Genomic DNA, 56,970 nt, shown 5'->3' with positions numbered 1-56,970 from the left:
CTCGGTCCGCCGGCGCGCCGCGGCCGGCGGCGGGCGAGGCCGCTGACGCGGCCCGTTGAACGCGGGGCCTGTCCGGCGGCTCAGGCCGGGCAGGCCCCGAGCCACGTCAACTGAAGACCGACGCGCAGGTGGTGGCGGTGGCGTGCGCCGGGTCGAGCGCGTTGGCCACCTCGTGGAAGGCGATGCGGTCGATCGTGCCGATCGTCACGTGCTCGGACAGGTCGACCGCGCACAGGTCCTGCAACAGGACGTTACGCACGTCGGGGCCGGTCAGGTACTGGCTGCGCCACGGCGTGACCACCTCGTCGTACTTGGTGGCGATGACCGTGTAGCGCACGCCGGGAACGGTGTCGCCGCCCTCGTTGAGCTTGGCGAGGAAGGCGGACCCGGCGATCTGGTCGGCGAGACCGGGGGTGGCGGTCTTGAGCAGGTCGCCCGCGCCCGGGAAGTAGGGCAGGAGGTTGGTGAGGCCGCTGAGGGTGGTGCCGTGGTTGTCGGGTGCAATACCGACGAGGGCGTTCACCTTGGCGGCTCCGCCGAGGAACTTCAGGTAGTAGCGGGGCATCATCCCGCCCTGTGAGTGACCGACAAGGTCGGCCTTGGCGGCGCCGGTCGCGGCGAGCACCTTGTCGACGAAGGCGGACAACTGCTCGGCCGACTTGTCGATGGAGCCGAGGCCGTAGAAGAGCGGGACGCCCGGCAACTGGCCGTAGTCGAGGGAGAAGACGCAGTACCCGCGGTCCTTCAGGTACGGCGCGAGGGACAGCCAGTTGTCGATGGAGTTGCCGAAGGTGCCGTGGACGAGGACGACGGGGAGGGGGTGGGCGGCGGAGGGCTTGCAGCCGTAGTCGTTCCACCCCCTGCTGGGAGCACTGGCCGCATGAGCGGTGGCGGCGGGGGCGGTGGCGAGGGCGGCGGCCAGCAGCAGGGCGGCGAGTGGTCTGAGGGCGCGCTTGAAGGGCAGCATCGGGTGATCTCCTTGCGGCTCAAGGGAGGTGCGACGGCACTACGCCCTGTGATCCGGATCACGGGATGCTGTTCACTCGTCAAGTTACGGACGAGTAGTACAACTGTGAAGTTACGCGTCAGTAAAAACTTCGGGCGATGTCCGGCTACGACCGAGGGCCGTGATGTAATGCCCCTGACGAACTGTCACCAAGTGGGCCGGATCGGACCGTGCGGCGCGAGGCGCGCCAACTGCCCCCACAGCGCGCGCACTTCACCCTCGCCGATCACCTCGCCCCACGCCCGCACGGCGTCGGCGGCCGACTCCTCCGCCGCGCGGGTACAGGCCCGGCCGCGCTCGGTCAGCACGATCAGACGGGCCCGCGCGTCCTCAGGATGCGGCAGGCGCTCCGCGTATCCCTTGCGCACGATCTCGTCGACGAGCTGACTGGCGGCCTGCTTGGTGACCCCCAGATGGGCGGCCAGCTCGGTGACCGTCGCCCCGTCCGCGGCCAGCCGCGCGAATGCGAAGCCGTGCGCCGGCCGGAGCCCCTCGAAGCCGCGGGCGACGACGCCGTCATGGATGCGCTGGGTCAGCTCGCCGGCGACGGCCAGCAGGGCGGCGGACAGGGCCATGGCTTCGGAGTTCTGCACGGAGGCATTGAAACACCCTTGACGAAATGGTCAAGCAGATTGACTATATAGTTCCCGCTTGGTCAAGCAGCTTGACCATTGGTTTCGAGGAGGCACCCATGCCCGTCGTCCGCCCGTCCGACGCCGTGACCCACGAGATCCACGGCGCCCGCTTCGTCTCGTACGCCACCCCGCAGACCGGGTCCAGGCAACTGTGCGCCTGGCGCGGCGAGATCCCCGCCGGCACCAGGGCCCCGGCCCACACCGTCACCCACGAGGAGATCCTCCACCTGCTCGACGGCGAACTCCTGATCACGCTCGACGACCGCACCGAGCGCGTCGTCGCGGGCGACACGGTGATCATCAACGCCGGTGCGACGCTCACCGTGGAGAACCCCGCGGACCGCACCGCGGTCTCCTGGGTCACCACGTCCATCGGCCTTCAGGCCCGCCTTGCGGACGGCACGGTGCTCACTCCGCCGTGGGCCAACTGACCGCGTGCCGAAGGGAGTCACGCGGCCAGCGTGCCCGGCATCACCGCCCGCGGGCCGAACCGGGCTCGCGCGCGGTCCGCGACCTCCTCGATACGGCGGACCTTCTCGTCGACGGGGTCGAAGGTGAGCTGGTGGGAGGCGTGTTCGGCGGACCCGAGGCCCTCGGCGCGCAGGGCGAGCGCGCGGACCCGGGCGCGCTGGAGCCCCAGGGCCTCGTACAGGGCGTACGCGACTCCGGTCAACGCGGCCGAGTGCGCGGTCGGTTCGGCCAGCGTGCGGCTGCGGGTGGTGCCGGAGCAATCGGCGTAGCGCACGGTGAGGGTCAGGGTGCGGCAGACCTTGCCCAGGGCGCGCAGCCGGGAGCCCAGTTCCCCGGCGGCCGACAGCAGCGCCCTGCGGTGCCGGTCGGGGTCCAGTTCGTCCCGGTCGAAGGGGCATTCCGCCGCGAGCGACCTGGAGATGGCGTTCGGTACGACCCGGCTCCGGTCGACGCCGTTCGCCTTCTCATGGAGTTCACGGCCGGACTTGGCGCCGACCAGGCGCTGGAGGGTCGGCAGGGGCGCGGCGGCGACCCGGCCCAGGGTGTCGAGGCCGTACTCGTCCAGGGTGCGGGCCGTCGCCGCGCCGACGCCGGGCAGCGCGGTGACGGGCCGCTCGGCCAGGAACCCCGCCACGGCGTCCGGTTCGCCGGGCACCGCGCACGTGAGTCCGGGCCGGGCGTCGCGCAGGGCCATGCGGGCCAGCATCGGGCCCGGCCCGGCGCCGATCACGCAGTCCACACCGTGCAGCGCGAGGGCGCGGACCCGGATCACCGACGCCAGCTCGACCGCGTCGCGCCCGAAGTACCGTTCGGCGCCCCGCAGATCGGCCAGCGCCCCGTCCGGCGGCAGCGCCTCGACGACCGGGGTGAACTCCTCGAGGAGCCCGAGCAGCCCCGGCAGGGCGGCCTCGTACATCGGCGGCAGCTGGAAACGTACGCAGAGAACCGTCATCCCGCACTCCCTGGACTCTGATGCCACAACTTCCTTCCACCCGGCGGGCCTTCGCCCGCGGGACGCAGATCGGCCCAGGGGTGCATCTCGTACCCCGTGGACATGCGGATCGTCCGGCCGTGCGCGGGGGCGCCGTCGGCGGGCTCCTCCGGTGCCGGTTCGGCCAGGCGCGCCGCCACTTCGCCGAGTCCGCCCTCGGCGCGCAGTTCGGCGAGTTCGGCCAGGTTCCAGGCGGCGGCGCCCACCACGCTGAGGCTGCGCGGACCGCGCCGCTGCACCACACCGCGCACCAGCAGCAGCCAGGAGTGGAAGACGGTGTGCGCGCAGGCGTCGTGGGAGTCGTCGAAGAAGGCGAGGTCGACCAGGCCGGTGCCGTCGTCCAGCGTGGTGAAGATGACCCGTTTGCCGGACCGGACCGGCGGGGTCTGGGTGGCCGCCTTGGCGCCCGCGACCAGTACCGTCTCGCCGTGCCGGGCCTCGCGCAGCCGGCGCGCCGGGACCACGCCCAGTTCGTCGAGGAACTCCCGGTGGTCGTCCATCAGGTTCCGCGAGACGTCCATGGACAGCACGCCCAGCTCGGCGCTGAGCCGTTCGGCGTCGGACAGGCCGGGGAGCCCGGCCGCGGCCGTCTCCCTCCCGCCGGCCAGCGGCAGTTGGCCGCCGCCCGCGCCGCGGGCGCCGCGATGCAGCTCGGTCAGGTGCAGTTGCAGATCGCGGCGGTTGGCGCCGAACGCGTCCAGCGCGCCCACCTGGGCGAGCCGGGCGGCGACCGGACGGCTGGGCCGGGCCCGTTCCCAGAAGTCGAGCAGCGAGGCGTAGGGCTGTCCGTCCGCGATCCGAGCCGCCTCGGCCTCGCTGATGCCGTACACGTCGGAGAGAGCCAGCCGAAGTCCCCACATACCGGAAGAACCAGGCTTCGGCTCAGACACCAGTTCGATACGATGGGCGACTCCCGACCTGTTCACGTCCAACGGCAGGATCGGCACCCCGCGCCGTCGCGCGTCCGCCAGCAGCAGCCGCTTCGGGTACATCCCGGGGTCGTGCGTGAGCAGCCCGGCGTAGAAGGCAGCCGGGTGATGGGCCTTCAGCCACGCCGACTGGTACGTCGGCACGGCGAAGGCGACCGCGTGCGCCTTGCAGAAGCCGTAGGAGCCGAACGCCTCGACGACCTCCCAGGTACGGTGAATCGTTTCCGCGTCGTACCCCTTCGCCGCCGCGTGCTGCGCGAACCACACCTTGATCCGCCCCTGCGACTCCGGGTCGGACAGCCCGCGCCGCACCCGGTCCGCCTCGTCGCGTCCGCAGCCGGTCATGAGGTGCAGGATGTGGATGATCTGCTCGTGGAAGACGACGACCCCGTACGTCTCCTCCAGCGGTTCCCGGAGGTCGGGGTGCGGATAGCGCACCGGCGCCCGCCCGTGCCGGGCCTCGATGAACGGACGCACCATGTCGGCGGCGACCGGACCGGGCCGGAACAGGGAGATGTCGACGACCAGGTCGTGGAACGTGGCCGGCTGGAGGCGCCCGACCAGGTCGCGCTGGCCCGGGGACTCGATCTGGAAGCAGCCGAGGGTCTCGGCGGAGCGGATGAGCCGGTACGTCGCCGGGTCGCCGTCCGGCAGGGAGTCCAGGTCGATCCGCTCCCCCGTGGTCCGCTCCACCTCCGCGACCGCGTGCGCCATCGCCGACTGCATCCGCACGCCCAGCACGTCCAGCTTGAGCAGCCCGAGGTCCTCCACGTCGTCCTTGTCGAACTGGGACATGGGGAAGCCCTCGCCGCTGGTGGGCACGATCGGTGTGCGGGACGGCAGGGAGGCGTCGGAGAGCAGGACCCCGCAGGGGTGCATGGCGACCCCGCGCGGAAGGGCGTCCAGGGCCTCGACCAGCTCCCACAGCCTGCCGTACCTGTCCCGCTCCCCCGCCAGCGCCCTGAGTTCGGGCAGTTCGTCGAGTGCCGCGCGGGCGTCGCGGGCGCGGATGTGGGGGAAGGACTTGGCGATGCGGTCGATGTCGGCGGGGTCCATGGACAGGGCCGCCCCGACATCGCGGATGGCGTGCCGTACGCGGTACGTCTCCGGCATGGCCACGGTCGCGACCCGCTCGGTGCCGAACCGGCCGATGATCTCGCGGTAGACCTCCAGCCGGCGTGCGGACTCCACGTCGATGTCGATGTCGGGCAGGGCCGTGCGCCGCTTGGACAGGAAGCGCTCCATCAGCAGCCCGTGCTCGACCGGGTCGGCGTGGGCGATGCCGAGGAGGTGGTTGACGAGGGAGCCGGCGCCGGAGCCGCGGGCGGCGACCCGGATGCCCATCTTCCGTACGTCGTCGACGACTTGGGCGACAGTGAGGAAGTAGGTGGCGAAGCCGTGGTGGGCAATGATGTCCAGCTCCCGGTGCATCCGCTCCCAGTAGTCCCGGCGGCCGGCGTAGCCGTGCAGCACCATGCCCGCCGCCGCCCGGGAGGCGAGTACGCGCTGGGCGGTGCGGCGGCCGGCGCCGACGAGGTGCGGCTCGGGGAAGTGGACGGTGCCCAGGCCGAGGTCGTCCTCGGGGTCGACCAGGCACTCGGCGGCCGTCGTCCGGGTCTGCTCCAGCAGGCGGTGGGCGGCCTCGGTGCGGAAGCCGGCGGCCTCCACGATCCGCTCGGCCGCGCGCAGCATGGCGTCCGGCTCCTTCAGCCAGGCCTCGCCGGAGTCCAGCTCCTTGGCCGGGTCGATGGGGACGAGCCGGCGGGCGGCGTCCAGCACGTCGGCGACCGGGCCCTGACCCGGGTCGGCGTACCGGACGGCGTTGCTGAGCACGGGCCGGATCCGCTGCTCGGCGGCGAAGCCGACGGTGCGTGCGGCCAGGCGCAGCGAGCCGGGTCCGGTGCCCGTGCGGCCGTGCCAGACCGCCTCCAGGCGCAGGGCGTCGCCGTAGGTCTCACGCCAGGGCACGAGGAGTCTGGCGGCCTGGTCGGGGCGGCCGGCGGCGAGGGCGCGGCCGACGTCGGAGTCGGGCCCGAGCAGAACGGTCAGGCCGTCGGCATGGTTGCCGGGCCAGGGCAGCAGCGGGGTGCCCGGAGACGGGGGTCCCCCCTGTTCGCGCGCGGCCGTGAGCCCGGAGTGGGCGGCGGTGACCAGGCGGCACAGATCGGCCCAGCCGCGGGCGCCGGCGCGGGCGAGGAAGGTGGCGCGGGGAGCCGACTCGTCGACGAAGGCGCCTCCGCGCACCGGGGTGCGGCGCCGGTCCCGCCGTACGGGCTCCGCGGTCTCCACCGCCAGCTCCACACCGAACAGCGGGCGGACGCCCGCCGCGGCGCAGGCCTTGGCGAAGCGGACCGAGCCGGCCAGGGTGTCGCGGTCGGTGAGCGCGAGCGCGTCCATGCCCCGTTCCGCGGCGCGTTCGGCCAGCCGCTCCGGGTGCGAGGCGCCGTAGCGCAGGGAGAACCCGGAGGCGGTGTGCAGATGCGTGAAGTCCGGCATCCGCACCTCCCGCACTCGTGAGCCGTGACCGCCCTCGAACATCAGTTCCTATCTCTCTCACCCCCACCATAAACCAATTTCCGAACGTCTGTGCGACATCCGTTCGAGCGTGTCCCACCTGCGCAAACGCCCGGCGCCCGGAGCGCGAGGGGCGTGGCGGCCATGCGAAAGCCCCGCCCTCGTGAGGGCGGGGCTTTCGCCGGCTGCGTGGAGGCCGGGGCCGGGATCAGCCGATCTGGGCGCCGGTCGCCGAGAGGGCCTCGGTGACCGGTTGGAAGAAGGTCACACCGCCCGAGGTGCAGTCGCCGCTGCCACCGGAGGTGAGGCCGATCGCGGTGTCGCCGTCGAACAGGGAGCCGCCGCTGTCACCGGGCTCGGCGCACACATCGGTCTGGATCAGGCCGCTGACCGTGCCCTCGGAGTAGTTCACGGTGGCGTTCAGACCGGTGACCGTGCCGCTGTGCACCTGGGTCGTCGAGCCGCTGCGGGTCACCTTCTCGCCGACGGTCGCCTCGCCCGCCCTGGTGATCGCCTGCGTCGAGCCGTTGTAGAGGTTGACCACGCTCGGGTGGTCCACGCTCGCGGTGTACCGGACCAGACCGAAGTCGTCGCCCGGGAAGCTGGACCGCTCGTTCTGGCCGATCACCGTGCCACCGGCCGACCAGGTGGAGATCGCCTCCGTGCAGTGGCCCGCGGTGAGGAAGTACGGCTGGCCGTCCTTGACCACGTTGAAGCCGAGCGAGCAGCGGCCGCCGGAGCCGGTGATCGCGTCACCGCCCGCGACGAAGGGCTTGAACTTCCCCTTCGACCGCCTGAGTTCGGCCTTGGTACCGAGCCCGTCGACGACCTCGCTCAGCGTGGTCCACTCGGCCCGGGAGACCGTGCTGTCGGCGGTGACGACGACCTTGTTGGTCACGGGGTCCGTCGCCCACGAGGTGCCGGGGATGGCCGCGTCCTTCTCCAGCGTGGTGCGGACGCCGGTCAGTTCGGCGAGGGAGTTCCGTACGACTCTGGCCTTGGCGCCCGCCTGCTCGACGGTCTCGGCGGTGCTCGCGTCGAGCACGTTCACCACGAGGCTCTTCGTCGTGGCGTCGTAGTACGTGCCCGCGGCGTCGGCGCCGAGGTCCCGCACGAGCGTCGAGGCGAGCTTTCCGGCCGCCGCGGACGAAAGGGTCCGGAGATCGGGGGCCTTCGCGGGTTCACTGGCGTTCGCACTCTGGAAGGTGACTCCCGCGACGAGCAGGGCGGCGATGCCCGCACCCGCCACGGCCGCACGGCGTCCGGGTATGCGTCGGTGCTTCAACTGACGTCCTCCTGTGGGGGGATCGGCCCGTCAGGTAGTGGGGACCCGACGAGCCGGAAGGCGGTTGAACGGCGCCCACTATTCCGACGCCCCCAGGGAGCACACAAGGTCGAGTTCTGGACGCGTGTACGTCAACCGGCGTAAGCCCCCTGCGTATCGGCCTGCCTCCCGAGGCCACCGCAGGGGTGTTCACGCAAGATTCACAGCGCAAACACCGCGTGCGGACGACCGGCCCACATTCCGCGAGGTCTAGTGCTGGCTCGAATTCGGCTCCTCGGGGGCGGGATCCACCCGGGGCGCGGGCGCCGGGGCCGCGGCGGGCAGTTGATGCTGGGCCTTCTCCAGGAACCGCAGCAGCTCGACCGGGAAGGGCAGGACCAGGGTGGAGTTCTTCTCGGCGGCGACCGCCGTCACGGTCTGGAGGAGCCGCAGTTGCAGCGCGGCGGGCGTGTCCGCCATCTGCTGGGCGGCCTCCGCCAGCTTCTTCGACGCCTGGAGCTCCGCGTCCGCGTTGATGATCCGGGCCCGCCGCTCACGGTCGGCCTCCGCCTGCCGGGCCATGGACCGCTTCATCGTCTCGGGCAGCGACACGTCCTTGATCTCCACCCGGTCGATCGTGACGCCCCATTCCACGGCCGGGCTGTCGATCATCAGCTCAAGACCCTGGTTGAGCTTCTCCCGGTCGGACAGCAGATCGTCCAGTTCGCTCTTGCCGATGATGGACCTCAGCGAGGTCTGCGCCATCTGCGAGACCGCGAAGCGGTAGTCCTCCACCTGGACCAGCGCCTCGGCCGGCGAGGTCACCTTGAAGTAGACGACGGCGTCCACACGCACCGTCACATTGTCCCGGGTGATGCCCTCCTGTGCCGGCACGGGCATGGTCACGATCTGCAGGCTGACCCTGTGGATCCGGTCCACGATCGGGACGATCAGCGTGAGCCCGGGTCCGCGCACCTGCGGACGCAGCCTGCCGAGGCGGAACACCACGCCCCGCTCGTACTGCTTGACGACCCGCGCCGCCGCCACCAGACCCACCGCTCCGGCGGACGCGAGCGCCGCCCCCGCCGCCACCAGTTCCTCAACCATCACGGCCCCCCAATCCGGCATGGGCGCGCCGGCTCACGATCCTTCGACCGTAACCCGCGCTGCGCCCAAGGGCGAGCCCCCGCACGCCGGTTGCGTACGGGGGCTCTTCGCTGTCGAGCGCGGGGCGGGCCGGGCCGCGCACTCCGCGGCCCGGCACAGAGGGAGGTCAGCCGATGTGGACCCCGTAGGCGCTCAGCGCGGCGGTGACCGGCTGGAAGAAGGTCGTACCGCCGGAGGTGCAGTTGCCACTGCCGCCGGAGGTCAGACCGTAGGCGATGCCGCTGTTGGAGTACAGCGAGCCGCCGGAGTCACCGGGCTCGGCGCAGACCGTGGTCTGGATGAGGCCGTTGACGATCTCGCCGTTGCCATAGTTGACCGTCGCGTTGAGCGCCGTGACCCTGCCGCTGTGGATGCCGGTCGTCGAGCCGCGCCGGTAGACGGTGGTGCCGACGGACGGCGTGGCCGCGCTGGTGATGGTCACGCTGCCCACGGCGCTCGGCTTGGCCACCGAGGTGTTGGTGTAGCGCACGATGCCGTAGTCGTGGCCGGGGAAGGAGGAGCCGGCGGTGGTGCCGAGCGTGGTGGTGTGCGTGGAGTTCGACCACCAGGTGCCCGCGCCGGAGGTGCAGTGACCGGCGGTCAGGAAGTAGGAGTTGCCGCTGTTGTCCTTGACGTTGAAGCCCAGCGAGCAGCGCCAGCTACTCGCATAGATGGCGTCGCCGCCGGAGATCAGCTTGTTGAACTTGCCCGCGGTGTGCTTGATGGTCAGGGCGCCGGAGTTGCTCCCCGCCTGCTGCTTGATCCTGGCGATGTCGGCCTGCGAGACCGTGCTGTCGACGGTGACGAGGACTCGGTTGGTCTTGCTGTCGACCACCCAGGCCGTGCCCGGGATGTCGGCCTTGAGCACGGAGTCGCTCGCGGTGGTGAGCTGGGACGCGCTGAAGGTGGTGGGAGTGTCGGACGCGTTCGCGTGGGGGACCGCGAACGCGGCTGCGGCCACGAAGCCGGAGGCGATGGCGATCAGCCGGGTCCGTCTCGTCACGCCGTGGGGAGTGGTGCGCTTGATCCTCACTTTTCGTTCCTCCACAAAGGAAGTCGGGGGCCCGCGTGGGGTCGGGGCCCGTGAGGCGCAGTCAGCGGACGGCTGTTCGAATTCCGAACATGCCGTGCCCCTGACAAGCGCTGTGGGGGAGTATTCGGCCGAACGACCGGTCGGCGCAAGGGCGCCTTTCGGCCGTGCGGCCATGTGTGATTCGAGTGAACTATGCGCGATCAGGTCGAATTGACATGTGGTCAGCAGCAGGTGGACAGCTCCGATCCGGGCCGTGTCCCCCCACCGCTGTCACGACGTCGCGGCCCCCGCACCCCATATGCCCTCGCGGCGCCGTCCGGCCGGGCGCTCGCCCAGGTCGACCCGTGGGGCCCGCTTCGGTCCGGCGACGGCGGCGAGCCGCACCCGGCGACCGAAGGGCCGCGCGTGGAAGGCCGGTTCGTCCGCCTCGTCAGCGGTGACCGCGACCGCTTCGCCCTCGGCCGTCCAGGCTCGGGGGATGTCCGGAACTCGATGCTCCGGATAGTTCCTGAAGCCGTCGACGCCGGTCCGGGCGAGCGGGGCGCGGGGCGCGGGCACCGTCTCGGTACGGTGCCCGCGCCCCTGCTTCCACTGGTCGGATAGGTCCATCATGGGATGAGCCCTTCCATACGCGGCCCGGCGGCCAAACCCCGCCGCCGCCCACCGTCCGGACCCGGAGCCCGTGGACGGGGTGGACGGGGTGGACGGCCGGCCGCGGCGACGGTCAGCAGTCGCAGCAGTCACAACCGTCACAGCAGTTACAACCGCCGTCACAGCAGTCGCAGCCGTCACAGCAGCAGTCGCAACCTTCGCAGCACGAGCAGTCGCAGCTGCAGCAGCCCGAGCGCTTCTTGCCCGACCACGGACCCTCGAACTCGTCGGCGCAGCACACCTTGCAGGTGCAGCACAGCCCGACGGCCACCGCGCACCCGGCCCAGAACCCGCGCCCGCCGGGCCGCGGCGGCTCACCGCCCCCGGAGTACGGGTGGTTCGGATGGTTCGGGTCGTACGGAGCCTGCGGGGCGTACGGCCCCTGCGGCGGGCCGAAGGCCCCCTCGGGCGCGTGCCCGCAGGACTCGGTACCGAAGGCGCGGTCCACGGAGCGCCGGAGTTCGTGCACGAGCAATCGATGGGCGAGCCGTCCGTCGCCGAACTCCACCTCGCTCAGGGCGAGCCGGATGCCGTGCACCGCGTCGTCGGCGAGCCGGCGCGCCTCGCCGAGCGGCGTTCCGGTGGCGGTGAGCGGATTCCAGGCGCCTGTGGCAGCGTCGGATTCGCGGTCCTCCACGGCGTCCAAGAGGTGCGCCAGCCGTCCGAACAGGCGCCCGGCCTCGGCGAGCGGGGCGGCGTTGCCCGGCCGCCCGGCGAGGACCGCGGTGTGCGCGAAGGCCGCGGCGGTCGCGGTCTCGGTCGGCTCGGTGACGGCCAGGAGCGGCGTCCCGGGACCGGCGAGCGCCTCGACGCCCGTCTGCCGGTCCACCGCGTCCAGGAGCACCGCGGTGTCGAATCCGACACCGGCCCCCGTACGGGCGCCCGCCCGGCTCCAGTTGTCGGCGACCCGGCGCGCGGCGAGCGCCACCGACCGGCGCGCCAGCAGTCCGTCGCCGTCGGCGACGTGGTCGCGCACCTTGGCCGAGGCCAGCACCAGGGAGACGGCCGCCGCCAGTCGGGGCCCCTCGCCGAGGGCGACGGACGCGGTGCGCATCCCGCGCAGCGGGCACGGCCCGGCGGTTCGCCGCAGGCCGCCGGCCCGGCCGGCCTTCTCCGCCTGAGCCTCTGTCAGGACCGAGACGAGCAGCCCGTCGTAGTTCGTCACGATCCGCGCGAACTGCCCGTGGTCACCGCGCAGGGCCAGGCACAGCCCGCACAAGTGGGCCATCCACTCGGCGCCGAGCCTTTCCCCGAGCCGGTGACGGCAGGGCCTGACGATTCCGAACACGACCATCCCCCTTGGTGTGCAGGACGTGGAGTCGCGGCATCGTATCGACCCCTTCGTTCACCCGTACGCCCCGACCGTCACCCATATGCTGAGAACAATCATATTTCACTCTCAGTCAGCAGTCGTGTAGGGCAGAACCCTTGGGGCATACGGGCTCTCGACGTATTCGTCGTGCACCAGTACCGTCACAAACCCCCCGTGCGCCGCCTGTTCACTTGGCGCGTTGTCAGCATCATGGATGACCATAGGGACGCGGAATGCAGGAAAGACCGCTGTGAGAGGAGGCGTCCATGGGATCGGTACGCAAGGCGAGTGCGTGGCTCGGCCTCGTCGACGACAACGATGACGAGCGCTACTACGACGACGACTACACGGAGGGGACCGAATCCGGGGACGCCTGGGTCACCGATCCCCGAGTGAAGGTGGCGACGGACACGGCAGAGGACAAGGGCCGCCGGATCGGCACGGTGACACCGGACAGCTTCCGGGACGCCCGCGCCATCGGCGAACTGTTCCGGGAGGGCGTGCCCGTCATCATGAACCTGACGGCCATGGAAGCCTCCGACGCCAAGCGTGTGGTCGACTTCGCGGCCGGGCTCGTCTTCGGGCTGCGCGGCTCCATCGACCGCGTGTCCACCCGGGTGTTCCTGCTGTCCCCCGCCGACACCGAGATCGTCAACGGGGACCCGGCGGTGCACCGCGCGGACGGGTTCTTCAACCAGAGCTGAGGCAGGGCCGTACACCGGCCCTGCCCCGTTCGGGGCTCACCGGAAGGCGTCGAACCCGGTGAGCGCCTTGCCCAGCACGAGCTGGTGCATCTCGACGGTGCCCTCGTAGGTGAGCACCGACTCGAGGTTGGTCGCGTGCCGCATCACGGGGTACTCCAGGGAGATCCCGTTCGCCCCGAGAATCGTCCGCGCCGTACGGCAGATCTCGATCGCCTCTCGTACGTTGTTGAGCTTGCCGAAGCTGACCTGCTCGGGACGCAGGCGGCCGGCGTCCATGCGCCGCCCCAGATGGTGGGCCAGCAGAATCCCCTTGTGCAGTTCGACCGCCATGTCGGCGAGCTTGGCCTGGGTGAGCTGGAAGCCGCCGATGGGCCTGCCGAACTGCTCGCGCGACTTGGCGTAGTCGAGGGCGGCCTCGAAGCTGGCGCGAGCCGCGCCCATGGCGCCCCAGACGATGCCGTAGCGGGCGTGCGAGAGACAGCCGAGCGGTCCGCGCAGCCCGGTGGCCTCCGGCAGGACTGCGTCGGCGGGCAGCCGTACGTCGTCCAGGACCAGCTCGCTGGTGACGCTCGCCCGCAGGGACCACTTGTGCTTGATCTCCGGGGCGGAGAACCCGGGGGTGCCGGCCGGCACGAGGAAGCCGCGGATGCCGTCCTCGGTCTGCGCCCAGACGACGGCGACGCCGGCCACGGAGCCGTTGGTGATCCACATCTTGCGGCCGTTGAGGATCCAGTCGGTGCCGTCGCGCTTGGCGTGGGTGCGCATGGAGCCGGGGTCGGAGCCGTGGTCGGGCTCGGTGAGCCCGAAGCAGCCGATCACCTCGCCGGCGGCCATGGGGGGCAGCCACCTCTGCTTCTGGTCCTCGCTTCCGAACCGGTGGATGGCGTACATCGCGAGTGAGCCCTGCACCGAGACCAGGGACCGGATGCCGGAGTCGGCGGCCTCGAGCTCGAGGCAGGCGAGCCCGTACTGGACGGCGGTGGCGCCGGCGCAGCCGTATCCGGTCAGGGACATGCCGAGGACGCCGATGCTGCCGAGCTCGCGGGACAGTTCCCGGATGACGGGCAGCTCGCCCTTCTCGTACCACTCGGCGACGTGGGGCAGGACGCGGTCGGCTGCCCACTGCCGCATGGTGTCGCGGACGGCCAGGTCCTCCGGGTCCAGCAGGTCGTCGATCCCGAGCGGGTCGGCGGGGTCGAACGAGGGCGATGGGGACGACGGGGTCGACGGGGACGACTGCGAGGACATGAGGACACCCTCCGGCAACGGCAACTGAAACTAGCACCGCTAGTTGTGCGACTCCGGCCCGACGTTACGGCGCGGAGCCGCCCACGTCCAGCGTGCTCCTCCCCCGCCGCGGGAGAGGGAGAGCGCTCACGCCGAGACGCGGGGTCTCTCGGCCTTCCGCTGCGCGGGCAGTTCGACCGCCGGCTCCTCACACTGCATCACCCGCGGCAGCCGCAGCGCCATCACCGCCCCCAGCAGCAACAGCCCCGCGCTCACCAGCAGCGTCACATGCAGTCCGTGCACGAAGGCGTCCCGGGCCGCCCGCCGCAGGGCGGCCCCGACCGGCCCGCCGAGCTGTTCGGCGACCTCGTACGCCTCCCCCAGCGAGTGCGCCGCCGCTCCGGACTCCTTCGCCGGCACCCCCGGCACATCGGCGAGCCCCGGCGCGTACGCCGCGTTCATCACCGTGCCCAGCAGGGCGATGCCCATCCCCGCGCCCAACTGGTACGACGTCTCCCCTATCGCCGCCGCTCCGCCCGCCTGCGCCGGCGGCGCCTCGCTCAGCATCGACTCGTACGCCCCGAACAGCGTCGTCTCCAGGCCGAAGCCGAGCAGCGCGAAGCCGGCCAGGAGCAGCCCCGGATTGTCCCGGCCGCCCATCGCCGTGAGCAGCACCACCGCGGCGGCGGTCACACAGAATCCGAAGCACACCATCCGCCGCGGCCCGAACCGCCGCAGCATCCGCGCCCCGGCCAGCCCGGCCGCCATCGCGGCGAACGTCAGCGGCAGCAGCCGCAGCCCCGTGGCGAGCGGCGACAGCCCGAGCACCAGTTGCAGGTACTGCGCCGCGATCAGTTCGAGCCCGACCAGCGCCAGCATGGCCAGCACGATGCAGCCCACCGACGTGCTGAACGCCGGGCGCGCGAACATCCTGAGGTCCACCAGCGGTTGCGTCCGCCGCCGCTGCCGCCGTACGAACGTCACCAGCAGCGCCGCGCCGACCACCAGCGGCCCCACGGTGAGCGCGCTCAGCGCCGTCTCCCCGCCGCCGAGCCGCTTCACGCCCAGCACCACACCGAACAGTCCGGCCGCCGCCAGCAACGCGCCGACCACGTCCCAGGGCCCGCTGCGGCCGCCGGTCGACTCGGGCAGCAGCAGCCGGCCCACCGGCAGGCTGACCAGCATCAGCGGGATGTTGACGAGGAAGACCGACCCCCACCAGAAGTGCTCGAGCAGGAAGCCGCCGAGCAGCGGCCCGACCGCCGCGCCCACCGCGGCGACCGCGCTCCAGATCCCGATCGCCAGCGCCCGCTCGCGCCGGTCCGGGAAGACCTGCCGCAGAAGTGACAGCGTGGCCGGCATGATCATGGCGCCGCCGACGCCGAGCAGCGCCCGCGCGAAGATCAGCATCTGGGGGTTGGGGGCGAAGGCCGCCACGCCGGAGGCGATGCCGAAGAGGGCGTAGCCCAGCAGCAGGATCCGTCTGCGGCCCACCCGGTCGCCCAGCGTGCCGAACAGGATCAGCAGCGAGGCGCAGACGAGGGGATAGGTGTCGACGATCCAGAGCAGTTCGATGGCGCCAGGTTTGAGATCCTCGGTGACCGCGGGCACCGCCACATGCAGCACGGTCGCGTCCACCGCCACCAGCAGCAGGCTGACGCAGAGCACGACCAGGACGACCCAGCGGTTGGCACCGGCACCCGCCGCCCGACGGCGCAGCCGGTCGGCGGCCGCGGTCGTCCCGGACATGTACGTACCTCCCAGATGAGCCCTCGCGTTCGGCGGCCCGCGGGGTGGGGACTCCCCGGGCTCGGCCGGAGCGGAGCGGGCCCCCGACCTGCGCGACGACGTGCGAGTGACACGTCAGAGTACGCTCATTCGCCCGGATGGCGCGTGGCTCACCTCTCAGAGCAGGTGCTCAACCCGTGTGGCATACGCCACTCCGCTTCCCCGTGAGTCCCCGGGAAGTCCCCGGTGAGCGCCCCATGAACGTGCCCCGGTGGCCGCTCCGGTTCCCGGCAGCGCCGATAATCGAGTCCGTGAGCGATCTTGCGACGCGCGTGGCAGTGGCCCGTGCCGGGGCCCTGCGCAGGGCCGCCCCGGCACTCCTCGGGTATGCCGCCGTGCGCGCTCTGGGCCTGATCGTCCTGGCGCTGTGGAGTGCCGAGCGCGGCAAGAGCGCGTACACGCTGCTGACCGCCCGTTGGGACTCGCTCTGGTACGCCGGGGTGGCCGGGCTCGGCTACGGCTACGAGGTGCGCCTGCCGAACGGGGACGTGCACTCGAACCTGGCCTTCTTCCCGCTGCTGCCCTGGCTGGAGCGGCTGCTCGCCGCGGTGAGCCCGCTGTCGTACGCCGACGCGGGCTTCACGGTCAGCCTGTTGGCCTCCCTCGCCGCGGCCTGGGGGATCTTCGCGGTGGCCGATCACGTGTACGGCCGCCAGGCCGGTATCGCGGCCGTGCTGCTGTGGGCGGTGCTGCCGGTCGGGATCGTGCAGTCCATGGCCTACAGCGAGTCGCTGTTCACGGCGCTCGCCGCCTGGGCGCTGTACGCCGTGCTCACCGGCCGCTGGGTGACGGCGGGCACCCTGGCCCTGCTGGCGGGTCTGACCCGGCCGGTGGGTCTCGCGGTCGTCGCGGCGGTGTGGGCGACGGCCCTTGCCTCGTTCGTGGGAGACCGGAGCACGACGGCGGCGGACGGCGCACGGGACGCGCATCGCGCCCCGGCCGTCACGGGGCACGCCACCGCCCGCCGCCTGCTCGGCATGGCACTCGCCCCGCTCGGCGCCGCCGGTTACGTCCTGTGGGTCGGCCACCGCACCGGCAAGGGCCCTTTCGGCTACCTCCAGGTCCAGGCCGGCTGGCGCAACGGCTTCGACGGCGGGTACGCCTTCGCCCGCTTCGTCGCCGACAAGTTCACGTCCTTCCCTTCGGCCCTCGCCGGGGCCGGGCTGATCCTCGGGGTCGCCGGGGTCGTCTGGCTGTACGTCACCGGCGTACGGCAGCGGCAGCCGCTCGCGCTGCTGGTGTACTCGGGTGTCGTGACCGCACTCGCCCTGTGCGCGTCGAGCTACTTCGGATCCAAGCCGCGTCTGCTGCTGCCCGCCTTCCCGCTGCTGCTGCCGCTCGCAATCGCCCTCGCCCGGCCGCGCGTGGCCCGGTCGGCGCTGGTGGTGGGCGCCGTCGCGGTGGCCTCGGCGGCGGTCTACGGGGCGTTCTGGCTGAACGGCTCCGGTCCCCCGTGACCGGCCGGCTCCGACCGGCCGAAGGCGCACGGAATTTCATCCGAGCGTTCGGTTAACGCATTCATAAGCGCCGCATAAGCGTCCACCAGAATGATCAAAGGAAATGCGGGACGGATCCGGCCGTGATTGCGGATTCCGTGGTTATAAAGCCCCGTTGAGAGCAATCCCACATCACGTCGTCATCACAAATCACGTGCTTCGTCCGGGAACACAGCTCACTCGCTGTAACGTCGATTGGGTGCGTACCGAACGAACCCTCACCCGCCTGGACCGGGTGTTCGCCAGGCTGGACCGTGAGCCGCAACGGCCGGCGCACATCGACATGCCGCGCATGAGCCGCCACCGGTTCGTGCTCTTCTCGGCGACCCTGGCCTTCTACCTGTCGATCGTCTGGGCCGTGGTCACGACCTCGTGGCTGGTCCGGCTCGACTGGCAGGTCATGTTCTTCCGGCCGTACCAGCAGTGGCCGCAGATCCACGCGTTCCTCGACTACTACGTGGTGCTCGGCCAGCGCGGCCCCACCGCCGTGATGGTCTCCGCGTGGCTGGGCTGGCGCTCGTGGCGGCAGCACACGCTGCGCCCGCTGCTGACCCTCGCCGCCTCGCTGCTGCTGCTCAACGTCACGGTCGGCGCCGCGAAGATCGGCATGGGGCGTCTGGGACCGCACTACGCGACCGTCATCGGCTCGAACGAGATGGGCCTGGGCGGCGATATATTCCCCAGCGGCCACACCGCCAACGCCGTGGTGACCTGGGGCATCCTGGCCTATCTGGCGTCCACCCCGAGAGCGCGCCGCTGGCTGTCGGCGCTGTCCGCGTTGACGGCGCTCGGCGTCGGCCTGACCACGGTCTACCTGGGGACGCACTGGTTGAGCGACGTGCTCCTCGGCTGGGCCGCGGGGCTGCTGATCCTGCTGGCGCTGCCGTGGTTCGAGCCGCTGATCGCCAGGACCGAGGTCGCCCTGTTCGACCTGCGCGACCGCTGGCGCGCCCGTCGCGGCCGCCCGGCACCCGTGCCCGCGCCCGCCGCACCCGTCGGCGCACCCGTCGGCGCGCCCGTCGTGTTCACCCCACGCGCCTCCGCCTCGGACGAGACCCCGGCGGCCCACGAGACGGTCGGCGCCGGACGCACGTCCCGGGCACCGGCCCACCTCGCCCCGGGCCGGCACACGAGCCGCGCGGAACGCACGCCGGTCACCCCGGCCGGCAACCGCAGGCCGCCGCACCCCGACCGCGTCCCGCGCGGCACGGCCTCGGCGGCCCGCCCACTGACGGGCAGTTGACGACGGACCGCCGCGGGAGCCGGGAGCGCCGGCGGCGGTTCAGCCCTTCCAGGCCCGCGCCACGCGGCCGTCCCGGACCTCGAAGTTCAGCCGTCCGAACCGGTACTCCATGGTGATGATCGCGCCCGGCGGCAGTGACCGCACCGTGCTCCAGCCCCGTTCACGCGCGAGCCGTTCGGCCTGTCCGGCCTCGAGGCCGACGTATGCGTCGGGGGTGTCCTGGGGTTCCGCCGGCGGAGTGGGAATGGGTGCCATACCGCCACGCTAGGCGCCGGCCCACGGCGGGGAAAGCCCACCCCGGTACGCGGGCCACTCCATCCCCTCCTGTCACACTTGTGTCACAGGCCCAAGCCTCCGGAACGCTCTCACTCCGTCACACGTACGGGCGGTTCCGTCCCTCTTCCGTAGTCGTGCGAACACAATTCCCACCGGCCCGGACAGCGCCCGGAAAAGCCCGGCCGAATGCGCCGCGAGAAGCGTTCCCGAACCGCACCGGCACGTCCTCCCATTCCGAATCCGCGGCCGTTCCCAGAAGCTGACACGGCATGGGAATTCCGCCGTTCCGCCGCCGGATCGAGCGCCCCGCCGGACGGCGGAAGGCCCCGCCCGGTCAGTGGACCGGACGGGGCCTGGCGCCCGTGGGTGGGAGCCGGAGCGGCTCAGAGTTCGAGGCGCTGACCGGGCACGATCAGATCGGGATCGTCCCCGATGACGGACCTGTTGACGGAGTGGAGCCACTGCCAGGTGGTGCCGTGCCGGGCGGCGATGCCGCTCAGCGTGTCGCCCGCGCGCACGGTGTACGCGCCGTGGGAGGCACCGCGGTTCGTGTGGCCCGCCTCGCGCGCCGGCGCCGTCGACGGCCGCCGCGGCGGGACCGCGTCCCGTGTCTTCTGCCGGCCGCCCTCCTGGACCGGCTTGTTCGCCGACTTGTGTGTGCTGTGCGCCGATTCGGTCGTCGTCCCCGTCCCCGCCCCCGATCCGGCCGCGGGTGCGCTGCCGTACGCCCCGGCCCGGGCCGAGCAGACCGGCCACGCGCCCCAGCCCTGGGCCTGCTGGACCCTGGTGGCGACGGCGATCTGCTGGGACCTGGAGGCCCGGTCGGCAGTGGGCGCGTAGGCCGTGCCGCCGTAGGCGCGCCAGGTGCCGGCGGCGAACTGGAGCCCGCCGTAGTAGCCGTTGCCGGTGTTGATGTGCCAGTTGCCGCCGCTCTCGCACCGGGCGATGCGGTCCCACACGCCGCCGTCCGCCGCGTGGGCGTTGCCGGTGGCGGCCAGCAGCCCGAGCGGGGCGAGCAGGGCCGCCCCGGCGAGAGCCGCCGTCGTCCGTGCCCTGCGGGCGTTGTCGCGCGTGGTGTCGTGGCTCTTATCGGCACATTCGGACATGTGGATCCCTCTCGAAACACCCGGGGTCCCCCAAGGCGGGCGCGACCGCCGCGCATGGACGCGGTCGGCGCGCTCGCCCCGTCCGCCGCACGAGGTCGTGCCGAGCCGTGCTCGGCCCGGTGCGGTCGGCGGACGTACCCGAGTGGTGCTCGTTGCACACGGCTGAGGAATGTAAGGAGCTGGCGGGGCCCGGATCAACCAACTGCCTGTTCGAGCAGGCCAGTTCACCGTTACCGGCGGTATCGACTTTTTTCGGCCACCCACTTCATTCGCTGATTTCCTGATTTTTCGACCACCGGCACCGCCGATCTGTGACTCACTTCACCGGCCCAAGCCCCTTGCATTTGCCGGGAGTTGACCGTGAGTGTCGGATCCCGCACCTACCGTCACCCTCCGCACGGGATGGTTCGATTCCGTTCGCCGGAGGGCGTGACTCCCGCCACAGATCACCCGTTGTCTTCTTCATGAGCCGGGTCCCTCCCGGTTCATGGGCCGGGAGCCACCCGGCTCCGCCACGCACCACATCCCGAGGGAGCCACCCGTGCCGCGCATGCTCGACGTCAGCGACGCCGTACGCGCCGAGATCGGCGACGAAGAAGCCGACCGGCTGCTCGCCGGACAGAACGCCCCGGGCAGTTACGACTGCACGTCCTGCCGCACCCCCGGCGACTCCGAACAGGAGCACACCAGCACCGTCCTGTTCATCGGGGACGAGACCGCCGTCCTCGCCTTCGCCCACGCCACCTGCCTGCCCTCGCAGGTCGTCCAGGTCACCGAGGAACAGCTGCGGGGCGCGGTCCGCTCCATCAACGGGGACACGAGCCCCTCCGGCAGGGTGCCGGAGCAGACCCCGCCCCAGTGGAACGCCGCCGAGCAGACCCCGCCCCAGTGGGGCGCGACCGAGCAGACCCCGCCCCAGTGGGGCGCGACCGAGCAGACCCCGCCCCAGTGGGGCGCGACCGAGCAGGCCGCGCCGCAGAGGGCGGTGCCGGAGCAGGCCGTGCTCGGGATCACCAGCGGACTCGTGCTGATCGCCGGAGAGTTGCACCCCGCCCTGGTCGTCGAGCCGACCGCGCCCATCGTGCGTCCGGGCTCGCTGGGCGGCGGCGACGAGTTCCTGCCGCTGCTCATCGAGCAGGGCTACGTCCCGGTGACCGAACTCGCCGCCGTGCCGCCGGTGCTGCACGGCTGGTCGGTGCTGCTCGCCGTGGGCCAGCTGCACGCCGTCCTCCAGCCACAGGCCAACGGCGGCCAGCCGGTGGCCTGGTGGCAGGCGCACCAGCCGCTCCAGGTCACCGACGGCTGGCGGGCGGCCGCCAACAAGCACCAGCAGGTGATCATGTTCGCCGCGCCGGTCGGGTCCATCGGCCGGCAGCCGAGGGAGGACCTGCTGCGGGACGCGCTGGACAAGTCCGCGGCGGGCGGAAGGCTGGTCGCGGCGACGCTGCCGCTCGCCGGGACCTGAGCCCGCATCCCTTCCGGTTCGGGGTCGTTTGGAGATACGTGCACGCATATGACGTCCCCCGCCGCCAGTCCTACCCACCGATCCCCTCCGCACGGACGCCCCAGGATCCTCACGGCGGCCCATCGGCCACGCCGATCTACGACGCGCTCTACGCCGAGTACGTCAAGTCCTACCGGACCCTGCCGGGCGACCGCAGCGGCGAGGAGGACCTGGGCTTCGTAGCCTTCGGGAACCTGCCGCACGATACGGGCTCCACCGTGTACGACGCCTACAGCCTGGGGGCCTACAACACCCGCCATGGCACGGGCCGGCAGCAGACGCAGTGGCAGCGGGTCGGGACGATCAGACGGCAGGAGACCGCGATGCGCCACGTTCCCGCGGCCCTGCCACCGGCTCCGCGGCGCGGAATCTGATCCGCCGACGGCGAAGGGGCGGCCCCCGTTCGGGACCGCCCCTTCGCCGTCTCCGCTACTTCTTCTTCGCGCCGCGCTTCTCGCGCACCCGCACCGAGATGTGGATCGGCGTGCCGTCGAAGCCGAACTCCTCACGCAGCCGTCGCTCGATGAACCGTCGGTAGCCGGCCTCGATGAACCCGGAGGCGAACAGCACGAACCGCGGCGGCTTGGTGCCGGCCTGGGTGCCGAACAGGATGCGCGGCTGCTTGCCGCCCCGGATCGGGTGCGGGTGGGCGGCGACCAGCTCGCCGAGGAAGGCGTTCAGGCGGCCGGTCGGCACCCGGGTCTCCCAGCCCGCCAGCGCCGTCTCGATCGCCGGGACCAGCTTCTCCACGTGCCGTCCGGTGTACGCCGAGACGTTGACGCGCGGGGCCCACGCGATCTGCGCGAGCTCGGTCTCGATCTCCCGCTCCAGGTAGTAGCGGCGCTCCTCGTCGAGGGTGTCCCACTTGTTGTAGGCGATGACGAGCGCGCGGCCCGCCTCCACGGCCATGGTGATGATCCGCTGGTCCTGCACCGAGACGGACTCGGAGGCGTCGATCAGGATGACGGCGACCTCCGCCTTCTCGACGGCGGCCGCGGTGCGCAGCGAGGCGTAGTAGTCGGCGCCCTGCTGGAGGTGGACGCGCTTGCGGATACCGGCGGTGTCGACGAACTTCCAGGTCTTGCCGCCCAGTTCGATCAGCTCGTCGACCGGGTCGCGGGTGGTGCCGGCCAGTTCGTTGACGACGACGCGCTCCTCGCCGGCCACCTTGTTCAGCAGCGAGGACTTGCCGACGTTAGGGCGGCCGATCAGGGCCACGCGGCGCGGGCCGCCGATGCCGCCCCCGCCGAACGTCTCGCGCGGCGCCTCGGGGAGCGCCTCCAGGACGCGGTCCAGCATGTCGCCGGTGCCGCGGCCGTGCAGGGCCGAGACCGGGTGCGGCTCGCCGAGACCGAGCGACCACAGGTACGTGGCGTCCGCCTCGCCGCTCGGGCCGTCGACCTTGTTGGCGCACAGCACCACTGGCTTGCCCGCCTTGCGCAGGAGCCGTACGACGGCCTCGTCAGTGTCGGTGGCGCCGACCTTGGCGTCGACGACGAACACCACCGCGTCGGCGGCCTCGATGGCGTACTCGGCCTGCGCGGCCACGGAGGCGTCGATGCCGAGGACGTCCTGCTCCCAGCCGCCGGTGTCGACGACCTTGAAGCGGCGGCCCGCCCACTCTGCCTCGTAGGTGACACGGTCGCGGGTGACGCCCGGCTTGTCCTCGACGACCGCCTCGCGGCGACCGATGATGCGGTTCACCAGAGTCGACTTGCCGACATTGGGGCGGCCGACGACGGCGAGGACGGGCAGCGGGCCGTGTCCGGCGGCCTCGATGGCGCCCTCGACGTCCTCGACGTCGAAGCCCTCTTCCGCGGCGAGCTCCATGAACTCCGCGTACTCGACGTCGCCGAGCGCCCCGTGCTCGTACTCGTGCTCGGCCGAGCCGTCGGGCTGGATGTCGTCGTTCATGAAGTCCGTACCTCGTCGTTCATCGTGGTGATCGGTGGAACACCACCGGTTCGCGGTGATCCACTACTCAAGTGTGGCGCCCGGTCAGTCGCCGGGCGTTTTCCAGGTGGTCGGTGAGCTGCTTCTGGATGCGCTCGGTCGCCTCGTCCAGGGCCCGGCGTGTGCGCCGCCCGCCGTCGTCGCCCGCTTCGAACGGGTCGCCGAAGACGACGTCGACCCGGTGGCGCAGCGGAGGCAGCCCCTTTATCAACCGTCCGCGTCTCTCGGAACTTCCCAGCACGGCGACCGGAACGATCGGGGCGCCGCTGCGGACCGCGAAGTAGGCGAGCCCGGCCCGCAGGGAGGCGAAGTCGCCCTCGCCGCGGGTGCCCTCGGGGAAGATCCCGAGGACGCCGCCCTGCTTCAGGACGCCGAGCGCCCGTGTGATCGCCGAGCGGTCCGCGGAGTGCCGGTCCACCTGGAGCTGGCCGATGCCGGTCAGGAAGGGGCCGAGCGGGCCGACGAACGCCTCCTTCTTGATCAGGAAGTGCACCGGCCGGGGTGCCACGCCCATGACCATCGGGCCGTCGACGTTGTGCGCGTGGTTGACCGCGAGGATCACCGGGCCGGTGGCGGGTACCTTCCAGGCGCCCAGCACGCGCGGGCGCCACAGCCCGTACATCAGCCCGACGCCGATCCGCCGGCCGACGTCGGCACCGCGCTCCGACGGCGGGCCCGCCGCACGCTCCGGCGGACGGCTCACTTCGCGGCCCGCTTCTCCTCGACGAGGGTGACCACGCACTCGATGACCTGTGCCAGCGTCAGCTCGGTGGTGTCCACCTCGACGGCGTCGCCGGCCTTGGCCAGCGGGGAGGTCTTGCGGCTGGAGTCGGCCGCGTCGCGCTTGATCAGGGCCTCACGGGTGGCATGGACGTCGACGCCCTTGAGCTCGCCGCTGCGCCGGGCGGCGCGGGCCTCCGGGGAGGCGGTGAGGAAGATCTTCAGGTCGGCGTCGGGCAGCACGGTGGTGCCGATGTCGCGGCCCTCGACGACGATCCCGGCCTCGGCGGACACGGCCAGCGAGCGCTGGAGCTCGGTGATCCGGGTCCGCACCTCCGGTACGGCGCTGACCGCGCTGACCTGGGCGGTGACCTCCTGGGTGCGGATCGGACCGGCCACGTCCACGCCGTCGACGGTGATCGTCGGGTGGGCGGGGTCGGTACCGGAGACGATCTCGGGCTTGCCGGCCACCGCGGCGATCGCGGTGGGGTCGTCCATGTCGATCCCGTTGGTCACCATCCACCACGTGATCGCCCGGTACTGGGCGCCGGTGTCCAGGTAGCTCAGGCCGAGCTGCGCGGCCACGGCCTTCGATGTGCTCGACTTGCCCGTGCCGGAAGGGCCGTCGATGGCGACGATCACGGGCTGGGCGGTCCGGGCGGCGCCGTTTTCCACAGCGGGGCACCTTCCTGGTGAAGGGTGGCGGGTGGTGTGCGGGACGCGAGAGCGCCCCGCACAAGGTTACTGGCTTCCCGGACACCCTCTTACTGGCGGATGGACCAGCCCCGGTCCCGCAGGGCGGAGGTGAGGACCGGGGCCGCCTTCGGCTCGACCATGAGCTGCACCAGACCGGCCTGCTGCCCGGTGGCGTGCTCGATGCGCACGTCCTCGATGTTGACCCCGGCCAGCCCCGCGTCCGCGAAGATGCGGGCCAGTTGGCCCGGCTGGTCGTCGATGAGGACCGCGACGACCTCGTACACCCGCGGCGCGGACCCGTGCTTGCCGGGGACCCGGACCTGGCCGGCGTTGCCCCGCCGCAGCACGTCCTCGATGCCGGCGGCGCCCTCGCGGCGCTTGGCCTCGTCGGAGGACTGGAGGGCGCGCAGGGCCTGCACGGCCTCCTCCAGGTCGGTGGAGATGTCGGAGAGCAGGTCGGCGACCGGTCCCGGGTTGGCGGACAGGATGTCGATCCACATCCGCGGGTCGGAGGCCGCGATCCGGGTCACGTCCCTGATGCCCTGCCCGCACAGCCGTACGGCCGCGTCCTCGGCGTTCTTCAGGCGTGCGGCGACCAGGCTGGAGACCATGTGGGGCATGTGGGAGACGAGGGCCACGGCACGGTCGTGGGCGTCCGCGTCCATGACCACCGGGACTGCCCGGCAGTGCGAGACGAGCTCCAGGGCGAGGTTGAGGACCTCGGTGTCGGTGTCCCGGGTGGGGGTGAGCACCCAGGGGCGGCCTTCGAAGAGGTCACCGGTCGCCGCCAGCGGACCCGACTTCTCGCGACCCGACATGGGGTGCGTGCCGATGTAGCCGGTCAGGTCCAGGCCCATCGACTCCAGCTCACGGCGCGGGCCGCCCTTGACACTGGCCACGTCCAGGTAGCCGCGGGCCACGCCCCGGCGCATGGCGTCGGCGAGCACTCCCGCCACGTGCGCCGGCGGCGCGGCGACGATGGCGAGGTCGACCGGGCCGTCCGGGGCCTCGTCCGTGCCGGCGCCGAGCGCCGCGGCCGTACGGGCCTGCTCCGGGTCGTGGTCGGCGAGGTGCACGACCACCCCGCGCTGGGCGAGGGCCAGGGCGGCGGAGGTGCCGATCAGCCCGGTGCCGATCACGAGTGCGTTTCTCACTGGGCGATGTCCTTGCGCAGGGCGGCCGCCGCGCCGAGGTAGACGTGGGCGATCTCGGCGCGCGGCCGGTCGGACTCGATGTGCGCGAGGACGCGGACGACGCGGGGCATGGCGCCCTCGATGTCCAGTTCCTGGGCACAGATCAGCGGTACGTCGACGATGCCCAGCTTGCGGGCCGCGGCGGCCGGGAAGTCGCTGTGCAGGTCGGGAGTGGCCGTGAACCAGACGCTGATCAGGTCGTCCGCGGTCAGGCCGTTCCGCTCCAGGACGGCGGTGAGCAGCGCCCCGACCTGCTCGTCCATGTGCCCGGCCTCGTCCCGCTCGAGTTGGACGGCCCCCCGGACCGCTCGTACCGCCACGGTGCTGCTCCTTGCTGAGGTGAATCGGGTCTCGCGTCCAGCCTAGTCAGACCGCGTGGGACGGGTGGCCGGCGCCCGCCCGCTGAGACGACTGGGGAAACGGGTGGTTTATTACGTGCTGTCACGATGTGCTTCGACTTGACCGAATTCGATGCGAAGATGCTGATGCTCCGCTCGGAGCTCATCCCTTACCTCCCCCGGAACCCCGGAGTGACGACATGACGCAGGGCTCGACGCGGCGCACGGTTCTCGCCACGAGTGCGGTGGCGCTCGTGGCGGCGGGCTGCGGCACCAAAGCCGGCAGCAACTCCGAGGCGTCGCCTTCCGCAGAGGCGAACTCCCCCTCGGACGGGACGACGTCCCACCCTTCGGCGGCCTCCGGCGCCACGGAGGGGACCGCCGCCGGGCCGGAGCTGGCGAGCACGGCCGACATCCCGGAAGGCGGCGGCAAGGTCTTCGCCGAGCAGAAGGTCGTGGTCACCCAGCCGAAGAAGGGCGAGTTCAAGGCCTTCTCGGCGATCTGCTCGCACCAGGGCTGCACGGTGGGCAAGATCGCCAACGGCATGATCGACTGCCCCTGCCACGGCAGCAGGTTCCGCATCGCCGACGGCTCGGTCGCCAATGGGCCGGCGGTCAGCCCGCTGGACGCCAAGCAGATCAAGGTGGAGGGAAATTCCATCCACCTGCTGTGAGGATCCGCGTACGCTCCCGGGCATGCAGCCCGAGGACCTGGTGCGTGACCACACCATCTACGCCTGTGTCATGGGGTCGCGGGCCTTCGGGCTGGCGACGGACGACAGCGACACGGACCGCAGAGGCGTGTTCGTCGCGCCCACTCCCCTGTTCTGGCGCTTCGAGAAGCCGCCGACGCATGTGGAGGGGCCCCTCGATGAGCAGTTCAGCTGGGAGCTGGAGCGCTTCTGCGTGCTGGCGCTGCGCGCGAACCCCAACATCCTGGAGTGCCTGCACTCGCCCCTGGCGGAGTACGTGGACGACACCGGCCGCGAACTGCTGTCCCTGCGTGGCGCGTTCCTCTCCCGGCAGGTGTACGGGACGTTCACCCGCTATGCGCTGAGCCAGCGCGGGAAGCTCGAAGCCGATGTCCGCACGCACGGCGCCCCGCGCTGGAAGCACGCGATGCACCTGCTGCGCCTGCTGGCCAGCGCCCGCGACCTGCTGCGCACCGGCACGCTGACGGTCGACGTCGGCGACCGGCGCGAACCGCTCCTGAAGGTGCGGCGGGGTGAGGTCCCGTGGCCCGAGGTCGAGTCCTGGATGGCCCGCCTGGCCGCCGAGACCGAACGGGCCGCCGACCGCACCCCGCTCCCCGCGGAGCCCGATCACCGACGCGTGGCGGACTTCCTGCGCCGTGTCCGCCACGCGTCGGCCTGCCAGGCAGGCGTCTGAGCCGGCCGGGCCCTGAGGCCGGGTCGGCCAGGCCCAGAGGCCGGAGGCCGGGTCGGCCAGGCCCGGAGCCCGGGTCGCCCACTGCCTAGAGGTCGACCTCGTTCATCAGCATGCCGACCTCGGTGTTCGACAGGCGGCGGAGCCAGCCGGACTTCTGGTCGCCCAGGGTGATCGGGCCGAAGGCGGTGCGGACGAGCTTGTCGACCGGGAAGCCCGCGGCGGCGAGCATGCGGCGGACGATGTGCTTGCGACCCTCGTGGAGGGTGACCTCCACGAGGTAGTTCTTGCCGGTCTGCTCGACGACCCGGAAGTGGTCCGCGCGCGCGTAGCCGTCCTCCAGCTGGATGCCGTCCTTGAGCTGCTTGCCCAGGTCCCGCGGGATGGGCCCGACGATGTGCGCGAGGTAGGTCTTGCGCACGCCGTACTTCGGGTGGGTCAGCCGGTGCGCCAGCTCGCCGTGGTTGGTGAGCAGGATCACGCCCTCGGTCTCGGTGTCGAGCCGGCCGACGTGGAAGAGGCGCGTCTCGCGGTTGGTGACGTAGTCACCGAGGCACTGGCGGCCCTCCGGGTCCTCCATGGTGGAGACGACACCGGCGGGCTTGTTCAGCGAGAAGAACTGGTACGACTGCGTGGCCACGGTCAGGCCGTCGACCTTGACCTCGTCCTTCTCCGGGTCGACCCGGCGGCCCTGCTCCAGGACGATCTCGCCGTTGACCTCGACCCGGGCCTGCTCGATCAGCTCCTCGCAGGCGCGCCGCGAACCGTATCCCGCGCGGGCGAGCACCTTCTGCAGACGCTCGCCCTCCTGCTCGGCGCCCGGGAAGGTCTTGGGCAGCTTGACGTCCTTCTTGCCGGCGTACCGATCGCGGTTGCGCTCCTCCATCCGCGTCTCGTACTCGCGGGAGCGGGCCGGAGCCGTACGGCCGCCCTGCTGGGGCTGCTTGGGGCCGCCCTTGGCGCCACCGCGCGCGGTTCCGCCGCGTCCGGACTTGGGGCCGTCCTTGGTCGCGCCGGGGCCGACGTCGTAGCGGCGCTCCTCGGGTCGGGGGTTGCGGGGGCGGCCCTGCCCCTGCCGCTCGTCCCTGTTGTTGCCGGCACCGCGGTAGTTGCCGCGCCCGCCGTTCCTGCCGCTGCCGCTGCTTCGCATCAAAATTCCGTCGTCGTGTTCGTCGTGTGGTCGCCGTCTGCGCCCGGCGCGTCATCGGGAGCGTCCGGGTCGAACGACGGTACGCCCTCCTGGGTCTCGGCCTCGATCGCCTCCGCCTCGGGGAGGAAGGGCGCGAGTTCCGGGAGCTCGTCCAGACCGCGCAGGCCCATCCGCTCCAGGAAGTAGTTCGTCGTCCTGTACAGGATCGCACCTGTTTCGGGTTCCGCGCCCGCCTCCTCGACCAGACCGCGTTGGAGCAGCGTACGCATGACTCCGTCGCAGTTGACCCCGCGGACGGCGGAGACGCGGCTGCGGCTGACCGGCTGGCGGTAGGCGACCACGGCGAGGGTCTCCAGGGCGGCCTGGGTGAGCCGGGCCTGCTGGCCGTCCAGGACGAAGCCCTCGACGGCGGCGGCGTACTCGGGGCGGGTGTAGAAACGCCAGCCGCCGGCGATCAGCCGCAGCTCGAAGCCGCGGCCCTGCACGGTGTACTCGTCCGCCAGTTCGCGCAACGCGTCCGCGATCTGCCGGCGGGGCCGTTGCAGGATCCTCGCCAGGTGCTCCTCGGTCGCGGGCTCGTCCACGACCATGAGGACGGCCTCCAGGGCGGGCCTGAGGTCGAGGTCGGCGACGGTGCTCGGGCCCTCGGACGGGTCGGTGGTCTCCTCGCTCACGCCTTCTTCTCCTCCTTGGGCTCCTCGGGCTCCTTGGGCACCTCGGGCGGACGGTCGAACTCGTCCGTCACCGTGGGCGTCTCGTCCCCGTCACCGCCGGTCCAGCGCACGATCAGCTCGCCGAGGGCGGTCTCCTGGTCCAGGGCCACGGCCTTCTCGCGGTACAGCTCGAGCAGGGCGAGAAAGCGGGCCACGACGGTGAGCGTGTCGTCGGTGTCCGCCACCAGTTCCCGGAAGCCGGCCTCACCGAGTTCCCGCAGCCGCGCGATCACGATCCCCGCCTGCTCCCGCACGCTGACCAGCGGCGCGTGGATGTGGTCGACGTACACCTGCGGCTTGGGCTTGGGCTGCATCGCCTTGACCGCGAGTTCGGCGAAGCGCGCCGCGCCGATGCTGATGACGACCTCGGGCAGCAGTTCGGCGTGGTGGGGTTCCAGCCCGACGGTACGGGGGTGGCGCCGGCCCTCCTCGTCCAGCCGGCGGCTGAAGATGTCGGCGATCTGCTTGTACGCGCGGTACTGGAGCAGCCGTGCGAACAGCAGGTCGCGTGCTTCGAGCAGCGCCAGGTCGGCCTCGTCCTCCACCTCGGCCGCGGGCAGCAGCCGTGCCGCCTTCAGGTCGAGCAGGGTGGCGGCCACGACCAGGAACTCGGTCGTCTGGTCCAGGTCCCAGTCGGGCCCCATGGCCCGGATGTGCGCCATGAACTCGTCGGTGACCTTGGACAGGGCCACCTCGGTGACGTCGAGCTTGTGCTTCGAGATCAGCTGGAGCAGCAGGTCGAACGGCCCCTCGAAGTTGGCCAGCCGAACCTTGAACACCCCGTCGCCGGCCCCCTCCGACGGCGGCCCGGCCTCGTCCCCCACACCGGAAGCGGCCTCGACCACCGCCTCGGGCACCGGCGCGGCCTCCGCCCGGCTCCCGCCATCGACCGCTGGTCCGAGGGCAACACCGGACTCCGCCCGCGAATCGGGTGCGACCGCCGACCGCGCAGAAGCCCCGGAGCCCGGCGCGGCTTCCGCCCGGCGCCCCGCGTCGGCTTCCGCTTCGGAAGCAGCACGAGTCTCCGCCCGGGAAACGACTGTGACCGCCGACTCCGAAACGTCTCCGGACTCCAGCGCATCCTCCGCCCGGCGCCCCGCGTCAGCCGTTGGTCGGAGGGCGCCACGAGCCTCCGCCCGGGAACCGTTCGCGACCGCCGGCTGCGAGGCATCCCCGGCCCCCGGCGTGGCCGTCGTGTCGGAAGCGGCGCGGGGCGAGCCGCTCGGCTCGGCCGGCGCAGTCTCGGCGACGCCGATCGCCTGCTGGGCCGGCGGCTCGGCGGCCGGGCTCACCGGACCGTCCCCGGGGAGGTCCGCCGGAGGCTCAGGAGCCGGTACCGACGGCTTGGAAGGCTGCTCGGCGGCCCCGGGTGCGGGCATGGGCTCCGGGGGCGCGGCCGGCGGTTCGGGGCGCTCGTCCTGGGGCGCGGGTGGCTCGGGTGGGTGAGCCGATGGTGGGGATGCCGTTCCCGGGCCGCGGCCGAGGGCGCGTCTGCGGCCGGTGGGGGTGGGAGCGTCGTTCGAGGTCATTGCCGTCGCAGGCTACCGCTTACCGCCCACGCGGACGGCTAACGGCCGCGCAGCCGCCGAACCAGGATGCTCGCCTCGCCCCGGGACTCCAGGTCGGCCAGCACCACGGCGATCGCCTCGCGGACGATGCGCCCGCGGTCCACGGCGAGCCCGTGCTCGCCGCGGAGCACCAACCGGGCGTGCTCGAGGTCCATGAGCTCCTCGGCGGACACGTACACGGTGATCTTCTCGTCGTGCCGTTCCCGTCCGCTGGGCCGGCGCGCCGCGCCGCGGCCCCGCTTGCGCGGCTGCGCGGCGGCAGAACCTTCCTGCGCCGCCGCCGAACGCCGCGCGGAGCGCTCCGCGGTCGCGGACCGGCTGCGGGACTCGCCCGCGTCGTTCGGCCCCGCATCCACCGCCACGTGCTCCGCGCCCTCGCCGTCGCCGCCCTGCGCGGGCACCGAATGCGGCGCGTCCTCCGCGGCGGCGGCCGCGTCGCCCTCCGCCGCGGGGGCGGGCACCCGGGCCTCGCCGCCTGCCTGGCGTCGGGGAGTGGACGGCTGGAGCGCCATTCCCCCTGTCGTACGGAACAGTTCGTCGGCCCCCGGCAGACTCACTCGGCGTGACACCGGGCGAGCACCTCCCTGGCGAGCTGGCGGTAGGCGGCGGCACCGACGGAGTTGGAGGCGTACGTGGTGATCGGCTCACCGGCGACCGTGGTCTCCGGGAAGCGGACCGTGCGCCCGATGACCGTGTGGTACACGTGGTCGTCGAACGCCTCGACGACACGCGCGAGCACCTCACGGCTGTGCACGGTGCGCGAGTCGTACATCGTGGCCAGGATCCCGTCGAGCTCCAGCTCCGGGTTGAGGCGCTCCTGGACCTTCTCGATGGTCTCGGTCAGCAGTGCCACACCGCGCAGCGCGAAGAACTCGCACTCCAGCGGCACGATCACCTTGTGCGCGGCCGTGAGGGCGTTGACGGTGAGCAGGCCGAGCGAGGGCTGGCAGTCGATGACGATGTAGTCGTAGTCGTCCATCAGCGGCTTCAGGGCGCGCTGGAGCGTCGACTCGCGCGCGACCTCGCTCACCAGCTGGACCTCGGCGGCCGACAGGTCGATGTTGCTGGGCAGCAGGTCCATGTTGGGGACCGCCGTCTTCAGCAGGACCTCGTCCGCGGACATGCCCCGCTCCATGAGCAGGTTGTAGACGGTGAGGTCGAGCTCCATGGGGTTGACGCCGAGACCCACCGACAGCGCGCCCTGCGGGTCGAAGTCCACGAGCAGCACCCGGCGGCCGTACTCCGCGAGCGCGGCACCCAGGTTGATGGTCGACGTGGTCTTGCCGACGCCGCCCTTCTGGTTGCACATCGCGATGATCTTCGCGGGGCCGTGGTCGGTCAGCGGACCCGGGATCGGGAAGTACGGCAGCGGGCGTCCGGTCGGGCCGATGCGCTCACGGCGCTGGCGGGCCGCGTCGGGCGCGAGCGTGGCCGCGTACTCGGGGTCGGGCTCGTACTCGGCGTCGGGGTCGTAGAAGTGCCCCTCGGGCAGTTCGTCGTAGTCGGCGAAGTGGTTGTGGGGCGCGCCACTTCCGTCGCCGGCCATGGCGTTCACGTGATGGCCATCCATGCTTGGGTGTGCTGGCTGAGTCACCCCTGGTGTCCGGTGACTCTGGTGGGCTGCGAAGGTGCGCACAGCAACGGAGCCGACAGCCTCGAGCCGCGTGGGGCCCTGGCCCGTCGCAGGCATTCCTGGTTGACCACCCCCGGGAGAAAATGTCGACTCATTCACAAGTCGTCTTACCTCCTTGGTGACCAGGGAACTTCTAGACAGGTCAGCGTGGCACCATGCCGACGATTGGCGACTCTATGGCGTGTCGGCGGTCCGCAGCAACACAATCCGCCGGACCCGGCCCGATGTGTCGGTAATGGAACACACCTCTGTCAAGGGCGTACGACCGTCGCACGACAGGTTTCACCGGTGCGTGAATCGGTCGAATGGTTGCGTTCGAGGCGAGTTGACCGAGTGCGGCGAAGTGACCATACACACATCCGGCCGGACCTTGTGGGACAAGGTCCGGCCGGTCGTGCGAGGTTGACGACGCGTGTTGACGTATCGCCTTTCACACCTTGGCGACTTGGCGACCCGCTCAGCCGAGCAGGGACTCCAGCGCGACGTGCTCCAGGCCGTGGGCCTCGGCGACCTCGCGGTAAACGACCTTGCCCTCGTGGGTGTTGAGGCCCTTGGCCAGCGCCGCGTCACGGCGCAGCGCCTCCACCCAGCCGCGGTTGGCGAGTTCGACGATGTACGGCAGCGTGGCGTTGGTCAGCGCGTAGGTCGAGGTGTTGGGCACCGCGCCCGGCATGTTGGCGACGCAGTAGAACACCGACTCGTGGACCTTGAAGGTCGGCTCGGCGTGCGTGGTCGCGTGGGAGTCCTCGAAGCATCCGCCCTGGTCGATCGCGATGTCGACAAGGACACTTCCGGCCTTCATCCGGGACACCAGCTCGTTGCTGACCAGCTTCGGGGCCTTGGCGCCCGGGACGAGCACGGCGCCGACCACGAGGTCGGCCTCGACGCAGGCCTTCTCCAGCTCGAAGGCGTTGGAGACGACGGTCTTGATCTTCGTGCCGAAGATCTTGTCCGCCTCCTTGAGCTTGTTGATGTCCTTGTCCAGGAGGGTCACGTGGAAGCCCAGACCGATGGCGATCTGCGCGGCGTTCCAGCCGGAGACGCCACCGCCGATGATGACGGCCTCGCCGGCCGGCACGCCCGGGACGCCGCCCGGCAGCACACCGCGGCCGCCCGCGGCGCGCATCAGGTGGTAGGCGCCGACCTGCGGCGCGAGGCGGCCCGCGACCTCGGACATTGGGGCGAGCAGCGGCAGCGCGCGGTTCGGGAGCTCGACGGTCTCGTAGGCGATCGCCGTGGTGCCGGACTCCAGCAGGGCGTCCGTGCACTCCTTCGAGGCGGCCAGGTGCAGGTAGGTGAAGAGGATCTGGTCCTTGCGGAGGCGGTGGTACTCCTCGGCGATGGGCTCCTTGACCTTCAGCACCATGTCGGCGGCGGCCCAGACCTCGTCCGCGGTCTCGAGGATCCGGGCGCCGGCGGCCACGTACTCCTCGTCCGGGATCGAGGAGCCGACGCCCGCGTTCCGCTCGACGACGACCTGGTGGCCGTTACGCACGAGCTCGTGCACGCCGGCGGGGGTGATGGCCACCCGGAACTCGTTGTTCTTGACTTCGCGGGGGATGCCGACCTTCACGTCGATCACGGTCCTTGGCTCAGAGAATGTGGGGCAATATCAGACGTACCCCGGCATGCGAGGGCATACCAGGCAACACCGCAGGAGAACGAGCGGCAGAACCAGTCTAATGAAGGCTTTCTCTCTGTCTAGCCTTCCATTGCATCAATCTTCAGTGGATGCACTGCGGATTTCGCAGGCATTGGCGTCATCTTCCGTCAAGGGGCCCTCCGGGCCGCCGTCCTCGGCCGCAGAGACCTCGTCGCCGAGCATGCGCCGGGCCGTCCCGCGGTGCAGGGCCGCCGTGGCCGAGTCGCCCAGCCGCTCCAGGGTGTCGGCGAGCCGCAACTGGAGCGCCGCCTGGAGCCGTACGTCCTCGGCACGGCGGGCCCATTCCACCGCCTCCCGGCAGGTGCGCAGGCAGTCCTCGGGCCGCCCGGCGTACTCCTGGACGCGCGCCAGCTCGCTCAACGCCCTCGCGTGGGCGGCGACATCGCCCGCCTTGCGGTGCATGGCGGCGGCCGCCCGCCAGTCGCGCAGGGCCTCGCCGTAGCGGCCCGCGTAGGTATGCGCGGTGGCGATGCGGCCGTAGAGGCGGGCGGCGTCCTCGCGCTCCTCGCGCGCGAGCCGCTGCGCCAGGGCCCGGCCGAACCAGTCGGCGGCCCGGTCGTAGTCCCCCAGCTCCTGATGGGCGCTGCCTACGGATTCCATGGCGCGGCTGATCGCGTACGGGTCGTCGGCCTCCCGTCCGGCGTCCAGCGCGGCCCGGTAGCGGGCCAGTGCCCCGGCCGTACGCCCGGTGCGGGCGTCCAGGTCGGCGAGGTTCAGCAGGGCGGCGGCCCTCTCCCGGGGCAGCCCCCGCCGCTCGGCCACGTCCAGGACGAGCCGGTGGATGCCGTAGAGGTCACCGGCGGCGGCCTGGGTGCCGATGTGCGCCACCATGGCCCGCACCAGCTGGGACATCAAGCGGCGGGCCAGGGTGTCCAGTTCGCCGTCGGCGACGGCGAGCCGGGCCGCGGCGAGCAGGGCGGGCCTGCGGGCCCGCAGCCACTTCTCGGCGGCCCGCGGAGTGGCGAAGCGCAGCCCGGGAGGCAGACTCTTCAGCTTCTCCCTGGTCTCGGGGCTGTCGGTCTCGGTGATCGCCCGGCAGGACTGGAGCAGCCGCACGGTCCGCTCCAGCATCCGGGCGCGGGCGAGCCGCAGCTCGGCGGGGCGGTCCCGGCGTCCGGCGAGGTCCGCCAGCAGCGGGTGCAGGCAGCCGGGAACCTCGTAGCACGGCAGTGATGAGGGGACGGCGCGCAGCACGCCGAGTTCGGCGAAGTCGTCGAGGAAGCCGCGGGCGGCCTCGACCGAGCAGCCGGCGAGCGCGGAGGCGGTCTGCGGGTCGACGTCTCCGGCCGGGGCGAGGGAGAGCAGGCGCAGCAGCCGGGCGGCCGGACCGGACAGAGTGTCGTGCACGAACCGGAGCACCCGGTCGAGGACGGAGCGCTCGTCGGGGTCGGCGCGCAGCTGCTTGGCGAGGTCGGCGACGGCCGCCTGGGGGTGGGCGGCGAGCCAGCCGCCGGCCAGGGTGAGCGCGGCGGGCTGGCCCTGGCAGACCTCGATCAGGCTCTCGGCGGCACGCGGGTCGACGGTGATGCGCACCGGGTCGATGCGCTGCGCCAGCAGCTCCACGCCGGACTTCGTGTCCAGGCCGCCCAGGGTGCACGGGCGGACGTCGGCGATCCCGGTGAGCGGGCCCCGGGAGACGGCGACGAGCAGGCAGTCGGCGTTCTCCGGCAGCAGCGCGTCGACCTGGTCCGCGCCGGCCGCGTCGTCGAGCAGGAGCAGCGCCCGGCGCTCGGCGAGGGCGGTGCGCAAGGCCTCGGTCAGGTCGTCCTCGGCGGCGCCGGGCGGGGTCGGCAGATCGAGGGCGGTGAGCAGGTCGCGGGCGACGGCCTCGACGGGTACGGGGGTGCCGTCGGGTTCGGTGAGCCTGGCGCGCAGTACACCGCCGGGGTAACGCTGCGCGACCTGCCCCACCAGTTCCTCGGCGAGCGCCGTACGGCCGGATCCTGGCCTGCCCGCGATCAGCAGGACGCGTGCGCGCGGCTCCTTGCGGCCGGCCAGGGTGTCGAGGCCGGCCCGCTCGATGTCGGCGCGCAGCTCCTTCAACTCCCGTGTACGGCCCAGGAAAAGACTCCTCGCGGCCGCGGGGAACCGGTCCCCGCCGGACAGGTTCACGCCACCTGCGTCCACCGCCTGATCCGTCACGGGCCACACTCCCGTCCCACGCACGTGCAAGCCCGCCGGGACTCCGGTTCGGGCGTTTCCAGAGCCTAGTTCACGCTCTGCGACGTTCCGTGAGGAGCACGGCGGACACGTCGCCCGATCGGATCTGGCGATCGTCACACCGCAGGGGTCACCGGTGTGCTCAGGACGCGAAGGGGCGCGCCGGCCAGGGCGCCTCGGCCGGGCGCAGCGCGTCCAGTCCGTCCCCCTGGCGCGCGGCGACCAGCGACAGGACGCCCACCACCAGGCAGTTGTTGTGCAGTTCGCCCGCGAGCACGCCCCGTACCAGTTCGTCCACCGGCATCCGCGCGTGCTCCATGTCGGTCTCCTCGTGCTCCGCCGCGAAGCGCTCGCCGACCGCCTCGGACAGGCCCCGGGCGAGGAAGATCCGCACGGACTCGTCGCAGCCGCCCGGGGTGGTGTAGACGTCGGTCAGCACCCGCCAGTCCTCGGCCTTGACGTGGGCCTCCTCGTACAGCTCGCGCTGGGCGGCGTGCAGCGGGTTCTCGCCGGGCACGTCGAGCAGGCCCGCCGGGATCTCCCACAGCCGCTGCCGCACCGGGTGGCGGTACTGGCGGATCAGCAGCACCCGGTCCTCCTCGTCGAGGGCGAGGACGGCCACGGAGCCCGGATGCACCTGGTAGTCGCGGGTGACCACGGAGCCGTCGGGCATGACGACGTCGTCGGTGCGGATGGAGGTCTTGCCGCCGACGAACGGGGTGCTGGTGGCCCGGATCTCCCACTCCTCCGGGATGTCCTTGATCGTCATGCCCTGACCTTTCCGACGTGCGCAAGCAGAACGGGGGTGCGCACCTTCGACGGTACGCACCCCCGCAACCGTACAACCGGGTGTGCTACTTGGAGTTCTTCCGCTCGACGGCGGCCTTCACCAGGCCCGCGAACAGCGGGTGCGGACGCGTCGGGCGCGAGCGCAGCTCCGGGTGCGCCTGGGTGGCGACCAGGTAGGGGTGGACCTCGCGCGGGTACTCCACGTACTCGACGAGCTTGCCGTCCGGGGAGGTGCCGGAGAAGACGATGCCCGCCTTCTTCTCCAGCTCCGCGCGGTAGGCGTTGTTCACCTCGTAGCGGTGGCGGTGGCGCTCCTCGACGTACTCCTTGCCGTCGTAGACCTCGCGCACGATCGAGCCCTCGGCCAGCTTCGCCGGGTACATGCCGAGCCGCATGGTGCCGCCCATGTCGCCCTCGCCGGCGACGATGTCCATCTGCTCGGCCATGGTGGAGATCACCGGGTGGCCGGTGGCCGGGTCGAACTCGGTGGAGTTGGCGTCCGCGATGTCGGCGAGGTTGCGGGCGGCCTCGATCACGATGCACTGCAGGCCCAGGCACAGACCCAGCAGCGGGATGCCGTTCTCGCGGGCGTAGCGGATGGCGCCGACCTTGCCGAGCACGCCGCGGTCGCCGAAGCCGCCCGGAATGCAGATGCCGTCGACGCCGGCGAGCTGCTGCTCGGCGCCGGCCGCGGTCTTGCAGTCGTCGGAGGTGACCCACTTGATCGTCACCCGGGCCCTGTTGGCGAAGCCGCCCGCGCGCAGCGCCTCGGTCACCGACAGATAGGCGTCGGGCAGGTCGATGTACTTGCCGACCAGGGCCAGGGTGATCTCGTGCTCGGGCTTGTGGACGCGGTCCAGCAGGTCGTCCCAGGTCGTCCAGTCCACGTCGCGGAAGGGCAGGTCCAGCTTGCGCACGACGTAGGCGTCCAGGCCCTCGGAGTGCACGACCTTCGGGATGTCGTAGATCGACCGGGCGTCGGGGCAGGCGACCACGGCCGCCTCGTCGACGTCGCACATCAGGGAGATCTTGCGCTTGATCGCGGTGGGCACCTCGCGGTCGCAGCGCAGCACGATCGCGTCGGGCTGGATGCCGATGTTGCGCAGCGCGGCGACCGAGTGCTGGGTCGGCTTGGTCTTCAGCTCCCCGGAGGGGCCGATGTAGGGAAGCAGCGAGATGTGCACGACGAAGACGTTGTCCCGGCCGACCTCGTGGCGGACCTGGCGGACGGTCTCCAGGAACGGCAGCGACTCGATGTCGCCGACCGTGCCGCCGACCTCGGTGATGACGACGTCCACCTCGTCGGTGGCCATGCGCCGGATGCGGTGCTTGATCTCGTTGGTGATGTGCGGGATGACCTGCACCGTGTCGCCCAGGTACTCGCCGCGCCGCTCCTTGGCGATGACCGTGGAGTACACCTGGCCGGTGGTGACGTTGGCGGAGCCGTCCAGGTCGCGGTCGAGGAAGCGCTCGTAGTGGCCGATGTCCAGGTCGGTCTCGGCGCCGTCGTTGGTGACGAACACCTCACCGTGCTGGAAGGGGTTCATCGTGCCCGGGTCGACGTTGAGGTACGGGTCCAGCTTCTGCATCACGACGCGCAGGCCCCGGGCCTTCAGCAGCATGCCCAGGCTGGAGGCGGTGAGGCCCTTGCCGAGCGAGGAGGCGACACCCCCGGTGACGAAGATGTGCTTGGTCGTCGTGGCTTTGCTGTTTCGGAAAGCAGCGGGCGGCATGGCCAAGAGGGGGCTCCCGTGGTCGCGGTCTGTCGTGCGGTACGGCTGGCCGGTCCGGGGAACCCGGTGTCCGGCTGAGGCGCCGTCGCTGCGGTTCGGGGGTTTCGAGCCCACCGGTCCACGGGCTACCAGGGTATCAGCGCCTGACGGGCATGGCTCCCGGCCACGCTCCGCGCACGCTCGGACACGTGCGCGTACCACTCACAGGTCCCTCACCCATGGCTCACTCGTTCGGCGCACCCGGGTTGCCCGGAGCGGCACGCAGATCATCTACGTGCGTCGTATCCTGCTCGGACACTCGCTGAGGAGCCCCGCCGGCAACACGGCACCACCCCCGTCCGTATGACCCGGAACAACAAGAGCTCGTCAGTTCGTTGAGCAAGGGTTGTCGTTCTGCCCCCACGGCCGACCGGCGGTCCCCCCACCGCTCGACGACGCAGTACAACCACCCCTTGACCGCACTAGCGACAGCCCCTTCGCGGGGTGTGACGTGGCCGTTCGACTGGAGTTGCACGTGGCCGGGCGCATCGAAGACTACGCACTCATCGGAGACATGCAGACCGCTGCCCTGGTCTGCCGGGACGGGACAGTCGACTGGCTGTGCCTGCCCCGCTTCGATTCCCATGCCATCTTCGCGGGCCTGCTGGGTACCGAGGAACACGGTTTTTGGCGGATCGGCCCGGCCTTCGCGGCCGGCACACTGCCGCCCACGGCGGCCCGGCGCAGTTACCGCGGCGACTCGCTGATCCTGGAATCCGAGTGGGACACCCCGCGCGGCACGGTCCGCGTGACCGATTTCATGCCCCCGCGCGACGGCGCCCCGCAGGTGATCCGCATCGTGGAGGGCGTCACCGGCCGGGTGCCGATGCGCTCGGCGCTGCGCATGCGCTTCTCCTACGGCCGGGTCGTGCCGTGGGTGCACCGGCACGAGGGCCGCACGGTGGCGGTGGCGGGTCCGGACTCCGTGTGGTTCGACACATCGGTGAATACCTACGGCAAGTCTCTGACCACGTACGCGGACTTCACGGTCGCTCCCGGTGACCGGATCGCGTTCACGATCTCCTGGCAGGCCTCGCACAAGGAGCCGCCGCCGCTGCCGGAGCCGGAGCAGTCGCTCGAGGCGACGGAGGATTTCTGGCGCGAGTGGGTCGGGCACTGCACGTACCACGGCCCCTACCGCGAGGCCGTGGTCCGCAGCCTGATCACGCTCAAGGCCCTGACCTACGCCCCGACCGGCGGCATCGTGGCGGCCCCCACCACGTCCCTGCCCGAGGACATCGGCGGTGTGCGCAACTGGGACTACCGGTACACCTGGCTGCGCGACGCGGCGATCACCCTGTCCTCGCTGCTGCGCACCGGCTACCGCGAGGAGGCCCGGGCCTGGCGCGAGTGGCTGCTGCGGGCTGTCGCCGGCGACCCGGACAACCTCCAGATCATGTACGGCATCGCCGGCGAGCGCGAGCTGGGCGAGGCGGAGCTGGACTGGCTGCCCGGCTACGAGAACTCCGCGCCGGTCCGGGTGGGCAACGGCGCCGCGCACCAGCTCCAGCTGGACGTCTACGGCGAGGTCACCGAGGCCCTGCACCTGGCCCATATGACGGGCCTGGCCCGCAACGACTACGCGGCGCTGCTCCAGCTCAAGCTGATCCAATACCTGGAGAAGCACTGGCAGGAGCCGGACGAGGGCATCTGGGAGGTGCGCGGGCCGCGCCGTCACTTCGTGCACTCCAAGGTCATGGCGTGGGTCGCCGTCGACCGCACCATCAAGCTCATCGAGTCCGGGGAGGCGGACGGCCCGCTGGAGCGCTGGAAGGTGCTGCGCGACGACATCCACCGCGAGGTGTGCGAGAAGGGCTACGACAAGGAGCGCAACACCTTCACGCAGTCCTACGGTTCGCGGGAGCTGGACGCGTCCTTGCTGCTCATCCCGCAGATGGGCTTCCTGCCGCCGGACGACAAGCGGGTCATCGGCACCATCGAGGCGATCCAGCGCGAGCTGTCCACCGCGGACGGGTTCATCCTGCGCTACCCCACCGACGGTGACCACGCGGGCGTCGACGGCCTGCCCGGCGACGAGGGCGCCTTCCTCGCCTGCTCCTTCTGGATGGCCGACGACCTGGCGATGATCGGCCGCGTGGACGAGGCGCGCAAGCTCTTCGACAAGCTCCTCTCGCTCCGCAACGACCTGGGCCTCCTCGCCGAGGAGTGGGACCCGCGCCGCCAGCGCCAGGTGGGCAACTTCCCGCAGGCCTTCAGCCATGTGCCGCTGATCGACACCGCCCTGCGCCTGACGGCCAGCGGCGCCTACGGAGGCTGACCCGGCGCCGGGCGGGCGAGCGCGCCCGCCCGGCGGTCGGCCCAGCTCAGGGTGGTCGGACCGCTCCGGCCACCCGACGCTGCCGCGGCCCTGCGGGCAGAGGTAGCGTCCGCTTCATGGACCGCAGATTCGACACCGAGGGCACCGGCATCACCGTCCGGCGCGCCCTCGAACTGCCCGGCCTGCGCAGCGGCCTCCCCGAGGTCCTCGCCGGCGCCGACAAGCTGACCCGCACCGTCCGCTGGGTGCACGCCGGCGAGGTCCCCAACATCGCCTCCCTCCTCAAGGGCGGCGAACTCCTGCTGACCACGGGCTACGGCCTCGGCACGCGCCCCGCCGACCAGCGGGCCTTCGTGCGCACCCTCGCCGACCGCGGCATCGCGGCGCTGGTGGTGGAGCTGGGTCCGCGCTTCACCCGCCTGCCCGCCGCCCTCGTCGAGACCGCGCGGTCCGCCGGTCTCCCCCTCGTTCAGCTGCACCGCGAGGTGCCGTTCGTGGCGGTCACCGAGGAGATCCACACGGAGATCGTCAACGGCCACTACGCGCTGCTCCAGCGCGCCGAGGAGGTGCACCGCCGCTGCACTCAGGCACTGCTCGGCGGCGGTGGAGTGCCGCAGGTGCTCGGCATCCTGGCCGACTTCGCCGGCAACCCGGTCTTCCTGGAGACCCCGGACGGGCAGCTGCTGTACGCGGCCGGCTCCGGCCCCGAGGGCGCCGATCCGCTCCAGGTCTGGGAGGGACTGCGCGGCCAGCGCAAGGACGCGGCGCCACCGGCCGGTTCGGTCGTCGTGGACGTGCCCGGCGGCGGACCCGGCACCGGCTCGGTGCGCGCCCGGCTCGTGCTGCTGCCGGTCCGCTCGCCGCTGGCCCCGGTGCACCGCATGGCCGCCGAGCGGGCGGCGGGCCTCCTGGCCGTGGTGCTGATGCAGGCCCGCCAGGACGAGGAGCTGGCGGCGCGCGGCCGCGGCGACTTCCTCACCGACCTCGCCGAGGGACGTATCGCCGCGGAGGACGCTCCCGCGCAGGCCCGGGTCCTCGGCTTCAAGCCGGGCAACAGTCCGCTGCTGCCCGTGGTGATGCGGCTCGGCGACGCGCTCGCGTCCACCGGGGACACCACCCGGCCGAGCGCGGCCGCCGGCGGCGGGGGCTGGGCGGTACTGGCCCGCGCGGTCGCCGAGGAACTCGCCTCGGTGGGCGTGCCGGTGCTGCTGGGCGTGCGGCCGGTCGAGGGCCGGGTGCCGCTGCTGGTCGGCCTGCGCTCGGAGGCGGAGCGGCCCACCGTCGCGGACCGGGTCGCGGCGGCGCTGCGGGCGGGTGTGGAGCGGGCCGGGATGCGGCGGCCGGGCGGGCAGCCGGAGGTGGTGGTCGTCGGTGTGGCGGGCGGCTGGGCGGCCGCCTCGGCGGGCCTGCGGCACGCGGCGGAGGCGGCGACGGCGGCGCAGGGGCTGCCGGACCGCCCCTGGTACGACGCCCGCCGCCTGGACATCGACCTGCTGCTGTGGCGGCTGCGCGACCACCCCGACCTGGCGGCCTTCGTGGACCGCGCGATCGGCCCGCTGCGGGACCACGACCAGCGCTCGAAGCCACCGCTGCTGCCCACCCTCCAGACGTATCTGGCGCACGCGGGCCGCAAGGCGGAGACCGCCCGCGAGCTGCACCTGAACCGGCAGACGCTCTACAACCGCCTGGCCCGGATCGGGGAGTTGCTGGGTACCGACCTCGACGACCCGCAGACGGTCCTGGCCCTGAGCCTGGCCCTGCGGGCCCGCCGGCACGTGCCGTGAGCGTCAGGTCAGCGGCCGGGGCCTGGTCAACTCGTCGTAGACGCTGAGCACCTGGGCGACCGTGTCGTCCTCGGTGGGCCAGGTGCCGGCCTGCCGGGTGCCCATGTCCCGCAGCGCCTCGCGGCGTTCGGGGTCGCCGAGCAGCCGTATGACGGCGCCGGTGAACGCGTCCGCGTCCTGGTCCGGTACCAGTTCGGCCGCGTCGCCCACGAGTTCGGGGATGCCGCCGGTCCGCGCCGCGACGAGCGGCACCCGCGCGTGCAGGGCCTCCTGGGCGAGGACGGAGCGGGCCTCCCAGCTCCTCGGCAGCAGCGCCAGGTCGGCGGCGGCGAGCAACTCGCCGACGTCGTCGCGCCGTCCGAGCAGACGGACCGGCAGCTCCTCGTCCTCGATCCGCTGCTGGAACTCCGCACGCAGGGGCCCCTCCCCCGCGACGACGAGCAGCGGCACGGGTTCCAGGAGGCGCCAGGCGCGGGCCGCGTCCAGCAGCAGCTCGTGGCCGCGGCCCGGGTCCAGGGAGGCGACGGCGATCAGCAACGGCCGGTCGGTGGCGCCGAGTTCCGCCCGCACCTTGGAGCTCGGACGGTCCGGGTGCTCGTATCCGGCGGCCGGCCGGGGCACCGCGACGGCGGCGAGCCGGGCGTCCCGCGCGCCCCTGCCCCGGGCCCGGTCGACGAGTTCGGAGGTGGTGCCGAGCACGACGGTGGCGGCCCTGACCACACGGCGCTCCAGCAACCGCATCAGGTGCGCACGGGCCCCTTCGGCGTGCGCGTGGCTGTGCCAGGTCACCACGAGGGGCGTGCTGCGGCCGCTGAGCGCCAGGACGGCGCGGAAGGAGGCGTGCAGCCCGTGCGCGTGCACCAGGTCGGCGTCCGCGCAGACCGTGCGCAGCGCGGCCACGGACACCGGGTCGCTGCTGCGCGGCACGTGCACGTGCTGGGCGCCGACGCCGGTGAAGGAGTAGGCGCGGTCGGCCTCGGCGGGGGCGCACACCGTCACCCGCACGCCCCGGGCGACCAGGCCCTCGGCCAGCGACCGCACGTGCGCGCTGCTGCCGGCGCTGCCTCCGCCCAGCACCTGCACAGTGCGCAGCGTCGACTGACCGTGCGATACGTGGCTGCTCACGGGGCTCACGCGGCCGGGGCTCCTGGTTCGGCGTCGGGAGGGTCACGGGGAAACGTACAGAAGGTATCGAGCCGGGGTACAAAGCCGCACACGCTGTCCGGGCTCACGGCCCCCGGCGTCCAAGGATGCCAGTACGTACGGGTGTTCCGGGTCGGCGCGGGGTGCCGGGCGCCTGCGGGAACGGTCCGACAGCTTGACGCCGGATCACCCATAAGAGTGAAACCGGCGCGTCGGTGCCGCCCTCGGCGCGTTCACTTTCTCCCCGTGCGCGGCAGCGGGCCACCGCGAGGGCGTGCGCGACCAGTCCACCGCGCCCGTCGCACGCGACGGCGCCACACCCAGGGCGTGCGCCCCGTACCACCGCTCACCACCCGCTCCCCGAGCGCCCGGGGCAGCACCGCCGCGGCGACTCCCCTGACGACAACCGGCCCACCGCACGGCAGGGATGTGTGCGCGGGGTGGCGGCGCGGGAGATCATTTCGCCACCCTACGCACTTTCTAGGCGTCCGCCCGGGCCGCGGCGAGCAGTTCCTCGGCGTGCGCCCGGGCCGTCTGCGAGTCCTCCTGGCCGGCCAGCATCCGGGACAGTTCCCGGACGCGGTCCTCGCCCTCGAGCACCTTCACGCCCGACCGGGTCACCGAGCCGTCGTTGGTCTTCTCCACCAGCAACTGCCGGTCGGCGAAGGCGGCCACCTGGGGCAGGTGGGTGACGACGACGACCTGGGCGCTCCTTGCCAGACGGGCCAGACGCCGCCCGATCTCCACGGCCGCCTTGCCGCCGACGCCCGCATCGACCTCGTCGAACAGATACGTCGGCACCGGATCCGTCCCGGCGAAGACGACCTCGACGGCCAGCATCACGCGCGACAGCTCACCGCCGGAGGCGCCCTTGGCGATCGGCCGGGGCGGCGCCCCGGGGTGCGGGGCGAGGAGCAGTTCGACCTCGTCGGCGCCGGCCGGCCCGCAGGCGACGGTACGGCCGCCGACCTCGACGCCCTCGGGGTCCTCGGTCTGCCTGATGTCGAACGACACGCGCGCGTGCGGCATGGCCAGGGAGGCCAGCTCGGCCGTCACGGCGGCGGCGAACCGCTCCGCGGCCTCCGTGCGGGCGTCCGTCAGCGCCTGGGCCAGACCGCCCAGTTCGGTGCGCAGCGCGTCCCGCTCGGCGGTCAGCTCCCCGGTCCGCTCGTCGTCGCCGTCCAGTTCGGTGAGGCGCGCGGCGCTCCGCTCGGCCCAGGCGAGCACGGCGGCGACGCCCTTCTCGTACTCGCCGTACTTGCGGGTCAGCGTGCCGAGCGCGGCCCGCCGCTCCTCCACCGCCGCCAGCCGCAGCGGATCGGCGTCCAGGTCGTCGGCGTATCCCGCCAGTTCCCCGGCCACGTCGCCGAGCAGGATGCCGATCTCGCCGATGCGGTCGGCGAGCGCGGCCAGCGCCGGATCGTGCGACCGCACGGCCTCCAGGGCCCGCTGGGCGCCCGCGACGAGCGTGGCCGCGTCGATGCCCTCGGGGTCCTCCGGATTGCCCGCCAGAGCGGCGTGCGCGGCCGTCGCGGCGGCGGACAGCGCCTCGGCGTGGCCCAGCCGCTCCGCCTCCTCGGCCAGCTCGGTGTCCTCCCCGGCCCGCGGTTCGACCCCGGCGATCTCGTCGAGGCCGTAGCGCAGCATGTCGGCCTCCTGGGCCCGCTCACGCGCACGCGTGGTGATCTCGTCCAGCTCCGCGGTCACGACGCGGAGCCGGCGGTAGGCCTCGGCGTACTTGGCGAGCGGCACGGCGACGGCGTCGCCCGCGTACCGATCGAGCGCCTGCCGCTGCCGGGACAGCTTGAGCAGCCCCTGCTGGTCGGTCTGCCCGTGCACGGCCACCAGTTCGTCGGCGAGTTCGGCGAGCAGCCCCACCGGCACGCTCCGCCCGCCCAGGTGCGCCCGGGAGCGGCCCTCGGCGGAGACGGTACGGCTGATCAACAGCGCCCCGTCGTCCAACTCGGCACCGGCCTCCTCGGCCCGTACGGCGGCGGAGGCGTCCGCGGGTACGGTGACCCGCCCCTCCACGACCGCCTTCCCGGCGCCGATCCGCACCAGCGCCGGATCCGCGCGTCCGCCCAGCAGTAGTCCCAGACTGGTGACCACCATGGTCTTGCCCGCCCCGGTCTCACCGGTGACGGCGGTGAACCCCGGCGACAGCTCGACGACCGCGTCGTCAATCACTCCGAGTGACCGTATCCGCATCTCCTCCAACACGACCACGACCATACGAGGTTTTGGTGGCGCCGTGCGACGCCACCCCACCTATGGAGGGAGCAGGCCCGTCCACCCGTGTCCCGGGTCGGCGGTCCTAGTGCGGCGCCCCGCGCCACCCCGAGACCGGCAGCGCGAACTTGGCGACCAGGCGGTCCGTGAACGACGCGTGGTGCAGGCGGGCCAGCCGGACCGGTACCGCTCCCCGGCGCACCTCCACGCGCGCACCGGGCGGCAGTTCGACCGTGCGCCGCCCGTCGCACCACAGCACGCCCGGCGGGACGTGCGGCAGCACCTCGACGGCCAGCACGGAGTCGGGCGACGTCACCAGGGGCTTGGCGAACAGCGCGTGCGCGGAGATCGGCACCATCAGCAGCGCCTCGACCTCCGGCCACACCACGGGCCCGCCGGCGGAGAAGGCGTACGCGGTGGACCCGGTGGGGGTGGCGCAGACGATGCCGTCGCAGCCGAACCCGGTCACCGGGCGCCCGTCGATCTCGAGCACGATCTCCAGCATCCGCTCGGCGGACACCTTCTGCACGGCCGCCTCGTTCAGCGCCCAGTCGGTGTGCACGATGTCCCCGTTGCGGTGCACGACCACGTCGACGGTCATGCGCTCCTCGACCTCGTACGCCTTGCTGACCACCCGGTCGACGACCTTGTCGAGGTCGTCCCGCTCTGCCTCGGCGAGGAACCCGACCCGCCCGAGGTTGACCCCGAGCATCGGCACGCCCGAGGCACGGGCGAACTCCGCGCCACGCAGCAGCGTGCCGTCACCGCCCAGCACGATGAGCAGCTCGCACCCGTCGAGACACTGCGGGGTGGCCTCCCTGACGAGCTCCACCTCGTCCGGCAGCGGCAGGTCGCGTGCCTCCGCCTCCAGGACGCGTACGCCGATGCCGGACAGCAGCAGCCCTTTGACCACGAGCTCGGCACTGCGGATGGCGGCCGGCCGCCCGGTGTGGGCCAGCAGGAAAACGGTTCGAGCTTGGGTCTGTGTCAACGCGGCCCCTCCGCCACTGCACGGTCAACATCGGCCGGGTCCAGGGCGGGCGCCCCGGCACGCAGCCACAGAAAGTATTCGACGTTCCCGGAGGGTCCGGGCAGTGGACTGGCGGTGACGCCTTCGGCCCCCAGCCCCAGTTCCCACGCCTTCCCGGCCACGGTCCGCACGGCCTCCGCCCGCAGCTCCGGACTCCGTACGACACCCCCGCTGCCCAGCCGTTCCTTCCCCACCTCGAACTGCGGCTTGACCATCATCACCAGGTCGGCGTCCGGCTTCGCGCACCGCACCAGGGCGGGCAGCACCAGACCGAGCGGGATGAAGGACAGATCCCCCACGACAAGATCCACAGGCTCCCCATCGATCGCTTCGAGCGTCAACTCGCGTACGTTCGTACGGTCCTTGACGGTGACGCGTTCATCGCTCTGCAAAGACCAGGCGAGTTGTCCGTATCCGACGTCGACGGCGACGACGTGCGCGGCGCCCGCGCGCAGCAGCACATCGGTGAAGCCTCCGGTGGACGCGCCGGCGTCCAGTGCTCGCCGTCCCTCGACGACCAGCCCGTGCGGTACGAAGGCCTTCAGCGCGCCGGCCAGCTTGTGCCCGCCCCGGGAGACGTAGTCGGGGTCGCTGTCGTCGGAGGCGACGACGATGGCGGCGGCGGTCTCCACCTGGGTGGCGGACTTGGTCGCGACGGTCTTGCCGACGGTGACCCGCCCGGCGGCGATCAGCTGGCCGGCGTGCTCGCGCGAGCGTGCGAGCTTCCGGCGGACCAGCTCCGCGTCGAGACGGCGGCGTGCGACTCCTGCCACGTTCGGTTCAGCTCCTGTGTCGGTACGGCGGTGACTGCGCGGGGGGCGCCGGAGGTGCCGGACGGGCGTCGAGCGCGGTGAGCGCGTCGCGCAGCCCCCCGTGTACATCCTCGTACACCTCGAGGTGTCCGTCCGTGGCGAGGTGGTCGGCGTCACCGAGCCGTTCCAGGGCCGCATCGACGCGGGCGTCGCCGGTGGGGGTGCGGGGCACGAGCAGCGGGGCGGGGGCGGCGGGGTCGTGCCCGCCGGTCGCGTCGGCCGCCTCGCCGCCGGGCGGTGGAGCCTCCCCCTCGGGGTCCGCCGCCTCCTCCCGGACCTCCGTCCCGGTCACAGAGTCGCTCATGCCCAGACGCTACCGCGAAGCCCTGGGGTAACGTCGGTGGTGATGGCAACGATCGAGGAGTGCCGCAGCGCACTCGAAAGACTCTCCGACAACATGGCGACAGCGGAAGGGGACGTCCGCGAGGCGGCGGCCCTGGACCGCTCGGTGAGCTGCCACATCAAGGATCTGGACGTCACCTTCCTGGGCCGCCTCCTCGGCGGCCGGATAGAGGTGCGGGACACCATTCAGGGCCCGCCGCCCAAAAAGGCCGAGATCCGGCTCGCCATGACCGGCGACGACCTGCTCGCGATGGTCGGCGGGGAGCTGGCGTTCGCCAAGGCCTGGGGGTCGGGCCGGGTGAAGCTCCAGGCGAGCCTGTTCGACCTGATGCGGCTCACGAAGCTTCTGTAGCGGCCAGGCCGACGGCCGTGCCGTGGGCCGCCACACGCGCGCGGGCCGCGCGCGCCGCCGGCACCACCAGCGGCGTGCCGGTCTCCGGGTCCTCGATGACCTGGCAGCGCAGCCCGAACACCTCCTCCACCAGTTCGGCGGTGACGATGTCGTTCGGCGCGCCCTGGGCGATGACCCGGCCGCCGCGCAGGGCGACGAGGTGGGTGGCGTAGCGGGCGGCGTGGTTCAGGTCGTGCAGCACGGCGACGAGGGTGCGCCCCTGCTCCTCGTGCAGTTCGGCGCACAGGTCGAGGACGTCGATCTGGTGCTGGATGTCCAGGTACGTCGTCGGCTCGTCGAGCAGCAGCAGCGGCGTCTGCTGGGCCAGCGCCATGGCGATCCACACGCGCTGCCGCTGGCCGCCCGACAGCTCGTCGACGTACCGCTCGGCGAGCGGGGCGACGCCGGTCCGCTCCATGGACTCGCGCACGACCCGCTCGTCCTCGGCGGACCACTGGCGCAGGATCCCCTGGTGCGGGTAGCGGCCGCGGCCCACGAGGTCGGCGACGGTGATCCCGTCGGGTGCGATCGAGGACTGCGGCAGCAGGCCGAGTGTCCGGGCGACCTTCTTGGCGGGCATCGACTGGATGACCTGGCCGTCGAGGAGCACCCGGCCCCGGCTGGGCCTGAGCATCCGCGACAGCGCCCGCAGCAGCGTGGACTTGCCGCACGCGTTGGGGCCGACGATCACCGTGAAGGAGTTGTCGGGTATCTCCACCGACAGCTGCTCGGCGATGACGCGCTGGTCGTAGGCGAGGGTGACGTTGTCGGCGGACAGGCGGTTCACGGTGCTCCTTCGGTTGCTCACTGCGTTGCTGCGGGCGCTCATATCCGCCCGGCCCTGCGCTCGGCGACCAGCAGCCACAGCAGGTAGACCCCGCCGAGCACGCCGGTGACCACGCCGACCGGCAGCTGGTCGGCGCCGAAGGCCCGCTGCGCGGTCAGGTCGGCGGTGACCAGCAGGGCGGCACCCATGCACAGGGAGGGCACCAGGTTGGGGCCCGGGGAGCAGGTGAGGCGCCGGGCCAGCTGCGGCGCGGTCAGGGCCACGAAGCTCACGGGGCCGGCGGCCGCGGTGGCGGCGGCGACCAGCAGGACGGCACAGCCCATCAGCAGCAGCCGTACGCGTTCGACGCGCACGCCGAGGGCGTAGGAGACGTCGTCGCCCATCTCCAGCATCCGCAGGGCGCGCGCGTTGACGAGGACGACCGGGAGCACCACGGCGCACAGCACGGCCAGCGGCCCGACCTGGGTCCAGTCGCGCCCGTTCAGCGAACCGGTCATCCAGACCACCGCGCGGGCCGCGTCCACGAAGTCGGCCTTGGTGATCAGGTAGCCGTTGACGGCGGTGACCACCGCGGAGACGCCGATACCGACCAGGACGAGCCGGTACCCGTGCACGCCCTGCTTCCAGGCCAGCAGATAGATGGCCGTACCGGTGACCAGGCCGCCCACGAGCGCGCCGAGGGTGACCGCGGTGGCGCTGCCCGAGAACAGGACGATGACGGTGAGGGCGCCGGCGGCCGAGCCCTGGGAGAGGCCGAGCACGTCCGGGCTGCCCAGCGGATTGCGGGAGACGGACTGGAACAGCGCGCCGCCGACGCCGAGGCAGCCGCCGACCAGGAGCCCGACGAGGACGCGCGGCAGCCGCAGTTCGCGGACGACGAACTCCTGCCCCTGTCCGCCCTGGCCGACGAGCGTCCTGAGCACGTCGGAGGCCGGGATCGGGAAGTCTCCGGTGCCGATCAGCACGACGCTCGCCGTGAGCGCGGCCAGCACCAGCAGGACGACGACCGCGCAGGTGCGGACATCCAGGCGCAGGGACAGCCCGCCGGGGGTGCGCAGGGCCCGTACGGGGCGGGGGGTGCGGGTGGTCTTCACAGCTGGGCCGTCCTCCGCCGCCGTACGAGCAGGATGAACACGGGGCCGCCGATGATCGCGGTGACGACCCCGACCTGGAGCTCGGCGGGCCGGGCGACGATCCGTCCCACGACGTCGGCGCCGAGCAGCAGCACGGGGGACAGGACCGTGGCGTAGGGCAGGATCCAGCGCAGGTCGGGTCCGGTGAAGGAGCGCACGACGTGCGGGACCATCAGCCCGACGAAGACGATCGGCCCGCAGGCGGCGGTCGCGGCCCCGCACAGCACGGTCGCGGCGAACATGGCGAGCGCCCTGGTGCGGTTCAGGTCGGCGCCGAGGGCACGGGCGGTGTCGTCGCCCATGGCCATGGCGTTGAGCGGCCGGGCCAGCAGCAGGGCGACGACCGTGCCGACCGCGAAGAACGGGAGCACCTGGATGACGGTCGCCGTCGTGGCGGAGGCGAGCGAACCCACGGTCCAGAACCGCATCCTGCCCAGCGCCGCCCCGTCCATGATCATCACGGCCTGGACGTAGCCGTACAGCGCGGCGCCGATCGCGGTGCCGGCGAGCGCGAGGCGTACGGGCGTGGCGCCCCGGCTGCCGCCGAGGAACCACACCAGAGCGCCCACGGCCGCGGCGCCGAGGAAGGCGAACCAGACGTAGCCGCTCAGGCTGGTCACGCCCAGGAAGGTGATGGCGGTGACGACGGCGGCGGACGCGCCTGCGTTGATGCCGAGGATGCCCGGATCGGCCAGCGGGTTGCGGGTCAGCGCCTGGAGAACGGCCCCGGCCAGCCCGAGCGCCGATCCGGCGAGCAGGCCGAGGACGGTACGGGACAGCCGCTCGCCGACCACGACGTCGCCGTACGTCCCCGAGTCCTGGAACAGGCCGTGCCAGACCTGGGCCAGGGACAGCTCCTTCGCTCCGATCGCGATGCTCGCCAGGGCGACGAGCAGCAGTACCGCGACGGAGCCGAGGAGCCCAACGGCTTGCACACCTCGACGGGTTGGGGGCGCGGCGGCCGCCGCGCGCTCTTTTGGGGGACTGTCGACCAACACGAGGTTAGGTTAGCCTACCCTCTCCATTGGCTCGACGGTTCCCGGCGCCTCACCGGGTTCAGAGCCCCAGTCGCGCCAGCGCCTTCCCCCCGTCCAGCTCGCACGCGTCCTCGCCGCCCGCCGTCCACGCCGCCGCGCACAGCGCGCGCAGCCCGTCCAGCGCCTCCCCCTCGCCGTTCAGCTCAAGACCGGTGTCCGCCGTCGCCGTCCATCCGCCGCACCGGAAACCGTCACCCTGCCGAGTGATTTCCGGCTGCCCGGTGAGCAGCCCCCGCAGATCCGCGTCGACATACGTCGGCCGGTGCCGAGGGGGCGCGGCGAGCAGCTTCGCGCCGTCGGTCACCCCGGTCAGGACGAGCAGCGAGTCGACCCCGCCGTTGAACGCGCCCTCGATGTCGGTGTCCAGCCGGTCCCCGACCACCAGCGGCCGCTCGGCACCGGTGCGCAGGATCGTCTCGCGGTGCATGGGCGGCAGCGGCTTGCCCGCCACCTGCGGCTCCGCGCCCGTGGCGATCCGGACGACCTCGACCGCCGCGCCGTTGCCCGGCGCGATCCCGCGTGCGCCCGGAATCGTCAGATCGGTGTTGGAGGCGAACCAGGGCACCCCGCGCGCGATGGCGTAGCACGCCTCCGCGAAACGCCCCCACGCCAGCTCCGGACCGCCGTAGCCCTGCACCACCGCGGCCGGGTCGTCGTCGGCCGACTCGACCGGCTCCAGCCCGCGCTCGCGCAGCGCCGTACGCAGCCCCTCACCGCCGATCACCAGCACGCGCGCCCCTTGCGGCACCTGGTCCGCGATCAGCCGGGCCACCGCCTGCGCGGAGGTGACCACATCGGCCGCCTCCGCCCGTATGCCCAGCTCGGTGAGGTGTGCCGCGACCGCGGCCGGGGTGCGCAGGGCGTTGTTGGTGACGTACGCCAGATGCATCCCGCCCGCGCGGGCGGTGCCCAGCGAGTCGACCGCGTGCGCGATCGCGTGGCCGCCCGCGTAGACCACTCCGTCCAGGTCGAGCAGGGCCGTGTCGTACGCCTCGCTCAGGGCCTGTGCACTGCCTTCGGGCCTCGTCCTGACGCCCTGGGTCATTCCGCATCTCTCCTCATGAAACCCGTTTTCCCCCGATCATCCCCCACGCCACTGACACACGTACGATGCCGGGATGAACACAGCAGGTCCCCCACCGGCGACACCGCGCCCGGGCCTCGAACTCACCCCGTTCCGCGGGCTGCGCTACGACCCCGACCGGGTCGGCAGCCTGGCCGCCGTGACGTCCCCGCCGTACGACGTCGTCGTGCGGCCCGACGGCCTGCACCACCTCCAGTCGGCCGATCCGTACAACATCGTCCGGCTGATTCTGCCGCAGGCCGAAACGCCCAGCGCCCGCAACAAACAGGCGGCGGAGACCCTGCGCCGCTGGCTCTCCGAGGGCGTCCTGGCCGCCGACCCGGAACCGGCCCTGTACGTCTACGAGCAGCGCGACGGCGACGGCATGCTGCAACGCGGACTGATCGGCGCGCTGCGCGTGTCGGAGCCGGCGGAGGGCGTGGTGCTGCCGCACGAGGACGTCATGCCGCACGTGGTCGCGGACCGCGCCGCCCTGATGCGCGCGACCAGCGCCAATCTCGAACCGCTGCTGCTCACCTACCGCGGCGACGGCTCGACCGCCGCCACCACCATGATCATCGAACGCGTCGCCGAGCGGCCGCCGCTGCTGTCGACGACCACCGAGGACGGCTTCGGCCACCGCCTGTGGGCGGTCACCGACCCCGACGACCTCGCGCGCGTGCAGGGGGACCTGGCCCGGCACCAGGCCCTGATCGCCGACGGCCATCACCGCTGGGCGACCTACCGCCGGCTGCGCGCGGAACACCCCTCCCCCAGCGCCTGGGACTACGGTCTGGTCCTCCTCGTCGACACGGCCCGCTACCCGCTCCGGGTACGCGCCATCCACCGCCTGCTGCACGGTCTGCCGGTCGCCGACGCGCTGTCCGCCCTGGAGGGCCTGTTCCGCGTACGGCGTCTGGACCTGCCCCTGACGGACGCGCTGGAGGCGCTCGCGGACGCGGCCTGCGAGGGCAACGCCTTCCTGTTCGCCGGCGACGGCAGCTTCCATCTCGTGGACCGCCCGGACCCGGCCCTGCTGGCCCGTACGATCCCGGCGGAGCACCCCGCCGCCTGGCGCACCCTCGACGCGACCGTCCTGCACGCCACGCTCCTCGAGCACGTCTGGCGCATCCCCGAGGACTCCCCGGCCCACATCGCCTACATCCACGACACGGTCGCCACCGTGGAGAAGGCCGAACGCGACGGCGGAACGGCCGTCCTGATGCACCCGGTCCGCGAGGAGGTCGTCCGCGACCTGGCCCGCCAGGGTGTCACGATGCCCCGCAAGTCGACGTCGTTCGGTCCCAAGCCGGCGTCGGGACTGGTGCTGAGGGCACTGGACCTCTGAAACGACGAAGGGCGGGCCCCGGTATCCGGGGCCCGCCCTCTGCCTGTGACGGCCGGCGTGACGGCCTGACGGCCTGTGGTGTCCGTCAGTCCTTGTCGGCCGGGTCGGCGTTGCCGCTCTCGCCGGTCACGCCGTTCTCGTCGGTCTCTGCATTCTCGTCCTTCTCTGCATTCTCGTCGGTCTCGTCGTTCGCGCCGCCCTCGTCGAGCGCGTCGGTGAACTCCACGCCGTCCAGCTCGGCCAGCCGGTCGGAGGCGTCGGTGCTGCCGTCGCGGTCTGCCTCGACGGCCTTGGCGAACCACTCCCGCGCCTCGGAGTCCCGGCCGGCGGCAAGCAGCGCGTCGGCGTAGGCGTACCGCAGGCGCGCGGTCCACGGCTGGACCGAGCCGGAGGCCAGTTCCGGGCTCTGCAGCGTCACGATGGCCGCGTCCAGCTGACCCATGTCACGCCGGGCGCCGGCCGCGACGAGCCGCATCTCCACCTGCCCGGCCTTGTCGAGCTTGTGCACCTCCGGCGCCCCGGCCATGTCCAGCGCCTTCTCCGGCCGTCCGAGACCGCGCTCGCAGTCGGCCATGACGGGCCACAGGTCCACGTTCCCGGTCATCCGCCGGGCGGCCCGGAACTCGGCGAGCGCCTCGCTGTACTTCTGGCTCGCGTACGCGGCGAACCCGGCCGCCTCTCGCACGGCCGCGACGCGGGACGCCAGGCGCAGGGCCACCCTGGAGTAGCCGTAGGCGCCCTCGGGGTCCTCGTCGATGAGCCGGGCGACCATCACCAGGTTCTTGGCGACGTCCTCGGCGAGCGTCTTGGGCAGGCTCTGCAGCTCCTGCCGCACGTCCTTGTCGATCTCCTCGCCCGTGACGTCCTCCGGGATCGGCAGCCGCTTGATCGGCTCCCGGTCCCGGTCACGGTCGTCGCGGAAACGCCCGCCGCCGTGCCGGTCGTCACGGCCGCCCCGGAAACCACCCGGGCGTCCACCCCGGTCGTCCCGACGCGGGCCGCGCCCACCACGGTCGTCACGACCACGGAAGCCACCGCGGTCACCGCGCTCGCCGCGGTCGAAGTCACGGCGGTCATCGCGACGGTCACCGCGGTCGAAGTCACGACGGTCGTCCCGGCGGTCGTCCCTCCGGTGGTCCCGGCGGTCGTCACGGCGGTCGCTGCGCTCGAAATCGCGGCGGCCGTCACGGCGGTCGCCGCGGTCGAAGTCGCGGCGCTCGTCCCTCCGGTCGTCGCGGCGGTCATCGCGGCGGTAGGTGGGACGGTCGCCCTCACGGCGGTCGTCGCGGCGGTAGGTGGGGCGGTCGCCCTCACGGCGGAAGCCGCGGTCGCGGTCGTCGCGACGGCCGAAGCCCCCGCGGTCACCGTCCCGCCGGTCATCACGCCGGTCGTCACGGCGGTCGTCACGGCGGTCGTCACGGCGGAAACCGCCACGATCCCCGCGCTCGCCCCGCTCGGGCCGATCGCCGCGCTCGGGCCTGTCGTCACGACGGAAACCACCACGGTCCTCACGACGGCCGAAACCACCACGGTCGTCGTCGCGACGGAAGCCTCGGCGGTCATCACGGCGCTCGCCCCGGTCGTCACGACGGTCACCGCGGTCAAAGTCCCGACGCTCGTCGCGGCGGTCACCGCGGTCAAAGTCCCGACGCTCGTCGCGGCGGTCGCCGGGGTCGAAGTCGCGGCGCTCGTCCCTCCGGTCGTCGCGGCGGTCGTCGCGGCGGTAGGTGGGGCGGTCGCCCTCGCGGCGGAAGCCGCGGTCGCGGTCGTCGCGACGGCCGAAGCCCCCGCGGTCACCGTCCCGCCGGTCATCACGCCGGTCGTCACGGCGGTCGTCACGGCGGTCGTCACGGCGGTCGTCACGGCGGTCGTCACGGCGGTCGTCACGGCGGTCGTCACGGCGGAAACCGCCACGATCCCCGCGCTCGCCCCGCTCGGGCCGATCGCCGCGCTCGGGCCTGTCGTCACGACGGAAACCACCACGGTCCTCACGACGGCCGAAACCACCACGGTCGTCGTCGCGACGGAAGCCTCGGCGGTCATCACGGCGGTCATCACGGCGCGGTCCTCCGCGGAACCCGCCACGGTCACCGCGGTCACCACCGTCCCGGCGGCGCTGATCGCGCTCCGGGCGCTCATCGGGAGAGTTGGCGGACATCGGTGACTCCTGTCTTCTGTACGGGAAATGCGAAAAGGACCCCTGGTCCCAGCTGAACGCTGGTGACCAGGGGTCCTCCAAAGATTGCTCGGCGGCGTCCTACTCTCCCACAGGGTCCCCCCTGCAGTACCATCGGCGCTGTGAGGCTTAGCTTCCGGGTTCGGAATGTAACCGGGCGTTTCCCTCACGCTATGACCACCGAAACCCTAATGGTTTCGAGCGAACAAGCACACTCTTCTGTTGTGAGTTCAGCTCAAAGCCGGCAACTGTTCGTTGCCTCAGAACTAACACAGTGGACGCGAGCAACTGGGGACAAGCCCTCGGCCTATTAGTACCGGTCACCTCCACACCTCACGGTGCTTCCAGATCCGGCCTATCAACCCAGTCGTCTACTGGGAGCCTTAC

51 protein-coding genes and 2 rRNA genes (1 of these 53 only partly in view) are annotated in these 56,970 nt (G+C 72.3%); 14 read left to right on the top strand and 39 right to left on the bottom strand.

The genetic code is table 11. The features are described 5' to 3' along the window. A protein-coding gene (locus ACIQFZ_RS06705) for a lytic polysaccharide monooxygenase (protein ID WP_402690766.1) crosses the window boundary here: on the top strand, positions 1-46 show its 3' portion. The gene continues 1,031 nt to the left of window position 1, outside the view; only the last 46 of its 1,077 coding nucleotides appear in the window; its start codon lies beyond the left edge, outside the window; it ends in the stop codon at positions 44-46. Positions 47-106: 60 nt separating this feature from the next. Here the strand turns inward: ACIQFZ_RS06705 and ACIQFZ_RS06700 are convergent, their stop codons facing one another. After that, entirely contained in the window at positions 107-967 is an 861-nt protein-coding gene (locus tag ACIQFZ_RS06700; protein WP_402690765.1) for an esterase/lipase family protein, read from the bottom strand. A gap of 185 nt (positions 968-1,152) precedes the next feature. After that, positions 1,153-1,599, bottom strand: a complete 447-nt coding sequence (locus ACIQFZ_RS06695; RefSeq protein ID WP_376651724.1) for a MarR family winged helix-turn-helix transcriptional regulator — start codon at positions 1,597-1,599, stop codon at positions 1,153-1,155. A 98-nt stretch (positions 1,600-1,697) separates the two neighbouring features. Between ACIQFZ_RS06695 and ACIQFZ_RS06690 the strand changes: the two genes are divergently transcribed. Next, complete coding sequence (locus ACIQFZ_RS06690; protein WP_365434113.1) at positions 1,698-2,072, top strand: cupin domain-containing protein; 375 nt, start codon at positions 1,698-1,700, stop codon at positions 2,070-2,072. Positions 2,073-2,089: 17 nt separating this feature from the next. Here the strand turns inward: ACIQFZ_RS06690 and ACIQFZ_RS06685 are convergent, their stop codons facing one another. From ACIQFZ_RS06685 to ACIQFZ_RS06655, 7 genes are all read right to left on the bottom strand, one after another. Then, a complete protein-coding gene (locus ACIQFZ_RS06685; protein WP_383059447.1) occupies positions 2,090-3,064 on the bottom strand; it encodes a DNA polymerase thumb domain-containing protein in 975 nt (324 codons plus the stop codon). Beyond that, positions 3,061-6,528 carry a DNA polymerase III subunit alpha gene (locus tag ACIQFZ_RS06680; protein ID WP_402690764.1) on the bottom strand — a complete coding sequence of 1,156 codons (3,468 nt, stop codon included), beginning with the start codon at positions 6,526-6,528 and terminating at the stop codon, positions 3,061-3,063. The genes ACIQFZ_RS06685 and ACIQFZ_RS06680 overlap by 4 nt, the downstream gene beginning before the upstream one ends. A gap of 226 nt (positions 6,529-6,754) precedes the next feature. After that, a complete protein-coding gene (locus ACIQFZ_RS06675; protein ID WP_402690763.1) occupies positions 6,755-7,831 on the bottom strand; it encodes a S1 family peptidase in 1,077 nt (358 codons plus the stop codon). Between the two features lie 249 nt (positions 7,832-8,080). Further along, positions 8,081-8,917: a slipin family protein gene (locus tag ACIQFZ_RS06670; RefSeq protein ID WP_402690762.1), complete on the bottom strand. Its 837-nt coding sequence runs from the start codon at positions 8,915-8,917 to the stop codon at positions 8,081-8,083. Positions 8,918-9,083: 166 nt separating this feature from the next. Continuing rightward, a complete protein-coding gene (locus tag ACIQFZ_RS06665; RefSeq protein ID WP_365427212.1) occupies positions 9,084-9,989 on the bottom strand; it encodes a S1 family peptidase in 906 nt (301 codons plus the stop codon). 270 nt (positions 9,990-10,259) lie between these two features. Then, positions 10,260-10,601 carry a hypothetical protein gene (locus tag ACIQFZ_RS06660; RefSeq protein ID WP_402690761.1) on the bottom strand — a complete coding sequence of 114 codons (342 nt, stop codon included), beginning with the start codon at positions 10,599-10,601 and terminating at the stop codon, positions 10,260-10,262. Positions 10,602-10,713: 112 nt separating this feature from the next. Then, positions 10,714-11,928, bottom strand: a complete 1,215-nt coding sequence (locus tag ACIQFZ_RS06655) for a DUF5685 family protein (RefSeq protein WP_402690760.1) — start codon at positions 11,926-11,928, stop codon at positions 10,714-10,716. A 290-nt stretch (positions 11,929-12,218) separates the two neighbouring features. On the opposite strand from ACIQFZ_RS06655, the gene ACIQFZ_RS06650 reads away from it, so the two are divergent. Beyond that, entirely contained in the window at positions 12,219-12,656 is a 438-nt protein-coding gene (locus tag ACIQFZ_RS06650) for a cell division protein SepF (protein ID WP_225076049.1), read from the top strand. 36 nt (positions 12,657-12,692) lie between these two features. Here the strand turns inward: ACIQFZ_RS06650 and ACIQFZ_RS06645 are convergent, their stop codons facing one another. Continuing rightward, the gene (locus tag ACIQFZ_RS06645) at positions 12,693-13,904 is read right to left on the bottom strand and encodes an acyl-CoA dehydrogenase family protein (RefSeq protein ID WP_402690759.1); all 1,212 of its coding nucleotides are present in this window, start codon (positions 13,902-13,904) and stop codon (positions 12,693-12,695) included. A 126-nt stretch (positions 13,905-14,030) separates the two neighbouring features. Beyond that, a complete protein-coding gene (locus ACIQFZ_RS06640; RefSeq protein WP_365427200.1) occupies positions 14,031-15,632 on the bottom strand; it encodes an MFS transporter in 1,602 nt (533 codons plus the stop codon). A gap of 290 nt (positions 15,633-15,922) precedes the next feature. Between ACIQFZ_RS06640 and ACIQFZ_RS06635 the strand changes: the two genes are divergently transcribed. Both ACIQFZ_RS06635 and ACIQFZ_RS06630 read left to right on the top strand, forming a co-directional pair. Then, a complete protein-coding gene (locus ACIQFZ_RS06635) occupies positions 15,923-17,128 on the top strand; it encodes a mannosyltransferase family protein (RefSeq protein WP_402690758.1) in 1,206 nt (401 codons plus the stop codon). 238 nt (positions 17,129-17,366) lie between these two features. Beyond that, entirely contained in the window at positions 17,367-18,410 is a 1,044-nt protein-coding gene (locus ACIQFZ_RS06630; protein ID WP_365427194.1) for a phosphatase PAP2 family protein, read from the top strand. Between the two features lie 39 nt (positions 18,411-18,449). On the opposite strand, the gene ACIQFZ_RS06625 is transcribed toward ACIQFZ_RS06630, so the two are convergent. Next, positions 18,450-18,665 (bottom strand): I78 family peptidase inhibitor, encoded by a 216-nt coding sequence (locus ACIQFZ_RS06625; protein ID WP_365427191.1) that lies wholly within the window; start codon positions 18,663-18,665, stop codon positions 18,450-18,452. Between the two features lie 404 nt (positions 18,666-19,069). Beyond that, entirely contained in the window at positions 19,070-19,792 is a 723-nt protein-coding gene (locus ACIQFZ_RS06620) for a transglycosylase family protein (RefSeq protein WP_365427188.1), read from the bottom strand. A 541-nt stretch (positions 19,793-20,333) separates the two neighbouring features. Between ACIQFZ_RS06620 and ACIQFZ_RS06615 the strand changes: the two genes are divergently transcribed. Both ACIQFZ_RS06615 and ACIQFZ_RS06610 read left to right on the top strand, forming a co-directional pair. Beyond that, positions 20,334-21,257 carry a hypothetical protein gene (locus ACIQFZ_RS06615; RefSeq protein ID WP_402690757.1) on the top strand — a complete coding sequence of 308 codons (924 nt, stop codon included), beginning with the start codon at positions 20,334-20,336 and terminating at the stop codon, positions 21,255-21,257. 38 nt (positions 21,258-21,295) lie between these two features. Beyond that, complete coding sequence (locus tag ACIQFZ_RS06610; protein WP_365427183.1) at positions 21,296-21,670, top strand: hypothetical protein; 375 nt, start codon at positions 21,296-21,298, stop codon at positions 21,668-21,670. Between the two features lie 55 nt (positions 21,671-21,725). Here the strand turns inward: ACIQFZ_RS06610 and der are convergent, their stop codons facing one another. The 5 genes from der to aroH all read right to left on the bottom strand — a co-directional run bounded on the left by der (position 21,726) and on the right by aroH (position 26,178). Beyond that, positions 21,726-23,210, bottom strand: coding sequence for a ribosome biogenesis GTPase Der (der, locus tag ACIQFZ_RS06605; protein WP_365418608.1), 1,485 nt, complete (start codon positions 23,208-23,210; stop codon positions 21,726-21,728). Positions 23,211-23,277: 67 nt separating this feature from the next. Next, positions 23,278-23,952, bottom strand: a complete 675-nt coding sequence (locus ACIQFZ_RS06600) for a lysophospholipid acyltransferase family protein (protein ID WP_365418605.1) — start codon at positions 23,950-23,952, stop codon at positions 23,278-23,280. After that, positions 23,949-24,644, bottom strand: coding sequence for a (d)CMP kinase (cmk, locus tag ACIQFZ_RS06595; RefSeq protein ID WP_365418602.1), 696 nt, complete (start codon positions 24,642-24,644; stop codon positions 23,949-23,951). Before cmk ends, ACIQFZ_RS06600 begins: the two co-directional genes overlap by 4 nt. Positions 24,645-24,733: 89 nt before the next feature. Continuing rightward, a complete protein-coding gene (locus tag ACIQFZ_RS06590; RefSeq protein WP_383060922.1) occupies positions 24,734-25,819 on the bottom strand; it encodes a prephenate dehydrogenase in 1,086 nt (361 codons plus the stop codon). After that, positions 25,816-26,178, bottom strand: a complete 363-nt coding sequence (gene aroH / locus ACIQFZ_RS06585) for a chorismate mutase (RefSeq protein WP_365418596.1) — start codon at positions 26,176-26,178, stop codon at positions 25,816-25,818. Before aroH ends, ACIQFZ_RS06590 begins: the two co-directional genes overlap by 4 nt. 218 nt (positions 26,179-26,396) lie before the next feature. Between aroH and ACIQFZ_RS06580 the strand changes: the two genes are divergently transcribed. Further along, positions 26,397-26,870, top strand: a complete 474-nt coding sequence (locus tag ACIQFZ_RS06580) for a Rieske (2Fe-2S) protein (RefSeq protein WP_383060924.1) — start codon at positions 26,397-26,399, stop codon at positions 26,868-26,870. Positions 26,871-26,892: 22 nt separating this feature from the next. Next, positions 26,893-27,585, top strand: coding sequence for a DNA polymerase beta superfamily protein (locus ACIQFZ_RS06575; protein ID WP_365418591.1), 693 nt, complete (start codon positions 26,893-26,895; stop codon positions 27,583-27,585). Positions 27,586-27,670: 85 nt separating this feature from the next. On the opposite strand, the gene ACIQFZ_RS06570 is transcribed toward ACIQFZ_RS06575, so the two are convergent. The 9 genes from ACIQFZ_RS06570 to ACIQFZ_RS06530 all read right to left on the bottom strand — a co-directional run bounded on the left by ACIQFZ_RS06570 (position 27,671) and on the right by ACIQFZ_RS06530 (position 38,991). Further along, positions 27,671-28,732, bottom strand: coding sequence for a pseudouridine synthase (locus ACIQFZ_RS06570; RefSeq protein ID WP_402690756.1), 1,062 nt, complete (start codon positions 28,730-28,732; stop codon positions 27,671-27,673). After that, entirely contained in the window at positions 28,732-29,406 is a 675-nt protein-coding gene (gene scpB / locus ACIQFZ_RS06565) for an SMC-Scp complex subunit ScpB (RefSeq protein WP_365418585.1), read from the bottom strand. The genes ACIQFZ_RS06570 and scpB overlap by 1 nt, the downstream gene beginning before the upstream one ends. After that, complete coding sequence (locus ACIQFZ_RS06560; protein ID WP_402690837.1) at positions 29,403-30,521, bottom strand: segregation/condensation protein A; 1,119 nt, start codon at positions 30,519-30,521, stop codon at positions 29,403-29,405. The genes scpB and ACIQFZ_RS06560 overlap by 4 nt, the downstream gene beginning before the upstream one ends. A 491-nt stretch (positions 30,522-31,012) precedes the next feature. Continuing rightward, positions 31,013-31,582 carry a hypothetical protein gene (locus ACIQFZ_RS06555; protein WP_402690755.1) on the bottom strand — a complete coding sequence of 190 codons (570 nt, stop codon included), beginning with the start codon at positions 31,580-31,582 and terminating at the stop codon, positions 31,013-31,015. Then, complete coding sequence (locus ACIQFZ_RS06550; protein ID WP_141362315.1) at positions 31,567-32,703, bottom strand: ParA family protein; 1,137 nt, start codon at positions 32,701-32,703, stop codon at positions 31,567-31,569. The genes ACIQFZ_RS06555 and ACIQFZ_RS06550 overlap by 16 nt, the downstream gene beginning before the upstream one ends. 400 nt (positions 32,704-33,103) lie before the next feature. After that, positions 33,104-34,228, bottom strand: coding sequence for an alanine dehydrogenase (ald, locus tag ACIQFZ_RS06545; protein ID WP_365418579.1), 1,125 nt, complete (start codon positions 34,226-34,228; stop codon positions 33,104-33,106). A gap of 135 nt (positions 34,229-34,363) precedes the next feature. Then, positions 34,364-36,451 (bottom strand): tetratricopeptide repeat protein, encoded by a 2,088-nt coding sequence (locus ACIQFZ_RS06540; RefSeq protein WP_383060928.1) that lies wholly within the window; start codon positions 36,449-36,451, stop codon positions 34,364-34,366. Between the two features lie 160 nt (positions 36,452-36,611). Continuing rightward, positions 36,612-37,238 carry an NUDIX domain-containing protein gene (locus ACIQFZ_RS06535; protein WP_376549092.1) on the bottom strand — a complete coding sequence of 209 codons (627 nt, stop codon included), beginning with the start codon at positions 37,236-37,238 and terminating at the stop codon, positions 36,612-36,614. An 85-nt stretch (positions 37,239-37,323) separates the two neighbouring features. After that, positions 37,324-38,991, bottom strand: a complete 1,668-nt coding sequence (locus tag ACIQFZ_RS06530) for a CTP synthase (protein ID WP_361416672.1) — start codon at positions 38,989-38,991, stop codon at positions 37,324-37,326. A gap of 514 nt (positions 38,992-39,505) precedes the next feature. Here ACIQFZ_RS06530 and ACIQFZ_RS06525 point away from each other — a divergent pair. Beyond that, positions 39,506-41,308: a glycoside hydrolase family 15 protein gene (locus ACIQFZ_RS06525; RefSeq protein WP_383060945.1), complete on the top strand. Its 1,803-nt coding sequence runs from the start codon at positions 39,506-39,508 to the stop codon at positions 41,306-41,308. Positions 41,309-41,424: 116 nt separating this feature from the next. After that, positions 41,425-43,092, top strand: coding sequence for a PucR family transcriptional regulator (locus tag ACIQFZ_RS06520; protein ID WP_365418569.1), 1,668 nt, complete (start codon positions 41,425-41,427; stop codon positions 43,090-43,092). A 3-nt stretch (positions 43,093-43,095) separates the two neighbouring features. Here ACIQFZ_RS06520 and ACIQFZ_RS06515 read toward each other — a convergent pair whose 3' ends face one another. The 5 genes from ACIQFZ_RS06515 to ACIQFZ_RS06495 form a co-directional block, all read right to left on the bottom strand. Then, a complete protein-coding gene (locus ACIQFZ_RS06515) occupies positions 43,096-44,226 on the bottom strand; it encodes a glycosyltransferase family 4 protein (RefSeq protein ID WP_402690754.1) in 1,131 nt (376 codons plus the stop codon). Positions 44,227-44,715: 489 nt separating this feature from the next. After that, positions 44,716-46,467 (bottom strand): DNA repair protein RecN, encoded by a 1,752-nt coding sequence (gene recN, locus ACIQFZ_RS06510; protein ID WP_365418564.1) that lies wholly within the window; start codon positions 46,465-46,467, stop codon positions 44,716-44,718. Between the two features lie 82 nt (positions 46,468-46,549). Beyond that, positions 46,550-47,455: an NAD kinase gene (locus tag ACIQFZ_RS06505; protein WP_361416684.1), complete on the bottom strand. Its 906-nt coding sequence runs from the start codon at positions 47,453-47,455 to the stop codon at positions 46,550-46,552. After that, a complete protein-coding gene (locus tag ACIQFZ_RS06500) occupies positions 47,452-48,267 on the bottom strand; it encodes a TlyA family RNA methyltransferase (protein WP_383060934.1) in 816 nt (271 codons plus the stop codon). Before ACIQFZ_RS06500 ends, ACIQFZ_RS06505 begins: the two co-directional genes overlap by 4 nt. A gap of 7 nt (positions 48,268-48,274) precedes the next feature. Beyond that, a complete protein-coding gene (locus ACIQFZ_RS06495; RefSeq protein WP_376549102.1) occupies positions 48,275-48,610 on the bottom strand; it encodes a hypothetical protein in 336 nt (111 codons plus the stop codon). A 42-nt stretch (positions 48,611-48,652) separates the two neighbouring features. Between ACIQFZ_RS06495 and ACIQFZ_RS06490 the strand changes: the two genes are divergently transcribed. Next, positions 48,653-49,000, top strand: coding sequence for a sterol-binding protein (locus ACIQFZ_RS06490; RefSeq protein ID WP_383060936.1), 348 nt, complete (start codon positions 48,653-48,655; stop codon positions 48,998-49,000). On the opposite strand, the gene ACIQFZ_RS06485 is transcribed toward ACIQFZ_RS06490, so the two are convergent. Genes ACIQFZ_RS06485 through ACIQFZ_RS06470 form a run of 4 tightly spaced genes read right to left on the bottom strand, consistent with a single transcriptional unit; the run spans position 48,984 to position 53,041 of the window. Beyond that, a complete protein-coding gene (locus ACIQFZ_RS06485) occupies positions 48,984-49,868 on the bottom strand; it encodes an ABC transporter ATP-binding protein (RefSeq protein ID WP_383060938.1) in 885 nt (294 codons plus the stop codon). The two genes, ACIQFZ_RS06490 and ACIQFZ_RS06485, sit on opposite strands and share 17 nt — an antisense overlap. Further along, positions 49,865-50,920: a FecCD family ABC transporter permease gene (locus tag ACIQFZ_RS06480; protein ID WP_402690753.1), complete on the bottom strand. Its 1,056-nt coding sequence runs from the start codon at positions 50,918-50,920 to the stop codon at positions 49,865-49,867. Before ACIQFZ_RS06480 ends, ACIQFZ_RS06485 begins: the two co-directional genes overlap by 4 nt. Next, the gene (locus ACIQFZ_RS06475; protein WP_402690752.1) at positions 50,917-51,957 is read right to left on the bottom strand and encodes a FecCD family ABC transporter permease; all 1,041 of its coding nucleotides are present in this window, start codon (positions 51,955-51,957) and stop codon (positions 50,917-50,919) included. Before ACIQFZ_RS06475 ends, ACIQFZ_RS06480 begins: the two co-directional genes overlap by 4 nt. Before the next feature lie 58 nt (positions 51,958-52,015). Next, positions 52,016-53,041, bottom strand: coding sequence for an HAD-IIA family hydrolase (locus tag ACIQFZ_RS06470; RefSeq protein WP_365418543.1), 1,026 nt, complete (start codon positions 53,039-53,041; stop codon positions 52,016-52,018). A 73-nt stretch (positions 53,042-53,114) separates the two neighbouring features. On the opposite strand from ACIQFZ_RS06470, the gene ACIQFZ_RS06465 reads away from it, so the two are divergent. After that, on the top strand, positions 53,115-54,407 hold the full coding sequence (locus tag ACIQFZ_RS06465; RefSeq protein WP_365418540.1) for a DUF1015 domain-containing protein: 1,293 nt from the start codon (positions 53,115-53,117) through the stop codon (positions 54,405-54,407). Between the two features lie 85 nt (positions 54,408-54,492). Here ACIQFZ_RS06465 and ACIQFZ_RS06460 read toward each other — a convergent pair whose 3' ends face one another. Further along, positions 54,493-55,287: a hypothetical protein gene (locus ACIQFZ_RS06460; protein ID WP_402690836.1), complete on the bottom strand. Its 795-nt coding sequence runs from the start codon at positions 55,285-55,287 to the stop codon at positions 54,493-54,495. A 54-nt stretch (positions 55,288-55,341) separates the two neighbouring features. Here ACIQFZ_RS06460 and ACIQFZ_RS06455 point away from each other — a divergent pair, with 54 nt between their 5' ends. Beyond that, a complete protein-coding gene (locus ACIQFZ_RS06455; RefSeq protein WP_402690843.1) occupies positions 55,342-56,571 on the top strand; it encodes a hypothetical protein in 1,230 nt (409 codons plus the stop codon). Between the two features lie 80 nt (positions 56,572-56,651). Here the strand turns inward: ACIQFZ_RS06455 and rrf are convergent. Then, positions 56,652-56,768, bottom strand: a 5S ribosomal RNA gene (rrf, locus tag ACIQFZ_RS06450). A gap of 105 nt (positions 56,769-56,873) precedes the next feature. After that, a 23S ribosomal RNA gene (locus ACIQFZ_RS06445) occupies positions 56,874-56,970 on the bottom strand; the annotation flags it as partial.

This window comes from Streptomyces sp. NPDC093064 (genome assembly GCF_044754605.1).
Lineage (GTDB): Bacteria > Actinomycetota > Actinomycetes > Streptomycetales > Streptomycetaceae > Streptomyces.
This window is presented reverse-complemented; position numbering and strand designations above follow the sequence as displayed.

Bases quoted from the DNA above. Each gene is read 5' to 3' on its own strand.
- ACIQFZ_RS06700 (WP_402690765.1), bottom strand. From the start codon at position 967: ATGCTGCCCTTCAAGCGCGCCCTCAGACCACTCGCCGCCCTGCTGCTG.
- ACIQFZ_RS06690 (WP_365434113.1), top strand. From the start codon at position 1,698: ATGCCCGTCGTCCGCCCGTCCGACGCCGTGACCCACGAGATCCACGGC.
- ACIQFZ_RS06685 (WP_383059447.1), bottom strand. From the start codon at position 3,064: ATGACGGTTCTCTGCGTACGTTTCCAGCTGCCGCCGATGTACGAGGCC.
- ACIQFZ_RS06680 (WP_402690764.1), bottom strand. From the start codon at position 6,528: ATGCCGGACTTCACGCATCTGCACACCGCCTCCGGGTTCTCCCTGCGC.
- ACIQFZ_RS06670 (WP_402690762.1), bottom strand. From the start codon at position 8,917: ATGGTTGAGGAACTGGTGGCGGCGGGGGCGGCGCTCGCGTCCGCCGGA.
- ACIQFZ_RS06660 (WP_402690761.1), bottom strand. From the start codon at position 10,601: ATGATGGACCTATCCGACCAGTGGAAGCAGGGGCGCGGGCACCGTACC.
- ACIQFZ_RS06650 (WP_225076049.1), top strand. From the start codon at position 12,219: ATGGGATCGGTACGCAAGGCGAGTGCGTGGCTCGGCCTCGTCGACGAC.
- ACIQFZ_RS06645 (WP_402690759.1), bottom strand. From the start codon at position 13,904: ATGTCCTCGCAGTCGTCCCCGTCGACCCCGTCGTCCCCATCGCCCTCG.
- ACIQFZ_RS06640 (WP_365427200.1), bottom strand. From the start codon at position 15,632: ATGTCCGGGACGACCGCGGCCGCCGACCGGCTGCGCCGTCGGGCGGCG.
- ACIQFZ_RS06625 (WP_365427191.1), bottom strand. From the start codon at position 18,665: ATGGCACCCATTCCCACTCCGCCGGCGGAACCCCAGGACACCCCCGAC.
- ACIQFZ_RS06620 (WP_365427188.1), bottom strand. From the start codon at position 19,792: ATGTCCGAATGTGCCGATAAGAGCCACGACACCACGCGCGACAACGCC.
- der (WP_365418608.1), bottom strand. From the start codon at position 23,210: ATGAACGACGACATCCAGCCCGACGGCTCGGCCGAGCACGAGTACGAG.
- ACIQFZ_RS06580 (WP_383060924.1), top strand. From the start codon at position 26,397: ATGACGCAGGGCTCGACGCGGCGCACGGTTCTCGCCACGAGTGCGGTG.
- ACIQFZ_RS06575 (WP_365418591.1), top strand. From the start codon at position 26,893: ATGCAGCCCGAGGACCTGGTGCGTGACCACACCATCTACGCCTGTGTC.
- ACIQFZ_RS06570 (WP_402690756.1), bottom strand. From the start codon at position 28,732: ATGCGAAGCAGCGGCAGCGGCAGGAACGGCGGGCGCGGCAACTACCGC.
- ACIQFZ_RS06550 (WP_141362315.1), bottom strand. From the start codon at position 32,703: ATGCCTGCGACGGGCCAGGGCCCCACGCGGCTCGAGGCTGTCGGCTCC.
- ACIQFZ_RS06535 (WP_376549092.1), bottom strand. From the start codon at position 37,238: ATGACGATCAAGGACATCCCGGAGGAGTGGGAGATCCGGGCCACCAGC.
- ACIQFZ_RS06530 (WP_361416672.1), bottom strand. From the start codon at position 38,991: ATGCCGCCCGCTGCTTTCCGAAACAGCAAAGCCACGACGACCAAGCAC.
- ACIQFZ_RS06520 (WP_365418569.1), top strand. From the start codon at position 41,425: ATGGACCGCAGATTCGACACCGAGGGCACCGGCATCACCGTCCGGCGC.
- recN (WP_365418564.1), bottom strand. From the start codon at position 46,467: ATGGTCGTGGTCGTGTTGGAGGAGATGCGGATACGGTCACTCGGAGTG.
- ACIQFZ_RS06495 (WP_376549102.1), bottom strand. From the start codon at position 48,610: ATGAGCGACTCTGTGACCGGGACGGAGGTCCGGGAGGAGGCGGCGGAC.
- ACIQFZ_RS06490 (WP_383060936.1), top strand. From the start codon at position 48,653: ATGGCAACGATCGAGGAGTGCCGCAGCGCACTCGAAAGACTCTCCGAC.
- ACIQFZ_RS06485 (WP_383060938.1), bottom strand. From the start codon at position 49,868: ATGAGCGCCCGCAGCAACGCAGTGAGCAACCGAAGGAGCACCGTGAAC.
- ACIQFZ_RS06470 (WP_365418543.1), bottom strand. From the start codon at position 53,041: ATGACCCAGGGCGTCAGGACGAGGCCCGAAGGCAGTGCACAGGCCCTG.
- ACIQFZ_RS06465 (WP_365418540.1), top strand. From the start codon at position 53,115: ATGAACACAGCAGGTCCCCCACCGGCGACACCGCGCCCGGGCCTCGAA.